Source organism: Nostoc sp. CCY 9925, assembly GCF_963920935.1.
Taxonomy (GTDB): Bacteria; Cyanobacteriota; Cyanobacteriia; order Cyanobacteriales; family Nostocaceae; genus Nostoc.
Genome location: NZ_CAWUDO010000011.1, coordinates 57,672 through 115,342 on the forward strand (window position 1 = coordinate 57,672; position 57,671 = coordinate 115,342).

A 57,671-nucleotide genomic window follows, 5' to 3' on the forward strand; every position below is an offset into this window, starting at 1 on the left:
TTCTCGTCCAGAACTAGTAAAAATTTTAGCCTCAAAAATTCCTGAAGCTCAAAAAGCTTTGCAATTTGAACAACGTTTACTTTCTTGAATTGGGCATGGAGCATAGGGCACTTAACCCATGCTCATAAAGCTTTAACTCTGGTTATTAAGCATATCCATAGCTATTCTTAAGCTGGATTTCATGCGATTAAATGCTTCTGCTAAACCACCAATTTCATCATTAGATATCTCTTCAAAATCAGCAGTCATATCACCAGTGCTGACTTTTTGTGCGATTTTTTCAATTCTTTTGATTCGTTGAATCACAGCTTTCTTGATTAAAAAGTTAATTAAGAAAATTATAATTGCAAAGATAGTAATCAAAAGTCCCATAATCAATGTCCAAGTACGTTTGGCATTGGCAAAAATTTCTTCTGAAGGAACAGAAATTATTTGAGCAGAAACAATGTCATTCAGTTTCCAGCCAAAACCATTTTCGGCACCATAACTTGCTAATTGACTCTTAGGAGCCTGATCTGGTGTAGAATGACATCGTAAACATTGCTGTTGTGTAATCTTGAGTGGTCGGGCAATGTAAAATACTTCGCTTTCTGACAAGGTGCGAAAGCCAGTAATTTCTAAAGTCTTTGGTTCGTTGCGAAAACGCTCTACAAGTTGAGTTTCAAAGCTATCAGCTTTATCTGCTAAATTTGTGGGATTAAGTGTTGCATCTTTATGAAAAAAGTTTTTATATTCAGGCTTTTTGCGAAAATTTTCAAAAACCTCTTTTGAGGAAAAAGTTGGCACTATTTCAGGCATGAATGTTGGGTTGGTTTCTAGTCTAGATGCTAATAAGGGATCTATCCGAGCCTGTGTATAGTTTCTGACTGCATTCACCATTTGGATGAGAATCTGCGCTTGAGAAGTTACTTCGTTTTGCGCTCTCGTCTGAAGTACACTGGATAAGGCAATGCCACTTCCCAAAATACTGGCTATGAAAACTAATATTAAAAGTAAATTAAATTTCGCACCTATTTTTAAGTTTTTTAACGTAATGTTGTTTAACATGACCTAAGCAACGAAGTGGTATCTGAGCTTGTTTAATATCTATTTATACCTGTTATAAAACTCCCGATCGCTGAATTAATAAATATTAATTTTTTGTTGTAATTTTCCCTATTTAAGCTGGAAATAAGTTTATTTAAATTAGTTCTCTAACCCAAGTTATTTTATCAATCATAATTACTGATGGTTTTGCGATTTTCCCGCCGTTTATTTCTGTATCATCTGCTAGGTTTGACATTTGCTAGTTGTCAACCAAGGCGGAAGTTTGAAGGCCCCTTAACTATTGGTGTTCTTAACTATGGTGGAAGCGAACAAATAATTAACCAATATGCTAAATTCAATAGTTATTTGGGTGAAAAAACAAACTCATATATCCAATTTGAGCCTGCTTTTAATGAAAATAAAGCGGTTGAGCGCCTGGACGCGCGTGCTTGGTCGTTGGTATTTGCTCCACCCGGTTTAGCGGCTGTTGCGATCGCCCGCTACCAATATATTCCTCTGTTTCCTTTAATAGGTATTAGTAATTTGCGTTCAATTTTTGTTGTTCGCAAGGACAGTGCAATATCTGAATTAAAACAACTACAAGGTCAAACAGTGGCTTTGGGTCAGTTAGGTTCGGCAACAGGATATTATTTTCCTCTTTACAACCTTTATGGTACAACACTGGCTGAAATTTTATTTGCACCGACACCAAAAGCAGGGCTGGAATTTGTAGCTCAAGGAAAAGCTAGCGCCTGTGCAGTTTCGGAGGCTGATTTGAGTCTCCACGCTTCACAGTTTAGCCCGACCGAATTCCGCGTACTATTTAAAGATCCCCACTATGTACCACTGGGTGTGGTCTTGATTGGGCCCAATATAGAGCGTAACCGTCAGGAATTCATCCGCAAAGTAATGAGCGAGTTACCTTCAGGTTTAGCTGAAGAAGTTGGCTATGTACCCAATGGACAAGTACCGGATTACAAATATATGATTTCTGTGGTAGATCGAGTGAGTTCAATTGCTTCTAATTTGCAGACTAAACCTGTACGTTTATTTGAATCAAAAATGCCTGCAAAGAGTTAAACAATTGCTGTTATATCTTTTGAGAGCAGGGAACAGGCAATAGGCAATAGGCAAAGAGAGTCGCAGTTAATGTCCTAAACTATGCTTCAACTGCTATAAATTTTGAATTTTCAATCCCATTTTCCAAAATTTAAAATCTAAAATTTCGTGAGTTGCTTTTAACTAACAATTCCCAAATTGCTGTAGACTTCGATTAAATTCCCATCGGGATCGCGAAAATGGGCTGTGCGGATTCCCCAATCTTGACGGTCTATTGGTTGAGTGACAACGATCGCATTACTATTTTTAACTTGTTCATAGACCTCATCCACGTTATCGACTGCGAAAATCAAGACAATTCTATCTCGATTGACAACATATGAAGGCTGATCGACTCTTGGGACTACTTGGGCCATTAATTCTTGTTTGAACAAACCGAGCTTGAGATGTCCGGCATTAAACTCAGCATATCCGCTATTCTCATCGCCCCAATCGACATCAAATTTTAGCAGATCTCGGTAGAACAAAAAAGAATCTTTGTAGTTGGAGACAAGTAGTCTCAAGTGTGTTAGCTGAAGCTTCATATTGGCCTTAGTCTACTAACTGTGAATTCTAGGTTCTGGATGCAAAGTCGCCAGCAGCTCACTTTCAACAATTGCTAATTCATCAAGGCGTTGCATGACAATTTCTTTGTCGAAGTAAGTAGCAGCTAAAACCCAATATATACCGTAGTGGCGTGCTTCGGACGCCATCAGACCACGATAAAATTTTGCTAATTCTGGCTCTGGACAGTGAGCAGCTAATAATCCCAGGCGTTCGTGACTGCGAGCTTCGATTAAGCCTGTAACTAATAAGGAATCTAAAAATCGCTGAGGTTCTTGAGGGCGTACAGCAGCTTTTAAACCTGCGCCGTAAGGAGGTGGTGGCAGGGGAGCTAGGGGAATATTCCGCCGTTCTAGCCATTGGTTAACTAGCTCAAAGTGTTCTAGTTCTTCACGGGCGATCGCTGTGAGTTCCCGCACCATTTTAGTATTAGAAGGGTAGCGGAACATAAAGTTCAGGGCCACGCCTGCGGCTTTACGTTCACAGTGGGAGTGGTCAAGTAAGATGATATCTAAGTTAGCGATCGCTTGTTCGATCCAAGCAGAACTCGTGGGCTGTTTCAGGGCGTTGATAGTCGGTAACTGAGTAAGCACAGAGTCACAAAACTCCAGAATTGCAATTTTGCTGAGTACCCCAGCAAATTGATTTTACAGCAAATTCACAATTCAAAAGTCAGAAGCCAGAATTAGAGTAGGCTCTGTTGCTAGTTACTAGACATAGATGGTGTTGTTTACTAAGTCGAAATCTGCTGTATATGATGTCCGCGATTCGGCAGTTTTCATATTTTGAACAATCACAGTTAATTTGATGGCTTAATCTTCCTGTTCCAAAATGCGTTTTGCTTCCAAAAGTTGCTGTTTGTGTTCTTCGCTAACTATCGGGTATTTAAGATTGAGTTCTTGGAGTTTTGTGCAGATGATATCGGCAACTACCAAGCGTGTAAACCATTTGCGATCGGCAGGAATAATATACCACGGTGCTGATTTGGTGCTAGTGTGATTAAAAACTTCTTGATATGCATCCATATAATCATTCCAAAAAGCTCTTTCTCGAACATCATTAGCGGAAAATTTCCAATTTTTTTCCGGGGTTTCAATCCTTTGTAAAAACCGCTTTTTCTGCTCTGATTTCGATACATTCAAAAAAAACTTCAAAATAATTACACCATTATCTACCAAATATTTTTCAAAGTTGTTAATTTCTTGAAAGCGCTGCTCCCAGATCTGATTTCCTTGAGGAAATTTCGGTAGTTGTTGCTTTCTAAGCATTTCTTGATGGACGCGAACTACTAAAACTTCTTCATAGTATGAACGGTTGAATATACCAATTCGACCTCTTTCTGGCAAAGCCTTCGTTGTTCGCCACAGGTAATCATGGTCTAATTCTTCTGCACTCGGTCCCTTGAAACTAAATACCTGAAATCCTTGTGGGTTCACACCGGACATCACATGTTTAATTGTGCTATCTTTCCCAGCAGCATCCATAGCCTGAAAAATAATTAACAAGGCATAAGTATTTTGAGCATAGAGAATATTTTGGAAATTTGCTAGCCGTTCAATATCTGCTTTTAATTTAGTTAGAGCATCGATTTTTTGATAAAAATCAGTTTTATAAGCTGGGTCATAGTTTTTTTTCAGAGAAATCTTTGAGCCTGGTGGAACAATAAAAGCATCATAATTCATATATAAAATCTCCTCATTTTCGGCGTTTTGGAATCGGACGCATAGCTTCACGACCCAAGATAAACATTCCTGTGATACCTAAACTAACAAACCAAATATATTGATACCAGTATTGCCGAATCTGCTCTATTGCATTAAGTTCTGGATGCAAGGTGTTTAAGTACAACAGCAACACTAATATCATCAGCGCTCCAAAACCGATAAAGCTTAAGCCAAGACAAATTCGTGCAGGTCGCAGTTCAAAATCACTAATACTGTCTAGGTCAATTTCTGAGAGTTGTTTAAAAGAGTCATCTGCTAAAGATGAGGTTGTTTGCAACTTACTACTGAGTTTAGGTGGTAAAATTGGTACTAGTGTTGCTACAGTTGGCCGGCGTAATAAAGCCTCAGTCTCTCGCAGCAATTCTAGTGGCTTACGAGTAGTAGTTGGTTGAGCAAAATCTATATTATTTGTAGTAGTTGGAGCCTTGGCTTTGCTTTCAAAATCCATACCACGCCTCAGAAGAACTAGGATATACATAGCGTAGCGAATCAGGGGTAGAGGCGTCAAAATAATTCAGAATTCAGAATTCTTATAATTATTCATCCATCTCTTTTAATGTAGCTAATGCCGACGGAGATAAGCGACTGAGATAGCGGAATATCCAGTATTTAACGATAGTATTTAAAATCACAGGAAATGTAGCAATAAATAAATATATTCCACTCTCATTTGCTGATATCCCTAAATGTTCTGCCAATACTTCTAGAAGAACCTCCCAGCCATGTGGCGAGTGGAATCCTACAAATATATCTGTAAACAGAATAATTAAAAATGCCTTAGCACTATCGCTAAGACCATAGACAATATTATCTATAAAAGACTTAACAACTACAATTTCTCTTTTACTCAGACTGATAACTAAACCAAAAGAAATTAATGATATTAAGTCAGCAAAAACATTACTAATACTGCTATTACTTTTAATGCGAAATTCTTCAGCTATCTCAAGTGCTTTGTTTTTTAGCTTGTCTTGTGCTGCTTGTGATGATAGTTGTGGTGCTTGATGAAGTAGATATTCAAATCTTAGTTCTGCTTGAAAATTCTGTAACTCATGGAGAGCCTCTTTTTCCATATCAGAATTGATGAAAATTTGAGTTGCATTCTCTCCCCTAATTTTTCCTACTAGGGGATTTACTAAAAATTCTTTAGATAAATGCTGAGTTACAAGCGGTACTAGAATTAGAATCAGAAAAAATCTCAGGGCAATTCTTGTTCTATTTCTAGACAAACGGTAATTTCTGGCAAAATTTTCTTCTGCATGGGGTGAAAAATCTCCTTTAATTACATTAATGCTTCTACCAATAGACCCAGGAAAGACTCCAGTTTTTTGAAATGGAGATGTAGTTTTAATATCATTGATGTTAGATGAGTCTGGCAGTTTTTTGATTTCGCTTTGGTTAATTTCTCTGGACTGAGAATTAAGAAGTTGATTTTTGATGGCATACTTTTCTAAAACTTCATCAATAACTTGCAATTTTTCTAATAAGACAGAATTAGATATATCAATAATTATCCGACTCATTGTGAATTCTGCCACTCTAATCTTGATAATAGTTAAGTTTTTATCAAGGTATACTTGCCAATAAGACATGACATTTTCAGTATATTTTCCTGAGGGTGGAGAGATTTTATTGCCATCAAAATGTTCATTTTCAATGTTTTTAATTCTTTGAGCTGCTTCATAAGCTTCTAAGAGTGCCCTTTCTGGTGTATCTACAAACCATCGGTTAGGCGATCGCAAATATTCTTTGAGCTTTTGATAAAGTAATTCTGCTGTTTTTGAGAATGACTTTTTCATTAGATAAATTATTAATTTACAATATTTATTTAGCAAATTTAAATAAGCATTAATAATAGATAATATTGAGTGAAAGAGATTATTAGCTATTACTTAACACTTGTAAGATAAATCTGTTATTTTGATTTTACACCTATCAGAGGAGCAGGTACAGCCCAAGGGAGATTTTTTAGCATTTTCAGCGGCTGCTAACTAAAATGTACCTTATAAAGATAGCACTTTGTTATTCACTCTCAAGCACAGTAGGGGTAATTGGTGTCAACTCAAGCAAAGAGAAGCCATAAGATGTCATCTTAGAACATCTTGATTGATGTTGTGAGTGATACATCATGAGTACAAAATGTCCAGCAAGTGATGGAAATAATCTATAGTGGACAGCTACAAAATTAGGCAGTCCCCGTCAATTGGCAATCACTGTATTACTACATGTAGTGTTTTCGCTACAAAAACGCGATCGCCAAAACCTAAAAATATTAAAAATATCAGCTGATAAAAGTTATTTTATGTTTTTTGATAGAGCTTTTCGCCCCAAGTTTGTGTATTTAGGGTGAATACTTATTCGGCTCCATGCGTTCCAATAGAAATAGCAGACCATAGTAAGCAATAAAAAACCGTATGACAACGGATCGAACAACTAACCAAGAAAGTGAGTTAAATTCGCTCCAGAAACTTCTTAGAATCCGGATCTTATTGGTAGAAGATGAGCCAGAGATTGCAGATTTGCTCACCTTCATTTTGGAAGCAGCTGGCGCAGAGGTGATAGCTTTAGCGGATGCAGAAACAGCGTTGGCTTTGGTCGAAACCGTCGATCCCGATCTTCTACTGTGCAATGTGAAGTTGCCCAACCATGATGGAAATTGGTTAATTGAGCAAATTCGAGTGCATTCTTGCCCGTCCATAAGACAGTTACCTGCGATCGCCATTACTTCTTATACACGGGAAGTCTCAAGGCACAAGGCTTTGAGTGCTGGCTTCGATCGATTTATGGTCAAACTTGAGAGTCCAGACGAAATTGTACATCAGATCGTTCACCTGCTATCTTCCGAACTTTAGATATATAGTAAGTCGGCAAGAAAAATTCAATAGTATATGAAAAAATATAAATTTGGCTCAAGTAGGGTTGTGCGATCGGTGTATGGCATCTTGAATTATTGATGGTGCGTTAAGCTTTTAGCTAACGCACTTTACTTACAATCTTTATTTACAGCAGGCATAGTATTTATCAAACAGACAGTGTTTAAAAACAATTCAAGATTGTAGACGCCTATTGAAGTTGCAATTATAGATACCATAACTACTACGCTAGTAGTCCAAGGCTTAATCTCACGCATAGATTCTTGTGTTGTTATGGATTGTGGAGAGAATATCTCCAAATACATTACCGGAATCTTGTTCTGGTAAATATTGTTTTTAATTATACAATAATTGATAGTTTGTGCGATGTTTTCCGGTAAATTCACTCAGTTGTCGCCCAGAAGCAGTACCCGTTAAGCAACAGGCAGTTGCTACAATGGGTAAAATCATAGCAGCGCACTGCCTCTGGTTCTACAGAATTCTAAACAACTATATAATCCTGGGCAGGTAGTGACCGATTTTCTATAAATATCTACTAACTTCTTTGAAAACCTTTTGCTGGCTTTTGTTGTCCCTTATTCTTAGGCTTAGATTTATTCACCTCTCCTAAAGCTTCTTGAAATAAGTTGTGCAGATGTATCGGGACGCTAGCAATTTCTGGTAACTCTGGCTCAATAGGTTTGTGGAATTCTTGCAAAAGTGCATCTAAGTCACTTTCAAGACGAAACTCTGGACGTTGCAGAAATGTTTGCAGCACATTTTCTAATTGAGTTGGATACTGTTGCGCTAATCGATGCCAAATAAAGGCATTAATACTTTTATCTTCAAGGTAGTAGCGAATTAGTTTTTGGGCACCTTCAACACTTTGCCAATCTTGTGCTGATAAAATTGTTTGTAGCTTAGTATATGTTGGTAAAAACATTTGTCCCCAACGAGGATGAGAAAGAGCCGTGACTTGTTCTGCTTTCTTCAGTTCAGGCGGTAAATCAACCTTGGGCATAACCATTTTGCTATTGCCCTTTTTGTTGCTAAATATCTCAGAAACTGCGTTAGAATCAGCACCCAATTCTGCTGCTGCTGCTTTGATTTCCTCATCGTCGATGCCAGCTTCTTCTGCCACTTCTGCCAGAGATTTAGAAGTATCAATTCCGGCTGCTGCTAAGCTTTTCTCTGTAATTATTTCTTGAAATTCCGCTATTTTTTTATTCAGTTGGTAACCGGGTAATGTAATTTCATCAGTACCAAAAAAATCGAGAAACTGTTGATGATATTTGGCTACTGATTCCCAAGCTTCCTCTAGCAATTCGGGAGCATCGCTGTAAAGATTACTTTTATAGTTCTCTTTGAAATTACCAATTGCTACAGCAAGTTTTGGTTTACCCAATTTACCCATGAGTGTGTAAGGCCCAGAGAATATCCAATAGCTATCGGTAACAGGAGAAATGCGAGTTAGTAAAATTTCTCCGACTTTCAAACGAGATATTGCCTGTAATGTTTGAGGATTGTTTGGCTTGACAATGTAGCATTTATCTGTAAGCCAGTTGGTTAATTCAAAGCCATCAGCTAGGATGTTAGTAATGGCAAATAAGCCAATAAAACTACGATGCCAATTATTGATTAAATTGCGATCGCTCTGGTCTAAATCTGGATGACTTTCGATAAACAACTCTAATGGTGAGTGTTCGCCGACTTTTCCCTCTGTCAAAAAGGTGTCGATGATTAAGTCTTGCTGTGTACTATCGCCACTTCCGCGGCGCAGCTGTGCAGCTGCGTAAGTTTCCAGTGCTTGTGCGAGTTCGCCTTCTGCGTCGAGGACGAAATCAACTAGGGCTTGTTTTAATTCGTGCGATCGTTCTAATATGGCATCCACAAGTTAATCTCTCGGTGCAACAGATGTAGATTATAGCTTTTCACAAAATTAGAACATCTAGCAATAGCTAGATTTATGAACAAGAATTCAGAACTATGACGCTCTGACGCGGAGAATTTTCAATAGTTAAGAATTATCGTAACTTGATATCATAACTCAGCATAAATTGGAATCAGATTGCTGATAGTTCAGCAGTTGCGAGTCTGTGAGGGTCTCAATATTAGTTTAAAAGCAATCTGAATTCTGTATTCTGACTCCTGTTTATAAATATGCTCCCCTTAGCAGATTTAGACGCCCCAATCCAGAATGTGGTCGGTTATACCAACTCTCTATAAACTTGCACTTTTCTAATTACCTCTCTCTTCCTTGGCGTACTTGGCGGTTCGTTTTTTAATATTAAGTGCATATTCATGGATAATTGGTATTATACGATACTGTGTAAAGTGCTTTGGAAACGCCGAAAAAGCTACACATACTGTTTGTTCTGTAACAGGAGTGATTGCTTCGCGTTGTAAGCACATATACTCGTCTCCACAGGTATTTCTTCTAGTTTATTGATAATTTAACCAGCTAACTCAGTTTCATCTTCTGCCGTGTAATACACGGATAACAGTAACCCTCATCTCCATGCAATACACCTCAAACTTGCCGTTTTAATGTTAAGTAATCTTTCGCCAATGGTATCTATATCTCAGCAGATCCGATAATCAAGTTAATAAACGACGCTGAATATTAAAAAATTTGAAAAATAATATAAATTACTAGAATTAATTGCTAATTATAAAATTGGGAAAATCTTAGCCAAAAATTGGCTTGGTTTTCGATACTTGATTATATAATTCAGTGGGCATGATTGTACTTAAATAATGTTATATGTTACAAAATCCCTTTATTGTGGGAAAACCAGTACCTCCAGAACGCTTCGTAGGGAGAGAATCAGAAATTGCAGCTGCCTTTGACCAAATTTACAACCGCAGTCACCTAGCGATTTGGGGTGGGGTGGGCGTACCTACAGAAGACGAACTAGAAGATAATTTAGATGAATTTGATAGAATATTTCTACCAAAGATTTATCAAAAAATGGGTAATAGAATTTTAGTTTTATTACTTGATGAATTCGATGTTTTAGATAACACATTTTTAGACAAAACAAAGAATCATTTAGATTTTTTTTCATATTTTAAAAAACTCCTTAGACAGCAAGAAAAATTAGCTTTTATTCCTGTTATAGGTAGGAAGGTGTCTGATTTTTCTCAGTTACTTAATTTATTTAAAAATGCTCCTTATCAAGAAATTGGTTTTCTAGATGACGTGAGTGCTAAACGCTTAATTACAAAGCCTGCTGAAGGAATATTGATATATGACCCAGATGCAATACAAAGTATTCTGAAACTGTCGGCAGGACATCCCTATTTTATTCAAGTCATCTGTTTTTGTATTTTTGTTAGAGCTAGACAATTAGATGAATGGCATATTAATTTTCAAAATATAGATGATATCGTTGATCGAGCAATTGAAAATGCTGAAGCTGGATTAGCATGGTTTTGGGATGGGCTGACTATTCCAGAACAAGTTGTATTTTCTGCTGTTGCGGAATCTCAAACAGTTACAGAAAAACCATTTAAACTACTCGAAAAATATGGAGTAGTTAAAACAGAAGCTCTGGAGGAAGCAGTTGAACAGCTTGTTGCTTCTAATTTTTTAGAGCAGACATGTGACAAAATCAAAATTGAATTAGTCCGTCGCTGGTTACTGCAACGTCATCCATTGCAGCGAGAAATTAAAGAATTAAAAATTCAAAAATCCCAAATTATCTTGGGGGATAATACTGTGGATTCATAACTGGAGCTTGATAACTATTTGGAGGTAAAGTACTTCCCATACCATTGGGTACAGGACTGATAATCGGAGCTTGATAACCATTCATGGGTACGTTGCTTGGAGTACCGTTGGATAAAACAGGATTGACAATCTGCGGTTGATAACCGTTAGCAGGTATAGTGCTTGTAGTACTGCTGGGTGTAACAGCATTTTGGCTAAACTCTTGGTAGGCTGCACGAGAAATTGAACTAATCAGTTTTTCGGCGCGAGGGTCGTTATTGGGGCGTTGTACCATAACAGCAGCCACGTAGCGCTTACCAGTGGGAACAATAATTAAACCTGCGTCTGCCAGCATTGTGCCGATATCACCCGTTTTGTGATATACTCTGGCGCCTGTTCCCAAACCAGATGGTAGCAATGAGTCTCGCTGGGTACGGCGCAAAATATCCAGCATTAAATCCCGTGATGGCATACTGACTAAATTTCCCTGACTGACAATTGCCATCAAATTCCCTAGTTCCTTGGGGCTAGTGGTGTTTGTCCCTTGCAAATCTGGCAGTTGATTGCGAATGATTGTGGTTGTTAATCCCCAACTGCGGAAACGCTGGTTTAAAGCTTCTATGCCTCCCAGTCGGCTAATTAGCATGTTTGTGGCTGTGTTATCGCTGATGGTAATCATTTTAGTGGCGACTTCCAAAGCAGCGTACTGGGTTCCGGCTGCTTTGTATTGCAGATTTCCCGAACCGCCTGCTATCATGTCCTGCTGCATAGTCAGCATTTCATCAAGACGAATTTTACCTGCATCCACATCCTGGAAGAAGGCAATGAGAATCGGTACTTTGATTGTGCTAGCCGCAGGAAAACTGGTAGAGGCATTAATATCTACATAATTACCAGTATCTAAATCTACTAAGAAAACTCCGGGTGTGATATTTGGGTTGCTTGTGGCCAAATTTTGCACCGCATTTTTTAAGGGGATAATTTCCTGAGATAAGAATAGGCTCGAAGATGCCGCTGTGGGAGTAGGGGTGGGTTGCGGCTGCGATCGCGTCACATTACTATTACTAGATTGGGGTGCTGAACTTGTGGTGATGCGATTAGCTGGGTCTAAGACTGACAACGCTGTGCCAACAATTGCACCCATACCAACACCCACAATCAACAACCGCAGTACATATAATATGGTTTTGGCCATTGGCTTTAACCGCGTCTTCCGCGATGAACGCCTGCCAATTTTTGGCTTTTCCATCCGCACCGTTTTAACTGTTGTAACACCCGATTGTGAGGCAGGAATTCTGACTTTGGCAGTCGGTATAGATTTAACTGCTGCTGGCATGACTAACTCCGATTTTACCCTGCGTGTAGCCGCTGGGATTTGCGGAGGACTATTCCGATTTTTTGGGCGTGCTAGCGCCGCTTGTTTACCAACAACAACTTGCTGCTGGCTATTAGCTTTCACTTTCTTGGGTGCCACTTTTTGAACTTTTTGTGGACGCTGGCGGCGGTTTAAGGGTTGACGCCGCGAGAAAGCTGTTAGTTCGTCACTCGACTCTGACACTGGTACTCCTTGTGACCCACTGGACTGTTTTCTTGCAGACTCCTGACCCAAAACTTAACCTTTAAGCAATATTTATGCTCAAATTCCACTTTGCCACTAAGTAGCATTTTTGTGTTTAGTTTAATATTAAATATTTTGGGGGGGGTGATTGCGTATATATTAAACGAATAATTACAAGTTTTCACTATCCCCCTGAGTTTTAAGTGCCCATTCTACTTGGCGCAAAATCCCTCGCAGCATAGCTACTTCGCCAGTTTGCAGGTGAGCGCGATTATACAGTTGGCGAAATTTTTCCATGCGACTAGCTGCGGTATGTGGATACAGATAACCAATTTTCAGTAGTAATGATTCTAATTGGTCGTAGTATGTTTCCACAACATCTAAAGACGCGAGTTCACTTTGGGGTAAGGTTTGAGTTTCAGGTTCCTGGGTAGATTGTGACAATTCATAACAGCAGATTGCTACAGCAGTAGCTAAATTCAAGGATAGATAATTTTCATTTGTGGGAATAAAAACAAAGCGCTGAGCATAATTTAATTCTTCATTGCTTAATCCCCGGTCTTCTCTACCAAAAATTAAGGCTACAGGTTTTTCTGGTTCTTCCAGTAGCCAGGGTAGGGCAGTGCGGGGATTTTCTAAAGGTATTTCCCAACTGCGAACGCGACCAGTAGTCGCGATCGCCCTGACACATCCATGCAATGCTTCTGGTAAGGTTGCCACTACTACCGCAGATTCTAAAATTTCTTTGGCATGAACAGCCATCATTAAAGCTTCTGCCGATAGAGGATCGCATTGGGGATTTACTAATAGTAAATTATGTAGTCCGAAATTTTTCATGACCCTAGCGATCGCTCCGAGATTTATCGGCCCAGCTGGCTCTACCAACACAATTCTTAATCCAGCCAAGCTCATTTTTTGCCTCCGGCGATCGTACTCCAAAATACTTTTAGGCTAGTTCAAAGTATTCTTCAGATTATTGTAGCTGTGTAAGTAAATCCCTACGTCAAGTTTGAAGAGTTATTCGCCCTTGTTTTTTCCATTGATTCAAAAAATTGCGAAATCTCTTTAGTCGAGCGTAGGTGATAAACACTTTTGGTGCTTTGAGCTTGCTTAATATACTCACGATATTTGGGAGTCAAATATTTGTGACATAACCAAAGCACGCGGTAGCTATTAAGGGAACTCCTCAATATTGGACTGTTTTGGGGCCAGCCTTCTGGGGGTTTAAAGTAACCTTTGATGAATCGTTTAGTTACCCACCATCCATGTACATATAGCGGTAGATCGACAAAAACCAGAGTATCCGCTTGGTTCAGTCGTAGCCAGAGGGTTTCCATACAGCCAAACCCATCAATAACCCATCGGTCAGTTACTAAAATTTCCTCATGGGCCCGCTTATAGTCTTCATGTGGAACCTTAACACCTCCTGATTGATATTGAATCTTGTCCAAAACGTGAAGTGGCAAACCCGTGATTTGGGATAATCTCTTGCTGAGAGTTGATTTACCGCCTCCGGTATTGCCAAACACCGCTACTTTTTTCATCGTCACTCTCCTTTTAGTGTAATTAACTCATCTGCTATACCAAATCTATGATTTGGCGGCTCTACATCGTCTGATTCCTTATCGAAGAAAGGCAGGAGGCAATTCTAAATCCTGGTTCTGTCACCATTGACCGTGCGATCGCTAGCAAATATTTTTGAGAAACTACAGCTTCTATTGTGCCGATTACGTATCGGATATCATATTGTTCTCAGGCGATGAGAAACACCTGAAGAATTAAGTGTCATAGTTAACCTGAAAGCGAATCTGTAATGTTTTAAGCTGTATGATGTCGCGTGATTTGACCCAAAAATGCTACGGCAAGCCCAAATAAAAAGCTTTACGAAACCTTGGTTTCTTGAGATTCTCAAAAGAACTTTAATTTTCCTGTTAGTCTTGGGGCTATTTTTAATGGGACTTGCTACTCACATTGCACGCCAATCATTTCCCCAAGAAAGTGGCACAATTCAACTACCTGGACTAAAAGCCGAAGTAACTGTTGAGCGCGATAAATGGGGAATTCCCCATATTTATGCTGCCAACTCCCACGATTTATTCATGGCGCAAGGTTACATTCACGCCCAAGACCGCTTTTGGCAAATGGATTTTTGGCGACACATTGGTTCTGGGCGACTTTCAGAAATGTTTGGTTCCTCTCAGGTTGAGACTGACAAATATCTGCGGACAATGGGTTGGGCGAGGGTGGCGCAGCAAGAAATCCCTCAAATTAATGCTCAAATGAAGGGGTATCTGGAAGCTTACGCCGATGGTGTCAACGATTATTTAGCAAAACATCAAGGCAGCACCTTGAGTTTAGAATACGCTGTGCTAAAGTTCCTCAATCCTGGATATCGTCCAGAACCTTGGCAAATACTCCATTCTCTGACCTGGGGTAAGGTGATGGCTTATGATTTGGGCAGAAATTTTCAAAGCGAGATCGAACGTGCAATACTGCTTAAAACTCTCACCCCTGCTGAAGTTGAAGAACTTTTTCCGCCATATCCTCAAGATTTACCAGTGATTTTGCCAGAGTTCGGGAAGAAAGAGGACGCGGTGAAAGAGGATGCGGAGAGTTCTTTCCCCGTGTCGCCGCGTCTCCCCGTCCTCGCGTCTTCTTCCCTCTTCTCTGCTTTAGAGTCAATTACTCAGCCGATGATGGCTTTGGAAGAACTAATTGGTTCTACGGGAATTGGTATTGGTTCAAATAACTGGGTGATATCTGGCGATCGCACAACCACAGGTAAGCCGATTTTGGCGAATGACCCCCACTTGGGCGTGCAAATTCCCTCGATTTGGTATGAGGTTGGTTTGCATTGCACGTCTAAGAGTGCAGATTGTCCTTACAACGTTGCTGGCTTTTCTTTTGCAGGCATGATCGGAGTAATTATCGGTCATAGCGATCGCATTGCTTGGGGTGTCACCAATGTCCAATCTGATGTCATGGATTTATACATCGAGAAAATCAACCCGAAAAACCCCAACCAATATGAGGTAAATGGCAAATGGGTTGATATGCAACTGATAAAAGAGACGATTCAAGTTGCAGGAAGTCAGCCAGTTGTGCAAACGGTTCGCTACACCCGACACGGGCCGATTCTCTCCGATGTTTCCCCCAATTTGCAGCAGTTCCAACCCAGTCAGCCGTTGGAATTACCGCAAAATTACGCCGTAGCTTTACGCTGGACAGCCTTAGCACCTTCCAAGCTAGGGTATGCTATTCCGGAAATCAATCGCGCCCAAAATTGGCAGGAATTTCGTACTGCTGCCAGGAACTATGATGTTCCTGCCCAAAATTTGGTCTACGCTGATATTGATGGCAACATTGGCTACCAAATGCCCGGTAAATTCCCCATTCGAGCTAAGGGAGATGGACGTTATCCGGTTCCGGGTTGGACGGATGAATATGAGTGGCAAGGCTATATTGATTTTGACGAGTTGCCCACAAGTTTTAATCCGCCGGCAGGTTTTATTGCTACTGCTAATAATTTAGTCTCCCGTGAATATCCTTATTTAATTACCGCAGATTGGGTTTATGGTTATCGGGCAAAGCAGATTGTTGAGATGATTTCACAACAAACTCAGCCGATTTCCTTGAAGGATGTGCAGCAAATACAAGGCAGCGATCGCAATCTCAATGCCCAAACACTAATACCACTGCTGCAATCAGTCGCTGTTGATACACCCCGTTTGCAAGCAGCCCAAAAACTGCTACAAGATTGGAATTTGCAGTTGGGAATGACATCATCCGCTGCGGCTTTATTTGAAGTCTTCTGGAAACACTTACTAGCAGAAACATTTCACGACCAGTTGCCTAAAAGATACTTTCCTAGTGGCGGCGATCGCTGGTATGCTGTGGTGGCAAATCTGGTCAAACAGCCCAATAGTTCATGGTGGGATAATCGCAACACCCCAAAAGTTGAGAACCGCGACCAAATTCTTCGGAAATCCTTGACGAAAGCCGTAGATGAACTAGAACGCATTCAAGGTCAAGACCCAAAAAACTGGAATTGGGGCAAACTCCATACTGTTACTTTTCGTAATGCCACATTGGGAAAATCTGGAGTTGCACCGATTGAAGCTTTGTTTAATCGTGGTGCTTTTGCCACGGCTGGTAACGGCGAAACAGTGAATGCTAACCGCTGGAAGGCTAACAAATCCTTTGAAGTGACAGATATTCCTTCATTACGAATGATTGTAGATTTGGGAAATTTAGATAATTCACTCTTGATTCACACCCCTGGACAATCTGGACATGCGTTCCATAGACACTACAACGATATGATCGATCCTTGGCGTCAGATTGAATACCACCCCATGCTGTGGCAAAAAACGAATGTTACAGCAAATACTACTGGGACATTGAAGTTAATGCCAAAATTGGCAGAATAAATTGATTGCGTTAAGTGAAATTACATACACATCCGCGAAAAAATGCAGTATAAAGTAGCAGGGATACAAAAGTCATATCCTGTCCGAATGAAGACTTATATTTTAGACTGACGCCCTAGCGCCCAAAGATTTAAATCATAAGTGATTAGCCGGACGTGATATTAGAAGCAGAAATAGAGATTTTTGAAAAAAAGAAAAGTATTTTTGCTGGCTATTAATTTCCTTTGCCCAACGTTAGCAAAATATAGTCGGAGATTATGGAACGTATGCAACATTTAGCTAAGCAAACTTTTATACTTTCAGCCACAGCTGCGATCGCATTATTATTTGCAAGTTGTGGAGAAAGTAAAGTTGCCCAATGTAACAAAATTATCAAGGTTGCCAATCAAGCATCTGCTTTAGGTCAGGAATTCGGTAAAAATCCTAATCCAGCAAAGGGTTCTAAATCTTTAACTGAACTCGCTGGCAAGATAGACCCACTGACCCAAGAAATGAAAGCACTAGAAATTAAAGATGAAAAACTCCTGGGTTTTCAAGGACGCTTTCTGACACTTTATCAGAACATCACTAAGGAATTGAAAAATGCAGCAACAGCTATAGATAAAAAGAATCTCCCAGCGGCAAAAACTTCTTTGGCATCTCTACAAAAGAGTGGTCAGGAAGAAACTTCAATAGTCAAGGAAATTAATAGCTATTGTTCTGGCACGTAACGAATTCTGCACGAAGTTGTAAACAAGCTTTTGCGACCTTTGGGACTTCTAAATCAAAAAATATCCCATTGTTGACAAACGTTCAACTGTCATCAGTTGTAGAGACGTTGCAATGAAACGTCTCTACTCATGTACAGTTTGTATTCTTTACAGTGCGTTAGTCTAAGACCTAAGCTGGATTCATCCAGAGGACTTACACAGGCGATCGCCCGATGTCTATTCCCCAAATTAGCGAGTTTACTATCCGCCGCCATGCCAACGCCAAATCTTTTCAGCGAGGCGAGGCATACTATCAGGCTGGTGCTGTCAATGCTATCACTCAACGTGGTGGTCTGCTTCAGGCAGATGTTGTGGGCAGTGAAGCCAGACCTTATCATGTGAGCCTGAATTTTGACAGCAGTGGATTGACTTCTGTCAACTGCACCTGTGCATACGACTATGATGGGTGGTGCAAACATATTGTGGCGACAATGCTCGTCTGTGCGCGTCACTCAGAACACATTGAACATCGCCCCACTTTAGAAGAATTACTCGATCGCCTAGATTATGTCCAAACTCAAAGGCTGGTGCAAGATTTAGTAGCAGAATACCCGCCGCTGATTGATGCCATTGACCGTCGTGTTAGTTGGATGATTGCTCCTGTTGCCCAAGAAAAAAGTATAAAACGTTTGAGGCGCAGTACTATCGATCCGGCTCCCTTTCGGCGGGAGGTGCGGCAGATTCTCCGGGAAGCTGTGCGGTATTTCGAGGAAGGTTACGAAGAAGACCCGATCGCTGAAGAATTGCTAAGTGTGGTGCAAACTGCTGTAGATTTTAGCGAACGGGGAGAGGCTGAAAATGCGATCGCGATCTTAGAGACGATTACCTCTACCTGCGTGGAAAATTGGGATGATGTTGCAGAATACGGCGCCGAAAATGATGAAATTGTCCAGGAATTAAATCAGGCTTGGTGTGAAGCAATTCTGGCCGCCGAACTCACCCCAGACGAAAAAGTTGATATTCAAATAAATTTAGAAGCATGGCAAGATGAGTGGAATGCTGATTTTGGCCTGATTATGGAGGCTTTACGCCAAGGTTGGGATTATCCGCCCCTAGTGGAAGTTCTTCAAGGTAATATCAGCGAAAGAGGAGCTTGGGAAGAAGATGTGCCGGACTATGCAGATGATTTGGCACTAATTCGCCTAAAAATCCTCGAACGTCAGGAACGTTACCAGGAATACCTGTATTTGGCTGAAGCGGAAGGGCAAACCGAACAATATCTCACAATGCTGGGGCGTTTAGGCAGAGTAGAAGAAGCCATTGATGCTGCTCAAACCCAGATGAACTCAAAGGAAGAAGCTTTTGCCCTAGCAAAAACACTCAGCGACAAGGGAGCATTACAGCAAGCACTAGATATCGCCCAAAGTGGATTAAATTTACCAGGTAATTGCCAGTACGAGTTAGGAACTTGGACAAGTGATTTAGCTATTGAATTGGGTAATGATGAAGCTGCTTTATTCGCAATCAAGGCGGCTTTCCAAGTCAAGCCCTCGTTTTCTGACTATCAAAAGATGCAAGAATTAGCTGGCGAAAACTGGGAAAGTGTCAAAACTGATTTGCTGAGAATCATCCGTAGTTATCCTGGTTGGGGAACAGAATCAGCCAAAGTGGATATTTTATTGCACGAGGGGCTAATTGATGATGCAATTGCCATCGTTAATGAACTTAGTTCTTATTATTCTGAGTTAATTCACCGAGTTATGGATGCTGCTATCTCTCATAATCCTGGCTGGGTAATTACCAATGCCAGTAGCCGCGCGGAAAAAATTATGGATGCTGGTAAAGCAGAATACTACTACTACGCAGTGGAATGGCTAAAAAAGGCCCGTATTGCTTACTTGGAGTCAGGGAGAAAGGCTGACTGGTCAACTTATCGAGAAAATTTGATGCAAAGCCACGGTCGTAAGCGTAAATTGATGGCAATGTTTAAGCAAAAGGGTATGGAATAGAAGGAAGTGGCGAGCAGAAGACAGAGGGGCAAAGGAGCAAAGGCAGAATAATAACTCCTAACTCTTGTACAGACGCGATTAATCGCGTCTATACTCTTAACTTCTAACTCAGCACTTTGCTATGTCTTTTTTCTTTTTGAGGATGATACCAAAAGCAGCTGCCATCAAGGTTCCGAAAATGCTAGTGGGTTCTGGGATAGAAGTTTCATCCACAGGTATAGGTACTTTGATACTCAAATTTGCCAAGGGAGTGTTAATCAAACTTAAAGATGTTATTGTTGGCGAACCGGGGATATCAGACTGGAAATCAAAAACTGTGGGAGTTGAACTACCATTGCGATCGCTATATCGTTCTCCATACCCATTAACTTCAAAAGTGCCTTGATACTGTTTTCCGGTGTCTGGGTCGGTGACAGTACCAGTGTAGAAGGCTTTAATGAAATTAAATTCATCTTGAACTACTCCCTGAAATGTGGTTCCTGACAATTGTCCTTGGTAAAGAAAGGGAGTCAACTGACCACCAGAAAGAACTGGCGATGTCAAAACGCCATCGAAGGAGACAAAAGGAATACCTTTAAAGTCAACGAAGTAATGCAGACTTCCATCACCACGTGTTTCTACCTGCAAATAATCTGATTGATACACAGGAACATAATTAGGATTATTAGTAGTACCTAAGTTCCGGTAATAAGTTCCAGTATTATCCGTATCAATACGAGTAATACTATTATTGAAATTGGGATTATTTCTGGGAAGTTCGATAGTTCCTGATAATGTCCCTGTGCTTTTAATTGTAATGAATTGAGCGGCAAAAGCACCAGAACTACTGAAACCAATAATTGCGGCAGTTAAACAAGTACTGCTAATAATTGCACTACCCAGCTTAGCCCCTGATGAACTTACTTTCATGAACAATTTGCTCCTCTAATCGCCGATGAAAAGACACGCCTAGTACGCTGAGATTCATTTCAAATGTTTCTCAAGCATGATTTATTATTCCCAAACTAGTTATGTAAGTTTCATTTAAAACAAAAAGCTTTATTCTCAAAAGTCGGAACATTTTATTTACTAAATTAGTCTGCATACTCTATTATCAAAATAAATCTCTACTTCAAAGCCCAGCGTCATTAAGAATTACAATAGGCTCTGTGCCTAAGTTTAAGACCTAAATAGCATACTTTACTTCCCTGAAAATCTGTTGCAAATCCTCTTAAAAAAGGGGACTTTGAGACAGTTAGAAGTTGAGTTGAGGAACGTAAAGAGCCAGACTACGGCTACTCGAAGGTTAACTTAAGATTAAAGTTTAATTGTTTTGTCTTAAAAAAAATTATGTTTTATATCTATTAGCGATCGCAATATCAGTCTGATATTATTGAGTTTGAGAATAGCCGTACTTGCCATCAATGAGCAAGTAGAGATAGCAACGAAAACAAGGGGAAAAGGTGCACATAAACGTATTGGCATATACAGCAGATTTACAATAAACTGAAGCTATGTACTTCAGTTTCAAAGCTAAGTATAAAGTCTGCTTTATTTACCAATTTTGACTTGGATAATTCTGAATTCTGCTTTGAAATTTCATCGAAAATGTTCCACGTAACTGCGGAATGGTTAGGGTTTTTGTGTCCAAATTTATAGCTAGAAAGCGGCTACTTAAACTGAACAACCACTGGCGCAATAACTTATGCAACGATACACATACATGAAAGTAGGTCAGTCTGTAGTCTTAACTGACCACATAACAGGTGATGAGTTAGTTTTGCGAGGCGATGACTATATCAATTTCCAAAATAAGGTTATGGTCATGACTAAAAAGTTAGCCTTTCCACAAGATAAGTGGTCAAATCGTAGTGAATTCATTGACTACCATATTAGTCGATACTTCTAAAACCTGAGATTTGACATTTTTACTGGTAATTTTGAGGGAGTTTCTCCAAGTACCAAGAATTTTGGTTGAAATAGATGAAGAATGCTGTAAATATCTGAACATCTTCCTTATACTAGTTAAGTAACTTTACCGACCCAATTCTTCTTTCTGAAGGAAAGTAGTTGCTGGCGAGGTAAAATTATTTAACATTGGGATAAGGTATATTGGTGAAACTTAAGACTTTCAATCAATCACTGGGTGTTTTGTTAATATTTTTAACGACCCAGATAACATTTAGTTCTAGAGTTGCTAAAGCACAAACCCCAACCGCACCTACAACTACTACAAAAGCAATTTGCTCTAGCCAATTAGGAACAGCTATAGATTCTGTTATCAATCGTCCCCTATTTAGTCGGATGCGTTGGGGAATTTTAGTGCAACCTCTATCAGCGGGGTTAACTCTTTACAATCGAGATGCTGAGAAATATTTTACTCCAGCTTCTAACATGAAGTTGCTGACAACAGCAGCTGCGTTACAACAGTTGGGTGCTAATTTTCGTATTCGTACTTCTATTTATCAAAATGGCAATGGTGTTTTACGTGTTGTCGGTAGGGGAGATCCTACTTTAAGCGATACTCAACTACAAGCATTAGCACAACAGTTGAAACAGAAAGGTATTACTCAAATTCAGGAATTAATTGCCGATGATAGTTATATTCAAGGGGATATTGTTAACCCCACTTGGCAATGGGAAGATGTTCAGTCAGACTATGGCGCACCAGTCAACAGCTTTATTGTCAATCAAAATATTTTTAGCTTAAAACTAGTACCTCAGGCTGTAGGTAAACCTTTAAAATTAGTGTGGACTGATATTAGCGAAGCGAGACAGTGGCGAACAATTAATCAGTCAGTAACCGTTGCTCAAAACCAACCAACTTACATTAATGTTAACCGCGAATTATCAGGAACAGCATTGCGAATTGAAGGACAGCTAACAGCAAATTCTGAACCTTATTTGCTAGATTTACCTGTAGTCGATCCTAATTATTATTTTTTGCGGCGCTTGCGTACTGCTTTAGCAAAAGAAAAAATCACTTTGGGAAAAACATTAGTCGTATCTGGTGGTACTAATCAAGAGGAAATAGCATTTGTAGAGTCGCCATCTTTGGCTGAATTATTAGCAGAGACGAATGTTAATAGTAATAATCTTTATGCCGAGGCACTATTAAGAGCATTAGCTGTAGAAAAGCCTAAACTGAAAAATCAGACTAGCGCTAATGTAGGTTTGGAAGTTGTGAAAGCAAGTTTAACTCAATTAGGAGTCGATCCAGCAAATTATGTTTTAATAGATGGTTCCGGTTTATCACGTCGTAACTTAGTAACGCCAGCAGCTTTTGTACAAACTTTGCAAGGAATTGCCAGAACGCCAACAGCATCGATATATCGCGCATCTTTACCCGTAGCTGGGAAAAGTGGAACCCTAAAAGATCGTTTTCAAAACACACCAGCTGAAGGTATTGTGCAAGCTAAAACGGGTACTTTAACTGGTGTAGTTTCTCTATCTGGATATGTGAATGCGCCTAAGTATGAAACGTTAGTTTTTAGTATTATTGTCAATCAATCAGAACAGCCTGCAAGAGTTGTACGCCAAGCAATAGATGAAATTGTTGTGTTTTTAGCTCAGTTGCAACGTTGTTAATAAATGTTGAGGAATTGTAATTTTTGCATCTCTAGATTTAATTTGTTAAAGCGATCGCATAATAGCAGGGCTGTTTCATTCCCTAAATAGCTTGAAAAAGCAAGGGTTCTAGCAATTAAAGATTAATTATTTTGTTACCAACGTGCCGATAAAATGAACAATTTTACTGTTGTTTAAGTGCTTAAAAGTTCATCTGGTCGTCACTCTCACTTACATAGAAATTCTAAATTAGGGAAAGTGCAAAATTTTTCTCATTTTCACATGGGGAATACCAGCTTCTTCAAATATTTCTCCTTCTTCTACAAAGTCCAACTTCTGATATAAACTTTTGACATATTCTTGAGAATGAATTACAACTTCTCGAATATTTTTATGAGCTAGAAACAAGAGTGCATTTTGCATAATTTTATTACCAATACCTTGTCCTCTAACTGGAGATAAAACAGCAAGCCTTTCTATTTTGGCAGTTTTTTCATCTAAATATCTAATTCTGGTAGTACCCACAACTTTATCATCTAAATAAGCTATTAAATGGTCAGATATTTCATCTTTGCCATCAAACTCTAAAGCGGGATCTACCCCTTGTTCTTCCTGAAAAACTGATTTTCTAATTGCGGCGATCGCTGGAAATTCCTCAGGTATTTTAGCAATTTTTATGACTAAATTACTCATCAAACTTTCTCTAGTTTTAGTAATTAAAAAAGGTGGGTTTTCCCACCTAATTTTATACTTTAATCAACTCCATCAATTGGTGCAAAACCTTGACGCTGAATATTTTCTGTAACTGCCCGTGGTTCCAGGAATTGCAGGAGGTAATCAGGACCTCCGGCTTTAGAACCTACTCCAGAAAGTTTGAATCCACCAAAGGGTTGCCGTGCAACTATAGCACCTGTAATCGTGCGGTTGATGTACAAGTTCCCGACTTCAAATTCTGTCTGCGCCTGCTGAATGTGGGAAGGTGTTCGAGAATAAAGTCCTCCAGTCAAGGCGTAGTTAGTCCCATTGGCCACCGCTAAGGCTTCCTGGAAATCTTTCACTCGAATTACCGCCAGCACAGGCCCAAAAATTTCTTCCTGGGAAATTACTGCATTTGGGGATACTTCACTAAAAATCACAGGGCCGATAAAATATCCGTGTTCTGGTGCTGGTAACTCCAAGGCTAGTTGTGCTTCTGCCTTACCCTTTTCAATATACTCGCGGATGCGATCGCGGGCATTGGCATCAATTACCGGGCCGACTTGGGTACTAGGTAACTCTGCTTCGCCAATGTTCAGGGATTTTGTGGCTTCCACCAACCGTTGCACAAAGGTATCATAAATCGGTTGCAGCACAATCACCCGCGAACAAGCAGAACATTTTTGTCCGCTGTAACCAAATGCTGATTGCACCACTCCGACAACCGCTTGGTCTAAATCAGCACTTTCATCGACAATAATTGCATTCTTGCCGCCCATTTCAGCAATTACTCGCTTCATGTGCTTTTGTCCAGGTTTTAGCGTTGCTGCATCTGCGTAAATTCGACAGCCTACTTCTTGAGAACCAGTAAAAGCAATTACGTGAGTATCTGGATGATTTACTAAATAAGCACCGACTTGCGAACCCTTACCAGGCACGTATTGAAATACACCTTTAGGAAAACCAGCATCTATTAAGATTTCTGTGAGTTTGGCGGCAATCACAGAAGATGTTTCCGCAGGTTTTAGAAGAGTACAATTGCCGGAAACCAAGGCTGCAACGGTCATACCACAAGCGATCGCCAGCGGAAAATTCCAAGGAGAAATCACCACAGCAATTCCCCGTGGCTGGTAAATATAACGATTAGTTTCACCGGGTATGTCGTAAATCACACCTTGATCGAGGCGTTCCATCTCATCAGCGTAGTAGCGGCAAAAATCTATCGCCTCAGAAACCTCCCCATCAGCTTCCTTGACAGCTTTCCCGACTTCCAAAACCATCCAAGCTGCAAGTTCAGCGCGGCGTTCTTCCATCAAATCACCCGCTTTTCGTAAAATCCTAGCGCGTTCCTGAACTGGTGTTTTTCTCCAACCAGGAAACGCCGCCTTTGCAGCTTGCATCGCTTGTTCAGCTTGTTCAACGCTGATTAATCCGACTTTACCAACTACCTCACTGAAATTAGAAGGATTGAGAGAATCAACAAATTCCTGAGTATTCACATATTCCCCATTAATCAAGGGCAAATAAGTTCTACCCAACTGTTGACGAACACCTGCAAAAGCCTGCGCCGCCTTGCTTCTTCCTTTTTCCTCAGCATAATCGGTATCTGCCGCACCGAGGAAGGAAGAGGACGCAAAGAAATTTTCATTCTCAGCGTCTTTGACATCTGGCGGTGCTAATAACTCATCAATCGGACGATTTTCAAGATTTTGGCGTAAAAAAGAACTATTAGCTGTATTTTCCAACAATCGCCGAATCAAATAAGCCATTCCAGGCAATAATTCACCGTAAGGACAGTAAACTCTGACTCGATAACCCTTATCAACCAAAGCCTTGGCAACTTTGTCACCCATACCGTAGAGGACTTGCAATTCAAAGCGACGACGGGGGACATTTAAAGTTTCGGCTATGGCAATGGCACGAGCGTGCGATCGCACATTATGGCTACCAATGGCAGAATACACATATTGATGATTTTCTAGTAATAACTGAGTGATGGTTTCAAAGTTGGCGTCAGTTGCCGCTTTATCATTGTAAACTGGCTGTGGCCAGTGCTTCTGTGCTGATTTGATAGTTTCCTGATCCCAATATGCGCCTTTCACCAAACGGATTGTTAGCGGATAACCGCGCTGTTTTAACCAAGAAATCACGTTTTTAACATCTTCCTCGCTATCACGCAGATATGCTTGGATTGTGATGCCAATATCGGTGCGTTGGCGAAACTCTTCTTCTAGTAAGAGTTTTTTCAAGATATTAAGAGTTATGTCCTTATAGGCATACTGTTCCATATCAAAATGCACAGCTGCGCCTAATTCTTTGGCACGACGTAAAAGAATACGAATGCGATCGCTAACTCTTTCTTCACTACCTTTAGCATCTAATGGGTCAAATTGGGAATAAAACGCCGTTAACTTAACAGAAACCTGCACTTTTGGTAGCAGTTCGCCATCTGCCTCATCAATAGCTGGGATAGCTGTCCAATTCTTCGATGCTTCTACCAATTGTTGCATTAATTCTAGATAGCGTTCTAGATAAGATTGCGCTTCAGCTTCAGTAATTACCGCTTCACCAAGTAAATCAATGGTGAAAGCCATTTTTTCTTTTCGCAGCCGTTCAACTGTTTTGATGACTTGTTTAATATTTTCCCCAGAAATATATTTATGAGCAAGAGTTTCAACCGCTGTACCAACCGTTGTAGCAGCAACTTGCCCTGGTACAGAGTCGGGGTTAGCAAAGTTTAGCATTCCCTTCAAAGCTGACGGTAATTCTACAGATTCGTCCCCTAAATATTCCTGTAAATGAGAGGCAATTTCTGATTTACTGTGCAAAGCAGGCAGCGTATCTATAAACCGAAATAATTGCACCCGCAACCCAGGATTACTCATTGCCCAAGCTAGTAATTTATCATCCCAGCGCATTTGATCTCGCAGGGAAGCAAAAAACGAACGATTTTCTTGGGTAGCTGCTAGAAGTTGTTTAGCAATTTCTTGGGTTTTAGCTTCGTAGGTGCTTGTTTTTACTTGTAATACCACTGATAATAAACTCCTTAATCAAGGCAAGGTTTTTTGTACAAAACCTGTGTCTTCTATTTTGACGCTTTAATTTTAGCTGTCGCCATATTGGGGAGTGTGGGCACAGAAGGGGGAAAGATTTCTTCCCCAACCTCCCACACCTCCCCTGCCCCCTGCCCCTCTGCCTCTTTTCCATGCCCTATTCAATCACCTACAAGTGTTATCCTTTTGTTGATATATTTTTAACTCGAAGGGACAGATGTTGCAGCACAAGAGTTTAGCTCAGTCATACTAGGAGTGGGGATACTAACGCTATGTCTACAGAAAACCTCACGCGTATCTTATTTGCTAACTGGCAACGCACACTCCAGCCTTATGGCGTTGACGAAGTAGCGGCTGATAAGGCCTTTAATTACTTGGTTACAGCTTACTCTAGCAGCGATCGCCATTACCACACGCTCAAACACATTCATCACGTCCTCAACACGATTGAAGTTTTGCAAGGTTACACCAATAACTTAACTGCTGTTCAATTTGCTGCCTGGTTTCATGATGTGGTGTATGACACTCAGGCTGAAGATAATGAACAAAAAAGTGCGGACTATGCTCTTGAATTGTTGAGTAACTTAGGTATTTCAGAAAGTATCACAGCTACTGTTGCCAATCTGATCCTCAACACCAAAGAACACCAGGCTGCGGTAGATGATTTTGATAGCCAAGTCCTACTTGATGCAGATTTAGCGATTTTTGCTGCTAGTCCAGTTGATTATGCAGAATACGCCTATGGTATTCGCAAGGAATATGATTGGGTGTCAAAAACAGAATATATAACAGGACGGCGGCAGGTTTTAGAAAGATTTGTAAAGCGATCGCATATTTACTTTACGCCTTTAATGTTAGAGTTTGCCGAACCATTTGCCCGCAGCAATATTCAGGAGGAAATTAAGTATTTGGCTTCAGGATATGGTTTTTGATTAAGACTATGTAATATAATCTACGAAATTTTTCCTCATAATTGTAAGTGCGATCGCTCGTGAGCGCCAACTATTGTGACAGTTGGCGCAAAGAAGGAAAAAATTAGGCAATGTATAGTAGCAATACTTATCTAAATTATCAGCTAATTTCAGCCACCAAAGCTGTTGTAAATAAATAACAAGCAATTATTGTAAAGTTGCATTTCCGTTTTTACCCGGATCTCGGCTTTGACTCTATTGGGTTCAATAGAAACAGATCAGAAATGGTTTTACCTCTATTATGTTTCCGATTTGACAGCGAACTCTGTTTGAGAAACATTCAAACATGGGTAGTTGTCGCTCGAAAAGCTCAGATGTGGAGCTAATCTAAACCTGCGATCGCATAGAAGCCCGATAATCCAAACTGGAATTCAGGATTGACCATGAGCCAACGATTTCCATCTGACAATTCCCAGACAAATGTTGGAACAAACACTAATGTGATTGAAAGTAAGCAGGCAAAAATCTCTCTATGTGAGAGTGCCACATATTTGCAGCAGGCAATTGAGTATGCTCCTGTAGGAATAGCCATATTCGATCGAGAAATGCGCTATCTAAATGTGAGTCACAAATGGCTAGAAGCATATAAGCTCACCGATGACATTATCGGACGCTCACACTATGAGATATTTCCTGACATGACACCAGAGTGGAAGCAAATTCACCAACAGTGTTTAGCAGGAGCGATGGCACAACGAGCTGAAGATCCCTATCCTGGAGCCGACGGGTCTATGGAGTGGCTAAGCTGGTCAATCCGTCCTTGGTATATGGCAGGTGGTGAAATCGGCGGCATTATTATGTTGAGCGAAAACATCACTCAGCGCAAGCAAACAGAGTTAGAGCTACAAGAACATGAAGAACAATTCCGCTTAACTTTTGAACAAGCAGCCATAGGCATTTGTCATGTAAGTTTGGATGGACGTTGGCTACTGGTGAATCAACGCTTCTGCGACATTATAGGTTATGAGCGTGAGGAAATATTAGCGTTAACATTTGAAGATATTACTCATCCCGACGACCTGGAAACAGATTTAGATTATATCCAGCAGTTGCTTGAAGGTATAATTCCTCGCTATTCAATGGAGAAGCGATATATCCATAAAAACGGTTCTACCATTTGGATTAACCTCGACGTTTCGTTGCTGCGCCAATCCTCTAGGGAACCTGTATACTTTATTTCTACAATTCAAGATATTGACGAGCGCAAACATGCCCAAATAGCACTTCAACAAAGCGAAGAACGTTACCGTTCACTGATTGCTGCAACTTCTCAAATAGTCTGGACAGCTGATTCCCAAGGGCGATCGCCAGATATACCTACTATGAGAGCTTACACTGGACTAACGGAATCAGAAGTAATTAATTTCGGTTGGTTGAATGCAATTCATCCAGAAGATCGCAAAAAAACGACTCAAGCCTGGATGCAAGCATTGGAAACTAGAAGTTTGTATCAAGTAGAATATCGAATTCGAGGTATAGATGGTAACTATCGCTATTTCCAAGGTCGAGGCGTTCCCGTTCTCAATGGAGATGGCAGCATCTGGGAGTGGATAGGCACTTGCACCGATATCCACGAACGCAAAGAAGCCCAAGAAGCCTTACAAGAAAGCAATACACTGTTACGCTCGATTTTGGAAAGTACTCCAGACTTCATTGTTGTCAAGGATCTGGAGGGGCGTCATGTTGCTCTTAACTCCAATTTGGCGAAATTCCTGGGTAAGCGAATTGACGAAATTATCGGCAAAGATGATTTTGAACTATTACCGCCTGACGTTGCAAGTGCAATGATGGCCAAAGACCGCCAGATCATTGCCACAGGAATTGTTGAGACTTACGAAGAAGATGCTCATAATGGTGAAATTAGAGGAACCTTCCTGACCACAAAGGCTCCTTGGCGGGATACTCATGGCAACATCCTCGGTATTATTGCCATTAGTAGAAATATTAGCGATCGCAAACAAGCAGAACTAGCACTACAAAAGAGTGAAGAACGATTCCGTTCGCTAATTGAAGCGACATCTCAAATTATTTGGAGTACTGATAGTCAAGGTGCATTTGTCACCGACCAACCACAATGGCGAGCTTTCACAGGACAAACAGTTGAAGAACTCTGGGGTTGGGGATGGCTAAATAAAGTACATCCTGAAGATAAAGCTTACACTACCGAGGTCTGGTTAGCAGCACTTACCAACCGCAGTCTTTACCAAACCGATCTGCGGATTCAGCGTTATGACGGTGAATATCACTACTTTAGTGCGCGTGGCGTACCGATTTTAGATGCAAATGGCAATATTCGAGAGTGGGTAGGTGCTAACACTGATATTACCGAACGCAAGCAATTTGAAATCACTCTTGCCAAAGCCAAAGAAGCAGCAGAAGCAGCGAGTTATGCCAAAAGCGAATTTCTTGCCAACATGAGCCACGAGTTGCGGACTCCCCTCAACGGTATCCTGGGGTATGCCCAAATTCTTCAGCGTTCTAGACACTTGCATGAAGAAGCGCGATCGCGCATTGATGTGATTTACCAGTGCGGTTCCCATTTGCTGACCTTAATTAATGACATCTTAGATTTGTCAAAAATTGAGGCGCAGAAAGCCGAACTCATGCCCACGGATTTTCACTTTCCAGCGTTCTTGCAAGGTGTAGCCGAGATGTGCCGCATCCGTGCCGAACTGAAAAATATTAATTTTCAATATCAATTAGCTTCAGAATTACCTATTGGCATTCGTGCGGATGAAAAACGCCTCCGACAAGTATTGATCAACCTTCTAAGCAACGCCATCAAATTTACCGATGCAGGTAGCGTCACTTTTACAATCACCTATGGCTTGGAAGGAAAAATTCGCTTTCATATACGTGATACAGGCATCGGTATTCCCCAAGACAAACTCGAAGCGATTTTTCAACCTTTTGAACAAGCAGGAGATAGCCGCCACCAAACCGAGGGTAGTGGGCTGGGCTTGGCAATTAGCCAAAGAATCGTAGAATTGATGGGCAGCAGCATTCATGTTCAGAGTCAGATCGGAGTCGGCAGTATTTTCTGGTTTGATGTCAACCTACCTGCTGCTGATGAATGGGTGAAAACATCGCAAGCTGACGACAAAGGACAAATTATTGGTATCAAAGACTGGCGTCCCAAGGTTCTTGTGGTTGATGACAAATGGGCAAATCGCTCAGTCATTGCCAACTTGCTCAGCCCTATCGGCTTTGAGATAGCGGAAGCACTCAATGGAGAAGAGGGTTGGCAGAAAGTTCAAGAATTTCAACCAAATCTCGTCCTCACTGACCTATTGATGCCAGAACTTGATGGCTTTGGTCTCATCAAGCGTATTCGTGAATCAAATACATTCAAAGATATTGCCATAATTGTTTCCTCAGCTAGCGTATTTGAAACCGATCAACATCGCAGCTTAGAAGTAGGAGGAAATGAGTTTCTTCCTAAACCCATACAAGCAACGGATCTCTTCTTGAAATTGCGGAAACATCTCAATCTAGAGTGGCTTTATGAAGAGCAGCAAGATTTAAGCCAACCAGAGCGCGACAATACTAAGCTAGTCGCTCCATCTACAACAGAATTGGAAACTTTATACGAATTGGTAATGAAAGGTAACTTCAAAGGAATTATTAAACAAGCAGCATTAATAGTAGAAATGGATAAAAAATACATCCCTTTTGCAAATAAGCTACAGCAATTGGCAAAAGGATTTCAAGACCAAGATATTCTTGCACTCATTCAATCTTACAAATAAAAGCTATGAATTCCATAACAGAACAAACTCCGACGGTTCTCATTGTTGATGATAATCCTGCTAATTTAGGTGTCTTATCTGATGCCCTCGATCAGGCTGGCTTAGAAGTTTGGGTGGCAAAATCTGGCAAGGTAGCTCTCGAACGCGTCAGATATGCTCTACCAAATTTAATCTTGTTGGATGTAATGATGCCAGAGATGGATGGTTTTGAAACTTGCCGTCAATTGAAGGCGAATCCAGTAACTAAAGATATTCCAGTCATTTTTACGACCGCACTTTCTGATACTGCTAACAAAGTTGAAGGTTTTGAAGTTGGTGCTGTAGACTACATTACTAAACCTTTTCAACAAGAAGAAGTTTTATCACGGGTTCAATTGCACTTGAAGCTGCATGATTTAGCACATAAACTAGAGCAAAAAAATACTCTTTTGGAGCAGAAAGTTACAGAAGTCAGCCTTGCATATCATGACCTTCAACAAATGCAAATCAAGCTGATTCAAAGTGAAAAACTGTCTAGTTTAGGACAAATGGTGGCTGGAATTGCTCATGAAATTAATAACCCCGTAAATTTTATTTATGGCAATCTCAGTCATGCTAATGAATATACCCAACAAGTATTAAATCTACTGCAACTTTATCAGGAGGAATATCCCAATCCCACACCTCGTATTCAAACCGAACTGGAAGCGACTGATTTAAATTTTATTCAGGATGACTTATTCAAGCTGCTCAACTCAATGAATATCGGCGCAAAACGTATTCGTGAAATCGTACACTCTATGCGGATCTTCTCTCGCGTAGATGAATCCAACATTAAAGAAGTGAATATTCACGAGGGTATTGATAGCACACTGACTATTTTAAACTACCGATTAAAAGCAAGACCAGACCATCCTGGAATTGAAGTAGTAAAAAATTACGGTCAATTACCACTAGTTGAATGTTATGTCGGACAACTCAATCAAGTGTTTATGAATGTTCTTGCCAATGCCATTGATGCATTAGATGAATACAATCAACAGCGGTCATTTGAGGATATTCAAAAACAACCAAGTCGCATTGAGATTAGCACTAAGGTAATTGGCAATAATTGGGTTTCTATCCACATCGTTGATAATGGCACGGGTATTTGTGAAGATGTCAAAGCAAAGCTGTTTGACCCATTTTTTACAACCAAACCTGTCGGCAAAGGAACCGGATTAGGGTTGTCTATCAGCTACCAGATTGTTGCCCAAAAGCATGGTGGCAGTCTTTATTGTCAAGGCATACCCGGAAAGGAGACGGAATTTGTAATTCAAATTCCAATTCAACAGCGACTTGCCCAAGTTGCTTAAGGTATCATTGGTCATTGGTCATTGGTCATTGGTCATTGGTGTAGGACTTACACATTGACAATAAGCTGACTATGTGTATTTAAGCCACCTTTTGTTTTATACCAATTCTCTAAAAAAATATGGTCTCGACATCGAACAAAGTCCAGTATGTAATGCGAGAATCCCACGGCTTTAAACCGTGGGAGTATGTCAATTAACGTCTGCCACCACCACGATGAGGCACTTCAGATTCTTCTTGTTTTGTTTTAAGTGCAAATAGTTGTTGGTGCTGTGGCTGCTGAATTTTTTGGAGCGCAAATTGTGCACGGGTACGAACTCCAAGATCTGCATCTGTATCGAACATTTGCTGAAGTCGATCTCTAATCCGCGAGGCTTGATCTGGTAAAGTAATTGCGTTGTTTACCGCCGCAGGCATCGCTGTTGCTAGTGCTTCTAAACTCGTGACTACTGCATAGCGCACCACCCATTCTGGATCTTCAGAAATTAATACTAGTGCCTCTATTACCTGAGTCTGCACAGATTCAACTTTCTCAGGTGGTACTTGATGCCAGCGCAATGTGCCTAACCCCCTAGCTGCTGCCCGCCGCACACTCAAGGAAAAATCGGTTTTTGCTGCCTCTAGCAAAGTGTCCAGCGCCCGTAAATCCCCAATTCCGGCCAAGGCGCGAACTGCCCAGGCTCTAGCCCCATAGTTGTAGTCATCAATTAGTTCTAATAGCGGTACGACTGCGGGTTCTCCGATGGCAATCAATCCATCTACCGCCGCCACCGCCGCCCCCGGATTATTGTAGCCCAAAGCTGCAACCAAAGTGGGAACAGATTCTTCTATACGAGCCGCTGCTAACTCTTGAACTGCATCTAACAAGCGATCTGAAGAATCTGCTTCTTCCACAGCACGAATCAATATTTGGGCAAGTTCACTGTTATCCATAATAATTTCACGAGCCATTCTCAGTCAGCCAATTGTAGCTTAAGTTATCCGTAGTTTGCATTATATATAAACCCCCTAGCCCTAGTCTTGCAATTGGGTTGGGGGTTTATGTGTGGTAAGCATTTAATTTTTAAGTATTAATCACAACCGATTACTAAGCAATTATGACTATAACAACGAGTCCATCAGATTCATGACTTTAATAGCACCTGCTGATAAAGTGCTTGTTGTTGTGCCATTGACTTGATGTTCCAGTAATCCTTTGAGAGAGATTAGTTTGAGGCTATTTTCTGCCAGAGTCTCGGCTATGGACTCAGCTGCGGGTAGATACCCAATTGCTCCCAAGTCTGCCAAAACAGCTCGACGCAATTGCAATTTTTCACCTGCCAAAGCCTTTACTAAGCGTTCTCCATAAACTGATTGTTGGGTTAACTGATACATTGCTCGTGCGGCAGCATATTGCACCAATTCTATGGGATGCTCTAAGAATGGTTTTACTAAAGAAATCGACTCAGTAGCCCGCAAGCTTCCCAAGGCTTCTAATATGGCGTCGTAAGGTTGGGACAAATCTGGCTGCTCTGATTTTAGTTGCTCTCCATGTAAACCTGCTTTTAGTAGCTCGATCAGTGTAGGAATACAAACCCGATCGCCTAGCATATCTAGAGATTGCGCTGCTGCTTCCCGGACATAAAAATCCGAGCAGCCTAAACAAGCAATTAAGGGTTTTACTGCCTGGCGATCGCCGATTTTCCCTAATGCTCTCGCTGCGTTCCGCCGTAAAGGATATCCACCTTCTGGTGTCCTGTCGGCTTCATCTTCTAAGGCTGCAATTAGTAATGTAACCGCAGCTGGTTCGCATATCCGAAACCTACCCAACCACCAGGCAGCATAAAATCGCAAACCCAAATCTGCACTTTGGAGATTTGCGATCGCCTGTTCTACTGTTAGCTGTTCTCCTCCAGGTGAGTCACCTATCGGTGATAAATCTTCAAATTTCTGCGGATTGGAATTCATCAGAAGGAGGATTGGTCTGTTCGGTATCTGTTTTCGTCTCAGAAGTCAATGGCTGAATGCTAACTATTTTGCCACCCAAGCGAGCTATCCGCCGCATTTCTTGACTCATCCGGTTTTCAGGCACTGTGATAAATACACTGGCACTAGAACGAATCGGATAGCTGGTTTTTTGGGTTTCTTCACTTTGGCGCAAACCAACTACTTCATAGCGGAAGTAGCGACTAGTAGTTCTACCACCAATAAATTGTCCAACCATAAATCAATTTAAAATTCATTTCAAAATTTTTATTAGTCATTTGTCATTGGTTGTTTGTCTGTTGTCAAATAACCAATGACCAATGACTTTAAAGTGGCTTGACGCTAGCGATTTTACCACCTTGTTTTACCACTCTTTGGAAGTAGCTAGATAGCTCTTCATAAGGTATGACTACGGCTTGATTGACACGGCGTGTGCTTGGATATCCAGCTCCAAAAATGCCTGCTACTTCAACGCGGTAGAGTCTGCCTTCTTTGCCAAAAGTTCCTGCGCCACCGAAAGTACTGTTGGGGGTGACACCTTTGGCGGAAGCAAGGTAGGCAAAGCCTGAAGGACCGCCTGAGGGAGGAACCACAGGGGATGCAGAATTGCGACCTAATTCGCTTGCCAAACGGGAGGACTTGCCTTTGAGTTGGGATCGATCGCTACTGGCATAGCCGCGATAAAGTTGAAATATCCGGCTAAATCCCACAGTTTTCTGCCCTACTTGAGTTTCAAACCCACGATAGTAAGGCACAATATTTTCCCCAAAGTTGGTTTGATACTCTGGCGAATCAATATAAGAATCAATGTCAGCATCGTACCCTTTATTTTGGTACAAGTCTAAGTGATAAACCACGTCAGACTCATCATAAGGAGCACGACCCAACAAATGTTTGTAATTGAGTTCAATGACGCGAGTTTGGAAATTGTCGTAGAAAAATTTGGTTTTGTAGAGTTCTGATTTAGCTACTTGACGCACAAATTCTTGCACGGTGATTTTGCCATCACGCAAAATAGATTCGGCACTGATGAGGCGGTCAGTTGCCAATACGTAGTCATTGCCCAATAACTGACGATAAACGGCAGAAATTACTCTTTCTATATCTTCTTTAGTTGCATTTGGACGCAATTCTACAGGAGCGCTATCACTAAAAGGTTCTGTCCCCAGACGGGACGCTGCTGTTGTAATCGCCATCTTGAAAATTCTCCTTTCCTTTATAGGTAATTGGTATTGGTCAGGGGAGTGAATAATGCAGAGTAGCGAGTGGGTGAGACGAGGAAGCAGGAGAGAAGAGTTTTTTTACTTTCTGCACTCTTCACTCCGCCACTGGAGCCTTTTACCAACTCCCGTATAGACACTATCTCGCGTCTCTACCTATTTCCCTAACCGTATTCCTTACTTACACAGCTGTGATGCTAATCACTTTACTGCCTTTACGATTTAGCTGCTGCAATTTACTAGAAAGTTGCTCGTAGGAAACTATCAACTCCGCAGTACCCCGCCGCACTACAGCTGAATTGGGAGAAGCTGCTTGCAGGACTCTAATCCGGTATGCTTCTCCACGACTACCTGTAGAGAGACCAGTTAAGGCTCCAGAAGATACTGGGTAGATAGGTGAAGCTAGATTCTTAGCTATTTCCCAGGTTAGCTTTCCTTGTTTTTGTCCTTGGGCGCGATCACTGTTCGCATAACCCCGATACAATTGAAACAGTCGCCCATAGCCAACGTTTTTCTTCCCTACTTGGCTTTTAAAACCTCGGTAGTAGGGGACAACATTTTCGCCAAAGTTTTCTTGATATTCTGATGAGTCAATATAAGAGTTAATTTCAGCTTCGTAACCTTGTGAGTTGTATAGCTCAACGTGGTACGAAATCTCTGACTCATCTTCCGGCGCACGACCTAATAAATGCTTATAATTCAACTCGATAAATCGAGTTTGTGAGTTGGAGTAGAAAAACTTCTCACGATAGAGTTCTGATTGAGCAATGGCTGATACAAAACCCCGGACTGAAATTGTACCCTGCTGTAGCAGTGATTCAGCACTCTCCAGACGCTCACCTTCCAGTAGGTATGCATTACCCAAAATCTGACGGTAAGCTGCTCGAATCACTACTGCCACATCTGCTTCTGTTCTATCAGGACGTAGTTCTACTATTCCTGAGTTTTCAAATGGTTCAATTCCCAGTCTTGCTGCTTGTCCCAAAGCTGCCATCTTTAACCTCCTCAGTTTTAACTACAAAACTGAAAACTTTTTAGAAAGTATTTTTTCTAATCTTTTAACAGTCTTTTGAAAATAAAACTGCCCGGAGAGGTAAACAACTCATAGAACTTCCTTGTTATAAGAGCTGATTTCCTCTCCGGGCTAAAGAAACACTCTAGCTGAGAGTATTAATTACGTAGTCGATGTAAGAATTTGCTTCAACAGCTGGGTCGCCGCTCAGACCGTGGTTAGCTTTGATGTACTTGAGGGCTTCAATGTACCAGCTAGGAGACAGATCGAAAGTTTTGTTGATTTCAGCTAAGCCGGAAACCAAGAAATCATCCAACGGACCTGTGCCACCAACAACTAAAGCGTAGGTGATCATCCGTAAGTAGTAGCCTACATCACGTACACATTTAGCTTTACCGCGTTGATCGTATGCGAAGTTAGGCCCTTGTTGTTGAGTGGTGTAGGGGAACTTGTTGTAAACAGCTTGAGCTGCGCCTTCTGTTAACCGTGAAGCATTAGCAGTCAAGGATTTTGCTGCTTGCAAGCTAGCTGGCGCTTGGCGAAAACGACCAAAAGCTACTTGAATTTCGGTGCTGCTGAGGTAGCGACCTTGAGAGTCAGCTGCTGAAATTGCTTCAGTTAGAGGTGTTTTTGTCATTTTTGGTATTTCCCTTTAACAAACTTTTCGTTGAAATTTTGTTTTGTCCTGTGGACAATTATTTCACTCAATAGCAACAGTGCTTGGTTTAAGCAACAGCAGCAGCAGCGCGATCGAAGTAGCTAGCGATTTCAGCTGCTAAAGCGCTGCAATCTCCTCTGGTGATGCCATTGGGATCGTTAACAATCTTCAAGGAAGCATCTTTGAGCTTTTGAATCCCAACAGCAACGGAAGCTCCAGGAGTTCCCAATGCCAAGTAGGTTTCACGTAGACCATTGAGCGCACGGTCGTCTAGCACGCTGGAATCACCAGCAAAGATTGCATAAGTGACATAGCGAAGAATGATGTCCAAATCGCGGATGCAAGCAGCAGCACGACGGCTTCTGTAAGCATTACCACCAGGAGCAATCAATTGAGGTTGTTCTGCCCACAGATCGCGTACCGCAGCAGCAACAATCGCAGATGCGTTGCTGGTAATACGGTTAACTGCGTCTGCACGCTTGTTACCATCTTTAACTAGTTCGCTCAAAGCATCCAATTGTGCATCGGAGAGATATTCCCCACGTGTATCAGCTTGGGAAACTACTTTTGCAAATGCATCTAAAACCATTGCGTTAAATCTCCTAATTGGCTTGGTTAAGAATTATTTGAAGTCAAAACTGAATGGTTCAGCTTTCTTTTTGATGTCAGAAGTGTCTGACCATTTACGAAAGGTTCACAACGGACATCCAAGGTATAAGTCTACGACCTGTAGGGTTTCGGATTAAAACTTTTGTTACAAAACTTCATCTTAATATGAGAGACCAGAAAACCCGCTAGATTCAGCACCCCATCAACCTTGTACTGTTATTTTTCCTTTCAAATTCTTTTTATACTATGATGATGCCTTTTGTTTTATTAAAAATTATTATGTTCCCTTGTCTTTTTGTTAATTTAAATTAACAAAAACATCTATTTAAGTAAAAATACGGTTTTCAAATAAAACACCACTACCAAGATGGTTTGGTTAAGGTAAGAGATGCAATAAATCGTCGTTTTTATGGTAAAACCACTATCAATACTTGTCGGTTAAGGGGAAAAGGGGAAGGGGAAAGGGGGAAAGAAAAAACCTTTAACCTTTTCCCCAAATCCAATGCCGAGTTAAAAATGCACAAAGCGAGCAGTATTGAAACCACTATTTATTGTATTTATCGGTTATTTCCATCGTTTTTGCTAGGGAATCCTTTCACTTATAAGGTAAAACTAAGAAATAACTACTAGCATTTGTGGGGTGGGCGTCTCGCCCGCCTAATCCATAAGACGGGTGAAACGCGCACCCCACAAGAGTTAATTGGATATTTTTTATTTGAAACTGTCTAATAGTTTTTTAGAACAGAAGGATAATCTTCACCGATACACAGATTGGCCGAACTCCTTTTATTGATTGTATATTTACTTACACGACTAGCAATTTTCTCTCTAAATCAAATAAAAAGCCATGAATATACTCTTCAGTCCATTCATCACCATAGAACCGCTTGAACATACCTCGTGCAGGGTCTTTTTCAGATCGATATCGCAGGTATCGCAGTTGTGCTTGTTCAATATCTGCTAGGTTTTGGGAATCAGTTACAGGTTCTGCTTGCTCTACAAAATCGAGGTAAGCTTTGAGATAGTCTTTAAAAGCAGCAAATACTTGGGTTTCCACTACGACAGTTTCCTGAGGACGAGTCCACAGAAAAGCAGGAGAAAAGAAGGGTCGTGCTTCTTCTGGAAAATCACCTCCCCAGGTTAGGTGCTGTTGATGGGCATGGAAGATAGGCAGAATCGGCTGAGTATACTTTGCTTGATATGCTAGATCTTCTCGGAATAGGGGTTGCATATCCAAGGCGATGAGGTGTCCTCCTGGTAGTGTGACCAAATCTGCCCCAAAGAAGGGTAGGTCGTAGTTGAGGTGTGGAAAAATCACGAAATTCAGAACTTGGAGTGAATTACCACCTTGTACGTGTGCTGCTCGAATTTGGCGTAGTTTCGTGGTTTGAAAGGCATAACTAGTGGTGAGAACCTCTTGTTGGTTCTTGCCTTTACCCACGGTAGCAACCTTAGATTCAAATCCTTCAGGAATAGGATATGGTTGCAAATCTAAGCGCGATCGCATGTAGGCGATCGCATAATCGATAAATGGCTGATAGAGTGTCATTTGATGTATCAACTCTAAAATTTAACATTAACAAATATTAACTTTGGGCATTGGGCATTGAGATTGCTGTAATTATCCCCTCCACCCCTTTACCCCTCTGCACTCATCTTTTGCTGACTGCTAAAGGCACAGCATCTTCAAATAAGAATTCGTGCAGAAAGCGCTCTGCCCATTCATGACCAAAGTAACTGCTAAATAGACCAGATGCGGGATCGCGGTCTGCACTATATTGGTCATAGTCTTTTTGAGCTTTGACAATCCGCTGGATATCTTCTGGGTCTTGTAGAGGTTGGGCATTTGCTAACATTTGCCAATACAAGTTTAAGTAATCCTGAAATGCTTCAAAAACTCGCGTTGCTACTGTTTGAGCATCTGTTTTGGCAAATAATAGGTACTTAGAAAAGTACTGATTAGCATCGTAAAACTTCATTTCTAAGTCTTGCGACAAATCTGGGTATTTCTCATGCAGAGATTTCAGCGGCAGTATGTATTTTTTCTGGTAATCTTCATCTTGAAATAAAGGCTGAAAGTCAAGGACAATCAGGTTTTTAATTTTACCAAAGGATAAAAAATCAATTCCTAATAAAGGTAAATCATAGTGATGACTGGGATAGATGACGCTGTTAAAAATTTGGGCGCTCTCTCCGGCATCAATGTAGGTATAGCGAATTTTTCGCAACTCTTGACATTGGTGAGACCAACTGCGAATGGTTGCTGGGTTTCTGCCGCGATCGCTAACTTTGAATTCCAAACCAGGGGGAATGTCCCTACTTTGTAAATCAAACCGTTCAAATAGCTCTTTTTCTAAAAATTCCAGGAAAGGCTTATACATACAGCATGACTCATTAACCCTTGCATGAAAATAAAGGATGTGAATGATGCACGTCTCATTTCTTAGAAACAAAGCAACATTCCTTAATAGGGAAAGGGAAGAGGCAGAGGGGCAGGGGGAAGGGGGCAAGGGGGAGAATAAAAAATTACCTCTTTCCCGTCTGCCCCCTGCCTCGCCATCTCCCCGCTCTCTATCCCCTAGCATGATTTTGAGCGATCATTTGCTCTAGCACTTGTTGAGAAACACAACGACGCTCAGAACAATAAGTCATCAAGTTGATTCCGTTCATCATTCGCACGGTACTAACTCTGACACGAAAATCATCCGTCACAAACCAACAACGTTCTTGACCTTGGTTGTTATCATAATCAGTGTCAATCGTCAGCACTCCATCACTAGCAAATCGATATCGACTGACAACCGGAATGCTCTCTACATAACCTTGATTGCGGATTAATTTCCCAGAAAGCCTTGTTTCATCGTCGGGAATGTCAACCAAAATGGCAGCATTGTCAGTGTTCGGCGGTCTTGTGTCTAGGTTGGCCTGCCATGCAAAGCTAGCACCCGCAGTTGCTTTATCTGGCTCTATTCCCTGTGCTTTACAAACTTCTTGGACTTTGGGGTCATCTTTTTCTATGACTGTAATGATTAAATTCGACTCTCCCGACTCATCTGCGGCTGAGTCAAAGTGATGAACCGAACGTTCTGTAAACCATGTCCCTTCACTTTTACGAAAGAAGTCAATCATTGACAAGGGTGGTGTTATATGCATTTATTTTGAAACCTCGTTTTTTAAAACAATACTTCGGCAAAATCTTGTTTATCGCCAATAATCTCCCTACCCCTACAATACGAGCAAGCTAGCAACAGCGTCTCTATTGGAGCGGACGCACTGTCGGCGTTCGCCACCAACTACAAATGAATTGCACAGGCGGTGGAAAGTGCGATCGCAGTTTTATCCATCAATATCTGCATTCTTCCGCTAGGCACAAGGATACTCCTTAGTCTTGATAGTTTTTTTGGGCGAATTTTAAAGGCAATAGCTCGAATTGTAGACCTTTTTGTGACCCTCGTTAATCGTAACGTAGGCGTAGCCCGCCGCAGCCATCGCACGTGTTTACACCTAAAGCCACATCAGCCAAGATTTTATCTGCTAGGTCAAGAAGTTGAGCTATTGGGCGATCGCTAAGTTGATAGTATAGAAAACGTCCCTGCTGTTGACGGATAACTAAATCACAACAGCGCAGACATCCCAGATGATTAGAAACATTAGACTGAGTGATATCATGTCCGCATAATTAGTTATGATTCCCACAGTCATTGCACCCCAAAGAGCCAAAGCTGCGCTTTATCTCCCCTAAGAGCTTGCCTACAGTGTACACACAAGTCCCAAAGAGTAGTCTGTCAAGGAATAATTGACGAGTAGATTCTCTGTAGAGACGGCGATTTATCGCGTCTTGTGAACGTGTTGGTCTATCAGACGCGATAAATCGCGTCTCTACATGAGGGCTTTCTCGCTAATCCCAAGTGTATTAGGATAAAACTGAATCAGACTTGTGTGTATACCGTAGCCCCGCTTGCTCTTAGGGGATTAAGGGGTGGGGTTCTTTGGTAATTTTAGTTTTACGTGGGATGAATGCCCAACTTAGGTAAAGTGTAAAATGACTTCAAAAGTTTTACTTTAATCACCTAATGACAAATAGTGAAATTCACCCGATTACCAGAGAACGCCCCAGTCCGACTCCAGAAATTTTAACAGCCCTCAAAGCAGGACTTCCTTTAGAAAAAGTAGATTTGAACGAATTCAATCTGCGGGGAATTGATTTAAGACAAGCTAACTTGAGTCAAGCCAAGCTACTAGGAGCCGACCTCAGTGAGATGGTCTTGAGTGATGCAAATCTCAGTGGAGCCGATTTGCGAGGTGCTAACCTGCGGGGAGCTGATTTGAGTGGAGCAAATTTGCAGGGAGCTTATTTAAACCGTGCTGACCTCCAACAAGCAAATCTCAGTGGCACAAATTTGCAGGGAGCTAAACTTCAAGTAGCGCGTTATGATACACAGACAAAATGGCCTGAAGAATATAACTACAAAGCTTCGGGAGCAGTAGGGCCGGGTGCTAATCTGAATGCTGCTTATCTGAATACAGCTTTTTTACGCAATGCAGATTTGCAAGGGGCTAATCTCCGGGGAGCCTACCTTAGCGGCGCTGACTTGACTGGAGCTAATTTACAAGATGCCGCTTTGAGTGGCGCTGACCTCAGTAAAGCTTATTTGACAGGCGCTTGCTTACGGAATGCTCGATTAACTGGAGCCGATTTGCGGGATACAGATTTGCGAGCAGCTGACCTCAGTAACGCAGAAATGGAGTATCTTCAAAGTATTGCTGGGGCAGATTTTACTCTTGTTCAAGGAATGACACAAGCAACCAAAGCCATGCTTCACAGCCGTCCAGCATCAGAACTCGATGTTTGGAACGCCTACACCCGCAGCACAACTCGTGAAAGTTTAAGTGGGTGAGCAGGAGTTAGGAGTTAGGAGAGACGCGATTAACCCAAGTCTTTCCAAGAGTTAGGAGTTATATCAAGTTCGGAAATCACTTATTATTAAAATTTCTCCGCGTCCCCGCGTCCTCTTCCGCGTCAGTCCTAATGATAAGTCTTCACCCGAACATGATATTATTTCCCCTCCGCCCCACTCCCCACTCCCTACTCCCTAACTTATAAAGCTTGCCAGTTGTGTTTAAGAAGCGATAAAAATGTAGCGTATCCTTCGGAAAAACCGGGCGGATCGGGTAGAACATATTGTGGAAATTCTTTATACGATCGCCAAGGTTCAGAAGCATGATGCCGTAAATATAAGGCACATTCTGAGGAACCTGGTAGGCGCCAAGTCATTTGACCAGTTGGTATATCAGTCACAAATGTCTCCCGAACTCAAAGAAATTGATATTTTATTCTAGATTTTTGCAAACTACCCGGATATTTTGCTCAAATTTCAGATAAAATAAAGGATTAGCTTGAGCTAAATTGAGTTCGATCTGATCATTGACATTATTCACAACAACCCTAAATAAGATCAAATCGCTTCGCTATTGGGGCAACAACTCTTCTAAAGCAGCTCCTATAACTCGGTGATCCTTATCCTGTCTGAGTTGGTTTAAGGCTGTTTTCGCTTCCGGTTGCTCAAATCGTTTGAGGGCGTAGGCAACTCGCACGCGCATCCGCCAAGATTCAGCATTTACCAAGCTTAGTATTTGCGATAACGCTGCAACGTGTAGGGTAGAATCAGCCAGTAAGCCGAGTGCATCAACAGACGATTCTTGAACTGTAAAATCTTCGTCTTTTAAACCCTGAACGCAGATATCAAATAATTCTTCAGGACAATTCATGTCGGCGATCGCCGCTAGTATACTACGGCGGACTAACCAGTGGTCATCCTGATAAAATGTTAGAACTAGATGAGAAACTGCTACTCTACCAAATAGTGATAAAGAATTTGCTGCCTCAGCTCGCACGTTGGGGGTATCGTCGAATTTCATAATCTGAATCAAGCCAGCAAAAGATTCTGCTGATTGTTGGCTGCCCAAACCCCTTGCTACAAATGAACGCACTAAAAATTCTGAGTCATGCAGTAGACTGGTTAGCAAAGGGACTGCTACTTCTGATTCATAATCCTTGAGTGCAGCGATCGCTTTCAAACGATACTGAAAATCTGGATTCTTCAGTTCAGCTTTAATTTTATCGATTTCCATAGGTGCATTTATTGGGGTTATTCTTTACTTTATTTTACAAATGTCAAAAAATAGCGATCGCATTTGGGAAGATCATAGGGACTGGGGACTGGGGACTAGGGACTGGGGAATAGAAATTAAAGGCTAATATCCAATCCCCAATTCCCAGTAACCAATCCCCTAGACTTATGACCGAAAACGCAAAGGATACAAGCCCCTGAATTTATTTATGGGGATCATTAATTTTGAATTTTGAATTTTGAATTTGGAGCGAAGCGACGTGACTCAATTAACCGAAACTGTTAAGCAATTAATAGCCAAAGCCAGAATTGTCAGCTTTGCACAGTGGGAACAGTCCCATCCTCAAGCAGCGATCGCTATATTCCAAGCTGCGGATGATAGTCTTTGCTATCTGAGTGACGAAGATTTACTCCAGATCGAAACTTTATCACCTAATTATTCTGCCTTGATTCCTGTTGCTCAGTTATTACGCGATCATGCAGCCGAAATCGTTGATGAAGCAAGAGTTCAGGTTTTGCTGACTTATCCTGAAATTATCGAGCCTGGGGGAGGTCTTTATCCACCCGAACGCGCTCAAGCTTGCTGGCGAGATTTTTGGCATTTTCTCCGCTGCATTACCTATGGTATCGCAGGTAGCCACGCTGAATATACTAGTCCCACAGGACTGCACTATATGAATTTGCTTTATCAGGAATTACAAGTTCCTCTGGATGCAATGGTTTTCGGCTTAAAAAGTATTAAAGCTGCTAGTCTGAAACGCTGCCAAGCCAACGATCAAGAAACTCTTACTCCTTATTTTGACCATTTAATCACCCAACTAGCTACTTTCCAAATTCCGTAGTAGTAAAAAGTTATACGATTTTGGCTAACGATTCAAAATCGAGAATGCACAATTCAGAAGATTTTGATGGCAAAGCCTAATAATCAACAATATTGGGACTTAGGCAAAAATCGCCAAAAAGCTTAATTTATCCTAGACGCTTTGCGGCTTGCCGTAGGCTACTGCCAAGACGCCTTCTCTACGAGACACTTCCGCCAACGCGAAGCGTCTCGTAGAGCGTGCGTAAGTCCTAAAGATAATCAAAAACTTACAGCGCCCTTGATTGCGATCGGCATCCCATTTTCCGATGGCTACTAGGCTATGGGCTGCTTTCATCTGGGATTTTTGCATCCCTATCACATTCTGTGCGTTGATTAGCAATTAAATACTAAAAAAAGCTTAAATTTTTCTAAAGTATCATTTAACTTAACAAATTTTAATAAATATGGTTTCAGCATCGTATCAGAATGTGTAAAGGCATAACGATGCAAAAAACTTAAAAAACTTGAATTATGGATGTTAAGAGGAATTTTAAAGACTCTAGCTCTCCCTCTTGTTTAAAGTGATGTAAAGTTTTTTAACATCTGCCGAATATCCTTCTCATAAAATTTAGTTGTTAACTGGGAGATCGTTTGAATGGCTTTCGGACCAGCATCACGATTAGGGGTCGCTTTATTTGAAGATACCGATCCCATTGATCTGTGGCCAGGTCGCTCTAATGAGGAAATTGAAACCATAATTAGAGCTGTCTACAAGCAAGTTTTAGGCAATGCCTATGTGTTGGAGAGTGAGCGGCTACCCGTTCCTGAATCCCAACTCAAACGGGGTGAAATTAGCGTTCGTGAGTTCGTGCGTCAAGTCGCCAAATCGGAACTTTACCGCTCGCGCTTTTTTGATAGCGTTCCCCGCTATCGGTCGATTGAATTAAATTTCAGACATCTTCTTGGTCGTGCGCCATTGGATCTAGAAGAAACCCGTTCGCATAGCACTATTCTGGATACACAGGGCTTTGAAGCTGACATTGATTCCTATTTAGACAGCGACGAATACCAAGAGACTTTCGGTGAAAACACTGTACCCTACATTCGGGGCTACAAAACTGAAGCAATCCAGGGCTTGGTTCAGTTTAGTCACTTATTCCAGTTGGTACGTGGTTCTGCAAGCAGTAGTCTCAAAGGTGACTTAGCTGGTAAACAGCCAAAATTGAACGGCTTAGTAATTCAAAACACGCCTACCCCTGTGGTTTCACCACTCAGCAAGGGTGCAACATTCCGCAATCCAACATCTACTCCTCGCACCCGTCAAGGCGTGGGAGCAAGTGACGATGGTAAGGTCTACCGGATTGAAGTCACTGGCTACAAGGCAAATGTGGTAAATAGCATTTCCAAGTTTCGCCGCAGTAACCAGGTTTATTTCGTACCCTACAATCAACTATCACAAGAGTATCAGCGGATTCACAAACAGGGTGGTGTGATTGCCAGTATCACTCCTGTCAATTAAAGAATCTATTCACAAACTAAGCTTGGGAAAAGGTACATGGGAAGCATTGTTATAGATTCCCCGAAGGTGGAGCTGTGGCCAACTAGCTCTATCGAAGAAGTGGAAGCAGTGATTCGAGCCGTCTATAAGCAGGTTTTGGGTAACGCTCACCTGTTAGAAAGTCAACGGCTCGTGACTGGAGAATCGCAATTGCGTGATCGGAAAATCACCGTTCGTGACTTTGTGCGAATCGTCGGCAAATCCGAGATTTACCGGACTCGGTTTTTTGAAAGTGCTGCTCCTTATCGGTTCATTGAACTCAACTTTAAACATCTGCTAGGACGCGCTCCCCTAGATCAGTCAGAGATTTCTGAGCATATCCGTCGTACCATTGAAAACGGTTATGATGCTGAGATCGACTCCTACATCGATAGCCCTGAATATCAGGCTAACTTTGGCGAAAACACTGTACCCTACTATCGGGGAAACACTAGCCAAGTAGGACAGAAGCAAGTCGGCTATAACCGGATTTTTGGTCTGGTTCGTGGTGTAGCTGAAAGCTCAAGCGCCGTCAAGTCCTCTCAGTTGGTATACTCAGTAGCAACTAACAGCGCTACTAAGATTAAATTACCTTCTGTGATCGGTAGTACTGAAAAAAGATTTAAGATCCTTGTTCAAGGTGGAAGTGGAAAATTTGATAATCCCCTCCGCCGCAGTACAACTGAGTACATTGTTCCTGCTAGCAAGATGACGCCGCAAATTCAGCGGATTAATCGCACTGGCGGCAAAATTGTTAGCATCACAGAGATTGTTTAAAGAATAGAGATTGGGTATTGGGTATTGGGCATTGGGCATTGGGTATGCATGGATTACTCTCCTTGTTTGCCCAATCCCTAGTACCCAGTCCCCAGTACCCAATCCCTAATCCCAGGTTGCACAAAAAGTAAAATAAACTACCATATAGACTGAGAGAATAACTTTTAGCCAAAATATTTTTGAGATTGTAAACTGTTTTTTCAAATAGCTTTTGTAATGAAAATTACCGAATTCTTTGAACTCTCAATTGGACGATGGCGATCGCAACGTAGCGGTCATCATTTAGCATTCGCCCATTTTGAAGAAGTCTTGTCTACGATTGACATTGAGTCTCTATCTAACAACGATCCAGCGGTGCAAGAAGTATGTAAATTATATGACATTGACACTAACAGTATTACTCATCCCTTTCGCATGACTTGGGAAGGCGAATCAGACTGGGACGATAAACCAATCTCTGGTAGTACAGTGCTTGTACCAATTCCCGATATTGAAAATCCTTCTAGAGGCAAACTCCTGCGGGAAAAGGGATATGCCGAAACAATCCCAGCAGTAGGTAAATACCACCTGAGTGATGATGGTGTTTTTACTCTACTGACAGAGTATGACCTCGCTGCGGCTGAGGAGCGAATTTGGTTTGCTAACCCAAATCTGCGATTTCGCGTATCGATGATTAAAACCAGCGATGGTAAAGGTGTGACAACCGCTTCCTTCTCTTCTGAAATTCGGTCTTTATCAAGTTGAATAAGTTAGCAATATTTGGCCAAGAGATAACATCAATAAGCAGCGTTGACTGATGAGTGTTAACCGTCCACCGTCAACAGTTAACAGCCATAAAGAGTGTTTATCCTTTTTGAGCGCACACCAAATTATCTAATACCAATTTGAAAAAAGAATGCGACAGATACATACTCCCAAACCTTTGTTCTGTTTGGCTTTCTTAATTTTGAATTTTGCGGAAAGTCTGAGCGGAGGTTTCCGATCATCAGAACTTTCCAAGAGAAAATTTTGAATTTTGAATTAGTATAATTTTGTCTTGTCACTCCTGAGGTTGAATATGACAATAGCCGCCAGTGACTCCAACACTAAGTCTAGCGATTTGCTCACCTTAGCTTGTTGGATGGCAGGAGATTTTAGCAACCAAAAGCAATCTTTTGCAAATCCTCAACTTTTCGCGCACATTCACATTTTCTTTCGTCCATTACCATTTGAGTTTTTTTCTGGCGTCGGTTTTTATTCTGAACAAGCATATGACCACGATTTATGGACACCCTATCGCCAGGGAGTACATAGATTAGTAGATTTAGGCGATCGCATTTATATCGAAAATTACAGCTTGAAAGACCCTATACTTTATGCAGGTGCTGGTCGGGAATTAGATATCCTCAAAACCATCACTCCACAGAGCATTGAACGGCGCTATAACTGTTCAATGGTTTTTATCCGAGAAAGTGAAATGTTTCGCGGTAGTGTGGAGCCAGGAAATCAATGTTTAATTCCTCGCAATGGCCGCCAGACATATCTTGTTAGCGAAGTAGAAATAACTGAGCATACTTGGATAAGTCTAGATAAAGGTATGGATATTGAAACCCATGAACAAATATGGGGTTCAACTGCTGGACCTTTGCAGTTTGAAAAACGAGAAAGTTTTGCTGATGAATTAAATGCGGTGACCGCATTATGTTAATTCAGCTGGAATCTGTTAAACCTAAAATGTTACCTCCACTAGCTGAAAAAAAAATGCGCTGCTGGATTCGCAGTCGTCACTTGATTTGTTCGGGTAACTTTTTTATCTTCGAGACCTTAGAATATACGACGATTGAAAGGTTTTCTGAATGTGTTGCTTCTTTAGGAGGAACAGTAATATCTGTTGACCCTGTTAATAAAATTTGGATGGGCGATCATCGCCAAGTTATTCTCTATCAGGCAAAAGCAAGTTTACATACACCTCATCACACCTTGAAACAATACTGGATAAAATACGGTGGTTTCTACACTAGATTTGATATCCGTGCTTGAGATATGTTGCTGCTAGCTTGCTGCGAGTTAGAAGTATGCTCTAATTGAAGAAGAATAGACAATTGTGAATTCTTCTTTTTAATTCCTCCCCCAGAGGGTTGACGGTTAACTGTTAATGTCTAACTGAATAATTTTTGATAATGATTAGTTGTTAGTTATTAACTGTTAGCCGTCTGATTTTGTTAGAAAATGTAACTAAAAAACCTCCCAAAACTTGATAAGTTATATCGTATTGTGAAGGGAATTAGTAAATTTTAGTGATTTGTACCAAGTAATCACTAGCAAATACTGACCTCCCATTACTTTTAAAAATATTGTTTTTTCAAAGGTTGTTGAAAACTATGCCAATCCTTTCAGATGATGAAATTAGACAGCGCCAATATCAAGCATTTTCCCAAACAGAAATTATTGAAATGTGGCCTGGTGCTTCAGTTGATGATACCGAAATTCTGATTCGTGCAGTTTATCGGCAAGTTTTGGGCAATGCTTACGTGATGGAAAGCGAACGCCTCATTGCTCCAGAATCACAACTCAAGCAAGGCATAATTAATGTTCGTGAGTTTGTGCGTCAAGTTGCTAAATCAGAGTTGTATCGTTCCAGATTTGTTGATAATGTTTACCGCTACCGTGCTATTGAATTGAACTTCAAGCATCTTTTAGGTCGCGCTCCTGATGACTACTCCGAGATGATATATCACAGCAACATTTTAGATGAGCAGGGTTTTGAAGGTGATATTGATTCTTATCTCGATAGTGAAGAGTATTTGAATGCCTTTGGCGACAATATAGTACCGTATTATCGGGGCTACAAAACTCAAACTGGCAAAAAAATATTGGAATTTACCAATATGCTGCAACTAGTACGGGGTAACTCTAGCAGCGATAAGAACTTAGCATCAAATAATAAACCTCAGTTGGTGCGATCGCTAATTACTAACACTCCTTACGGTAAGCTTAAACCCACGGATGTTGGTGCATTGTTAGCTGAACTTTTCAAACCCAAGTCAGAATCTGCTACTGGAGTTAATACATTTGTTACAGCTAGTAAAACAGCCGAACAAAGCTTGCAACAAAAAATTCAAGAGCAAGAAAGTCAGATTACAGCTTTACAAAAACAATTAGCAGATTTACGGCCCTTTGCCACCATCGGTACAACACAATTTACCAATAGTTCGCAGCTTTCTAGTTTTGAGAGTGCAGATGAATATGCATCTTTACAACAGCAAGCCGACGCCCAAACAAAACAGATTAGCGCATTGCAAGAGCAAATTGCTGATGCTCGACGCTTAGCCGCAGTTGGGGAAGCCCGTTTAAATAAGTGGCGCAGCCGCGTTTTTAATGGCTAAAGTCGCCAGACAATAGTCGAGTAAATCGTTTGTAGTTAGGACTTTAGTCTAGAAATATTTCAGCATTAAAGTCCTGACTACAAACTTATACCAATTCAAAATTCAAAATGACGCTCGCGGACACGGCTTAGCTGCGCTAACAAAATTCAAAATTAAGAAACCCAGATAGAACAAGGGTCTACTGACATTTCTACAGCAGATATGGAAGACGTTCCAGGTAGAGTGGAATTTGATGGAACAGCTTATAGGCAGGACTGTGGTCGCAGCGATTGCCTGTTTTTCTTCCTCCCTTGTTCACACATCCCTCATTTCACCAAATCCATCCTCGATTACGCGAACGGTGAGTATTAACGCTCCTTGCTCTTTTCATTTAAGGAAGATAACTTAATCCGCCGACTTTCACGTGAGAGTGGTACTAAAAATGGGGCTTGACTTTGAGGATTGCTTTGTTTAAAGCTTTCCACTATCTTAGAGATTTGTGCAATTGTCGGTGCTTCAAATACGCTACGCAAAGGCAACTCCAGATGCAAGGTATCACGTACTCTAGAGACAAGCTGAGTTGCCAGTAATGAATGACCGCCTAGTTCAAAGAAATTGTCATAAATTCCCACCTGCTTAAGTCCCAAAACCTCAGCAAAAATTTTTACCAACACTTGTTCAACAGGAGTGCGAGGTGCGATGTAATTTTCAGGAAATTGGGGCTTAGTTGCATCATAGAATGCTCTTAAGGCGCGGCGATTGACTTTACCATTAGCTGTTAAAGGTAAAGATTCCAATACTACAAAAGCTGATGGCATCATGTACTCAGGCAGTTTTTGTGCTACGAAAGCTTGCAACTGCGGGACTAATTTACGCGCACCCTTGGCTTGTAAGGGATTATTAGCGTAAGATTGCCAGGGACGAGAGTAAGTCGTGCTGTGTGGAAAAATAGTTCTCTTACCTATTTCATCTTGCCGTACAAAAAGCACATCATACTGTCCCTGAATATTTGAATGTGACCAGGTAATCTCAACTCCGTAAGGTACATTCAATGTATATAAATCTTCTGGCTCTACTCCTAAATTTTCGAGTTCTTGCAAAGCCTTACGCATTTGACCTACAGTTTTAAAACCTTCTACATTTGATAGCCATTCTGCTGTTTTAACTGCTGCCATCACCCGCGCATTAGGTACATTTTTAATACATAAAATTTCTGGTTTATTCTTAATTAATAACTCAGACACTGCTGAGACGGTTAAATTATCTTCAGACCAGTTCAATACTGAAGTAAATTGAGTATTATTAATAATTTCATCACCGATCTGAAGAATCACATTGTACCGAAATTGAGTTAACTCATTGCGTTCGCGTCCCCGCAGCAGTTGAATTTGTACATGGCTAATCTGGGGAAAGTATTGCTTTATTGCACTAAAAAAAGCTGGGTCAATCACCAACTCTGCTTCTTGGAAAATTTGCATTTGAACCCGTTGCTGTAACTCAGAGCGGGTAAGGGAAGGTTCAGCTTGCTCCAGTTGCACTGATGCATGGAAAGCTTGTAATAGTGCCAGATTACGCACATCTCCTATGAAAATAAAGCCACCTGGAGCAGTTGCCCTCACAGCACCTTCCAATACATTAATCAGATAATCAATCGTAGGAAAGTATTGTACAACTGAGTTGAGAATTACTATATCAAAAGCTGCTGTTTCTACTTTATCAAAGTTACTAGCCATTTGCTGATACAGCGTTACCTGCGGTATTTCTTGCTTTTCTAACTGCTGCTGAATGTAGTTGAGTGAAACTAGGGAAAAGTCTGTTGCACAATATTTAGTGCAGTGAGGTGCAATCTTGAATAGAATTAAACCTGTTCCACAACCAATTTCTAACACTCGCTTAGGTTGCAAAGCCAAAATTTGCGCTACTTGATTATTCACCCACTCACGCATCTGCTCTGCCGGAATAGGCTGATTTGTGTAACTACTGTTCCAGCCGATAAAATTGGATGTTGGATCGGAATCAGCAGCAGGTTGATTATAAGTTTCGTTATAGAGCATCTGCCATTGCAAAACCTGCTCATTCTGCAATTGCATTAATTGTATATTCTCCTGCTCACTCTTATATTCAGCTTTCGCTACTACATAAGCTACTAGCTGCTTTTCCTCTTCTTTATCGTCACGACTTATTACTACAGTTTGCTGTACTGCTGGATGCTGACCCAGTACTGCTTCAATTTCGCCCAACTCAATGCGATAGCCACGGATTTTTACCTGCTCATCGAGGCGGCCTAAAAATTCAATGTTGCCATCTACTCGATAGCGAACTAAATCACTTGTTTTATAAAGTCGTGCTTTTAACTTATTAGTAAAAGAATGAGAAATGAAGCCTTGAGCAGTTAAATCATGACGATTTAAATAACCTCGTGCCAATCCATCACCACTTATATATAAATCTCCTAAAACGCCAATGGGTACAGGTTGTAAATGTTTATCTAGTATGTAAACTTGGGTATTAGCAACGGGACGACCAATGGTAGGTGCTACATTATCGTTATTCTGAAGATAAATATGACCAGAAGTTGTCACAACTGTATTTTCAGTTGGGCCATAATTATTAATCACCTGGAAAAAATGGTCATTTAAAGGATATTGATTTAGTTTATCTCCACCTATAAGTAATATGCGTAAAGCTGCATCTTGAGCAAAATCTAATAATAGAAACTTCTCTGCTATAGGTGTTGGTAAAAAAGAAATTGTTATTTTTTTTGAAATTAGCCAATCTCGTAGATATTCAGGCGATCGCCTGATTTCATCATTTACAATATAGATACTGGCTCCAACACTCAGGTAAGGCCAAATTTCCCAACTGCAAGCATCAAATGCAATCCCAGCTATCTGCGTTACTCGGTCAAGAGGTGAAACTGTAAATGCTTTGTGATGCCAAAAAACTAGATTTAGCAATCCTCTATGTTCAATTTGTACGCCTTTTGGCTTTCCTGTTGAGCCAGAAGTATAAATGACATAAGCAAGGTTGCCTGCTGTAACTTGGCTACAAAGATTATCTTTTATTTCTTGAGCAATAATTTTACAATCTTTATCTAAACAGATTATTTTTGAATTATTGTTTTCTAAACGTTCAAGCCATTGCTCGTGAGTTAATAAAACGGAGACTTGAGCATCTTCTAGCATAAAGTTTAAACGTTCAGACGGATAGCTTGGATCTAAAGGTAAATAAGCTCCGCCAGCTTTCAATATACCTAGCATCCCAATTACCATATCAAAAGAGCGTTCTACACAAAGCCCTACTAAAACTTCGGTTTTAACTCCTAATTTTTTGAGATAATGTGCAAGTTGGTTGCTCTGTATATTTAACTCTTTGTAGGTGAGTTGTTCATCGCCAAATACTAAGGCTACGGCATTAGGATTCTGTTGGGCAACCCTTTCAAATAATTGATGGATACACTTATCTTGAGGATAATCAGCCTGGGTTTTGTTCCATTGAAATAATAATTGATCTAGCTCAACTTCATTTAAAAGTGGTAACTGTGCAATTCGTTGTTCTGGATTTGCAACTATTCCTTTTAGTAATGTTTGGAAGTGTCCGAACATTCTAGTAATAGTAGCGTCATCAAATAAATCAGTGCTGTAAATTACAAAACCGCTAATTCCTTCTGAACTATCTAGCCATAAACCATTTTGAGTATTTGGCTCCCACAAGTGTAACTCTAAATCAAAGCGTGTTGTTTCCGTTTCAAATGGTAGTGGACTTAAAGTTAAACTAGGTAACTCTAACGCTGTCATAGGTGCATTTTGTAGGGCAAAAACTACTTGAAATAGCGGATTTTGATTCAAATTACGCTCTGGATGTAGTTCTTCTACGAGTTTTTCAAAAGGTAAATCTTGATGGCTGTATGCTCCTAAAGCTACCTCTTTAACTCGACTCAATAATTGTCGAAAAGTTGGGTTTCCTGATAGGTCGGTACGCAGTACTAAGCTGTTGACAAAAAAACCAATTAATCCTTCTATTTCGCTGCGGTTGCGATTAGCAATAGGCGAACCAATAGTAATATCTTCTTGTTGTGTGTAGCGGTAAAGTAAAACTTGAAATGCTGCTAGTAGGGTTATAAACAAAGTTACCCCTTCTTGCTGTCCGAGAGCTAAAAGTGCTTCGCTCAAAGTTTTTGATAATTGCAGATCTTGCCTTGCACCTTGGTAAGTTTGAGCAGCTAGTCTTGGTCTGTCAGTCGGCAGATTTAGCATAGAAATGCCATCTAATTGTTTCTGCCAATAACTCAGTTGCTTTTGTAATACTTCCTCTTGCAACCATTGGCGTTGCCAGTATGCAAAGTCTGCATATTGGATTGTAAGTTTCGCTAGAGGAGAAGGCTGATTACTGTCAAAGGCTGTGTAAAGTGCTGCTATCTCTTGAATCAGCACCCCAATAGACCAACCATCAGAAACAATGTGGTGCATAGTCAGCAGTAGGATGTATTGTGTTTCATCTAACCGCAGCAGTTTAATTCGTAGCAGCGAATCAGTTAATAAATTGAAAGGACATTGAGCTTGTTGGGTAGTGAGTCGTCGCGCTTGTATTTCTTGTTCGGCTGGTGGCAGTTGCCGTAAATCTATTACTGGTAAGGGTATTTTGAGTGTAGGATTAATTACCTGAACTGGTTGCCCTGACTGGATGACAAAAGTGGTGCGTAAAGCTTCATGTCGGCGCACAATTTCGTTAAAAGTTTGCTCTAGCGCGGCTTGATTGAGCGAACCTGTTAAATGTAGTGCTAATGGAATGTTATAGAAAGGATTATTAGGGATTAATTGGTCAAGAAACCACAGCCGTTGTTGAGCAAAGGAGAGGGGAAGATTTTGCGATCGCGAAATAGGTACAAGAGGTCTAAAGCTGTGGTTATTAGTACGATTAGATACTTCTAAAAATTCAATAATTTCTGCTTTGCGCTTTTGAATTTCTGCACGCAGTTCTGCTGTAATAATTCCTTCAGGGGCGGTACAGCGAAACTTTTCACCATCAATAAAAACTTGAATATCTAAGCTGCGAAGATAAGATAAAAACTCAACTGTATTCAAAATCATACCCCTTCGGAATAGTTATTAATTAATAGAAAGCAGTAGGCATAAGGAATATTATTTGTTAATAATTATTTTTGCAACTCTACACTATTTATCGACTAATCCAGCATTTTTATCACACTTACAACACTGTATAAATCATTCTTGGGAGTGAAAGTAGCATGATTCTAACTATGGTATGAAGCTAAAAGCAGTTAACAAGGTATCGCAAGGTTTAGGCTCATGATATTCATGCCTCATAATTTTCTGCTTGTATGGCTGGTTCAACTGCTGTCGATTGGGGTACTTGGTGGGGGAATCTACATTCTCTATGAGTGGTACGAAGGAGAACTTGTAGGAACATCTTACTTGGTAGCTGGACTAGTTATGATTCTGTGGACTTTTGGTGGCCGTTTTATCAGCTTGCCACTGTTGCGCCGTCCTGGAACCGAGGAACCTAAATTTATGCGTAGCAAAACCGTGCAGCGTTTGCCACGACCGGATGGGAGCGTGTTGCAAGTAGAGTTTTTTGGGTCTGAAGATGGTCAACCGATTATCTTGTCACATGGTTGGGGGCCGAATAGTACTGTATGGTATTATGCCAAGCGACAATTAAGCGATCGCTTCCGAGTAATTGTTTGGGATCTACCAGGGTTAGGAAAATCCGCTAAACCGAAAAACAACGATCACTCTATAGAAAAATATGCCCGTGACTTGGAAGCTGTTATTGCCATAGCAGGCGAAAAACCTGTTATCCTGCTAGGACACAGCATGGGTGGAATGATTAACCTGACATTCTGTCGCCTGTTTCCAGAGCAATTGGGGAGTCGAGTGGCCGGCTTAATTCTTGTCGATACTACTTACACCAATCCGGTAAAAACTTGTATCTTGAGCAATTTGGTACGTAAATTGCAAAAACCCCTACTCGAACCTGTGTTGTACCTGACTATTGTGCTGTGGCCGATTTTTTGGTTGATGACTTGGCTTTCGTATTTGAATGGTTCACTGTACATCAGCGTAGAACTTTCTGGATTTACCGGTACAGAAACACGCGGTCAACTAAGCTTTGCAGGTTTATTATCAGCATTGGGTTCGCCTGGTGTTCTGGCTCGTGGCACACTGGCAATGTTCAACTTTGATGAAACAGAAACACTTGCAACTATTAACGTGCCTGTGTTGGTTGTTTGCGGCGCTTCAGATATAGCGACAAAACCTGTGGCGAGCGATCGCATGAAAGCAGAAATACCATCTGCTGAACGAGTCACCATCAAACCAGGTGGACACATGGCATTGATGGAACAAAACCAGCAGTTTGCCGAAGCAGTCAGCACGTTTTGTGCTGGCTGCTGATAGTTAACTTAACGCGAAATGGGCGGTTAGAAACCGCATCTACACAAACAAAACCCACCTCCGTGGGTTAAAAGCCTTAATTTTTTATTAGTCCGCGGAGGCGGACTTCGTTTGTGTAGCCGCGAATTGCATTTGCTATGGCTTGAGTTGACACTTTAAGGATGGATTCAGGACTACCGAACCCTTTTAAG

Annotated in this window: 49 protein-coding genes and 2 pseudogenes (2 of these 51 cut by a window edge); 21 read left to right on the top strand and 30 right to left on the bottom strand. The window is 41.1% G+C overall.

Annotated elements, in window-relative coordinates; all coding sequences use genetic code 11:
• Positions 1-88 carry the final stretch of a protein kinase domain-containing protein gene (locus ACM0OY_RS08440; RefSeq protein WP_414568414.1) on the top strand. It extends 1,301 nt beyond the left edge of the window, so the window shows 88 of its 1,389 coding nt (coding positions 1,302-1,389); its start codon lies beyond the left edge, outside the window; its stop codon occupies positions 86-88.
• Positions 89-132: 44 nt separating this feature from the next.
• Here the strand turns inward: ACM0OY_RS08440 and ACM0OY_RS08445 are convergent, their stop codons facing one another.
• The gene (locus ACM0OY_RS08445; RefSeq protein ID WP_414568415.1) at positions 133-1,047 is read right to left on the bottom strand and encodes a c-type heme family protein; all 915 of its coding nucleotides are present in this window, start codon (positions 1,045-1,047) and stop codon (positions 133-135) included.
• 180 nt (positions 1,048-1,227) lie between these two features.
• Between ACM0OY_RS08445 and ACM0OY_RS08450 the strand changes: the two genes are divergently transcribed.
• Positions 1,228-2,106, top strand: a complete 879-nt coding sequence (locus tag ACM0OY_RS08450; protein WP_414568416.1) for a phosphate/phosphite/phosphonate ABC transporter substrate-binding protein — start codon at positions 1,228-1,230, stop codon at positions 2,104-2,106.
• 158 nt (positions 2,107-2,264) lie between these two features.
• Here ACM0OY_RS08450 and ACM0OY_RS08455 read toward each other — a convergent pair whose 3' ends face one another.
• From ACM0OY_RS08455 to ACM0OY_RS08475, 5 genes are all read right to left on the bottom strand, one after another.
• Positions 2,265-2,669 carry a VOC family protein gene (locus tag ACM0OY_RS08455; protein ID WP_414568417.1) on the bottom strand — a complete coding sequence of 135 codons (405 nt, stop codon included), beginning with the start codon at positions 2,667-2,669 and terminating at the stop codon, positions 2,265-2,267.
• A 15-nt stretch (positions 2,670-2,684) separates the two neighbouring features.
• Complete coding sequence (locus ACM0OY_RS08460) at positions 2,685-3,281, bottom strand: tRNA-(ms[2]io[6]A)-hydroxylase (RefSeq protein ID WP_073643084.1); 597 nt, start codon at positions 3,279-3,281, stop codon at positions 2,685-2,687.
• A 219-nt stretch (positions 3,282-3,500) separates the two neighbouring features.
• Positions 3,501-4,370 carry a polyphosphate kinase 2 family protein gene (locus tag ACM0OY_RS08465; protein WP_414568418.1) on the bottom strand — a complete coding sequence of 290 codons (870 nt, stop codon included), beginning with the start codon at positions 4,368-4,370 and terminating at the stop codon, positions 3,501-3,503.
• A 13-nt stretch (positions 4,371-4,383) separates the two neighbouring features.
• Positions 4,384-4,860 (bottom strand): hypothetical protein, encoded by a 477-nt coding sequence (locus ACM0OY_RS08470; RefSeq protein ID WP_414568419.1) that lies wholly within the window; start codon positions 4,858-4,860, stop codon positions 4,384-4,386.
• 88 nt (positions 4,861-4,948) lie between these two features.
• On the bottom strand, positions 4,949-6,211 hold the full coding sequence (locus ACM0OY_RS08475; RefSeq protein ID WP_414568480.1) for a proton extrusion protein PcxA: 1,263 nt from the start codon (positions 6,209-6,211) through the stop codon (positions 4,949-4,951).
• A 615-nt stretch (positions 6,212-6,826) separates the two neighbouring features.
• Here ACM0OY_RS08475 and ACM0OY_RS08480 point away from each other — a divergent pair.
• A complete protein-coding gene (locus tag ACM0OY_RS08480; RefSeq protein WP_414568420.1) occupies positions 6,827-7,264 on the top strand; it encodes a response regulator in 438 nt (145 codons plus the stop codon).
• A gap of 556 nt (positions 7,265-7,820) precedes the next feature.
• Here the strand turns inward: ACM0OY_RS08480 and ACM0OY_RS08485 are convergent.
• The gene (locus tag ACM0OY_RS08485) at positions 7,821-9,155 is read right to left on the bottom strand and encodes a hypothetical protein (protein WP_414568421.1); all 1,335 of its coding nucleotides are present in this window, start codon (positions 9,153-9,155) and stop codon (positions 7,821-7,823) included.
• Between the two features lie 347 nt (positions 9,156-9,502).
• Positions 9,503-9,676: a hypothetical protein gene (locus ACM0OY_RS08490; protein WP_414568422.1), complete on the bottom strand. Its 174-nt coding sequence runs from the start codon at positions 9,674-9,676 to the stop codon at positions 9,503-9,505.
• Between the two features lie 478 nt (positions 9,677-10,154).
• Between ACM0OY_RS08490 and ACM0OY_RS08495 the strand changes: the two genes are divergently transcribed.
• Positions 10,155-10,997: a hypothetical protein gene (locus ACM0OY_RS08495; RefSeq protein ID WP_414568423.1), complete on the top strand. Its 843-nt coding sequence runs from the start codon at positions 10,155-10,157 to the stop codon at positions 10,995-10,997.
• On the opposite strand, the gene ACM0OY_RS08500 is transcribed toward ACM0OY_RS08495, so the two are convergent.
• The 3 genes from ACM0OY_RS08500 to ACM0OY_RS08510 all read right to left on the bottom strand — a co-directional run bounded on the left by ACM0OY_RS08500 (position 10,966) and on the right by ACM0OY_RS08510 (position 14,078).
• A complete protein-coding gene (locus ACM0OY_RS08500) occupies positions 10,966-12,534 on the bottom strand; it encodes a serine hydrolase (protein ID WP_414568424.1) in 1,569 nt (522 codons plus the stop codon). The two genes, ACM0OY_RS08495 and ACM0OY_RS08500, sit on opposite strands and share 32 nt — an antisense overlap.
• Positions 12,535-12,705: 171 nt before the next feature.
• Positions 12,706-13,446 carry an RNA methyltransferase gene (locus ACM0OY_RS08505; RefSeq protein ID WP_414568425.1) on the bottom strand — a complete coding sequence of 247 codons (741 nt, stop codon included), beginning with the start codon at positions 13,444-13,446 and terminating at the stop codon, positions 12,706-12,708.
• Between the two features lie 86 nt (positions 13,447-13,532).
• Positions 13,533-14,078: an adenylate kinase gene (locus ACM0OY_RS08510; RefSeq protein WP_414568426.1), complete on the bottom strand. Its 546-nt coding sequence runs from the start codon at positions 14,076-14,078 to the stop codon at positions 13,533-13,535.
• Positions 14,079-14,387: 309 nt separating this feature from the next.
• Between ACM0OY_RS08510 and ACM0OY_RS08515 the strand changes: the two genes are divergently transcribed.
• The 3 genes from ACM0OY_RS08515 to ACM0OY_RS08525 all read left to right on the top strand — a co-directional run bounded on the left by ACM0OY_RS08515 (position 14,388) and on the right by ACM0OY_RS08525 (position 19,662).
• Positions 14,388-16,964 (top strand): penicillin acylase family protein, encoded by a 2,577-nt coding sequence (locus ACM0OY_RS08515; protein ID WP_414568427.1) that lies wholly within the window; start codon positions 14,388-14,390, stop codon positions 16,962-16,964.
• A gap of 257 nt (positions 16,965-17,221) precedes the next feature.
• Positions 17,222-17,674 (top strand): hypothetical protein, encoded by a 453-nt coding sequence (locus ACM0OY_RS08520; protein WP_414568428.1) that lies wholly within the window; start codon positions 17,222-17,224, stop codon positions 17,672-17,674.
• Positions 17,675-17,886: 212 nt separating this feature from the next.
• Positions 17,887-19,662, top strand: a complete 1,776-nt coding sequence (locus ACM0OY_RS08525; RefSeq protein WP_414568429.1) for an SWIM zinc finger family protein — start codon at positions 17,887-17,889, stop codon at positions 19,660-19,662.
• Positions 19,663-19,770: 108 nt separating this feature from the next.
• On the opposite strand, the gene ACM0OY_RS08530 is transcribed toward ACM0OY_RS08525, so the two are convergent.
• Positions 19,771-20,571 carry a PEP-CTERM sorting domain-containing protein gene (locus ACM0OY_RS08530; protein ID WP_414568430.1) on the bottom strand — a complete coding sequence of 267 codons (801 nt, stop codon included), beginning with the start codon at positions 20,569-20,571 and terminating at the stop codon, positions 19,771-19,773.
• 775 nt (positions 20,572-21,346) lie between these two features.
• On the opposite strand from ACM0OY_RS08530, the gene ACM0OY_RS08535 reads away from it, so the two are divergent.
• Both ACM0OY_RS08535 and dacB read left to right on the top strand, forming a co-directional pair.
• Positions 21,347-21,550 (top strand): hypothetical protein, encoded by a 204-nt coding sequence (locus tag ACM0OY_RS08535; RefSeq protein WP_414568431.1) that lies wholly within the window; start codon positions 21,347-21,349, stop codon positions 21,548-21,550.
• A 233-nt stretch (positions 21,551-21,783) separates the two neighbouring features.
• A complete protein-coding gene (dacB, locus tag ACM0OY_RS08540) occupies positions 21,784-23,229 on the top strand; it encodes a D-alanyl-D-alanine carboxypeptidase/D-alanyl-D-alanine-endopeptidase (protein ID WP_414568481.1) in 1,446 nt (481 codons plus the stop codon).
• A 228-nt stretch (positions 23,230-23,457) separates the two neighbouring features.
• Here dacB and ACM0OY_RS08545 read toward each other — a convergent pair whose 3' ends face one another.
• On the bottom strand, positions 23,458-23,901 hold the full coding sequence (locus ACM0OY_RS08545) for a GNAT family N-acetyltransferase (protein ID WP_414568432.1): 444 nt from the start codon (positions 23,899-23,901) through the stop codon (positions 23,458-23,460).
• A 59-nt stretch (positions 23,902-23,960) separates the two neighbouring features.
• Positions 23,961-26,936, bottom strand: a complete 2,976-nt coding sequence (gene pruA / locus ACM0OY_RS08550; protein WP_414568433.1) for an L-glutamate gamma-semialdehyde dehydrogenase — start codon at positions 26,934-26,936, stop codon at positions 23,961-23,963.
• 293 nt (positions 26,937-27,229) lie between these two features.
• Here pruA and ACM0OY_RS08555 point away from each other — a divergent pair, with 293 nt between their 5' ends.
• The 3 genes from ACM0OY_RS08555 (at position 27,230) to ACM0OY_RS08565 (ending at position 33,011) form a co-directional block, all read left to right on the top strand.
• Positions 27,230-27,889, top strand: coding sequence for a hypothetical protein (locus tag ACM0OY_RS08555; protein WP_414568434.1), 660 nt, complete (start codon positions 27,230-27,232; stop codon positions 27,887-27,889).
• Positions 27,890-28,311: 422 nt separating this feature from the next.
• Positions 28,312-31,677: a PAS domain S-box protein gene (locus tag ACM0OY_RS08560; protein WP_414568435.1), complete on the top strand. Its 3,366-nt coding sequence runs from the start codon at positions 28,312-28,314 to the stop codon at positions 31,675-31,677.
• 5 nt (positions 31,678-31,682) lie between these two features.
• Positions 31,683-33,011 carry a sensor histidine kinase gene (locus ACM0OY_RS08565; protein ID WP_414568436.1) on the top strand — a complete coding sequence of 443 codons (1,329 nt, stop codon included), beginning with the start codon at positions 31,683-31,685 and terminating at the stop codon, positions 33,009-33,011.
• A gap of 193 nt (positions 33,012-33,204) precedes the next feature.
• Here ACM0OY_RS08565 and ACM0OY_RS08570 read toward each other — a convergent pair whose 3' ends face one another.
• The 11 genes and pseudogenes from ACM0OY_RS08570 to ACM0OY_RS08620 all read right to left on the bottom strand — a co-directional run.
• Positions 33,205-33,960: a HEAT repeat domain-containing protein gene (locus ACM0OY_RS08570; RefSeq protein ID WP_414568437.1), complete on the bottom strand. Its 756-nt coding sequence runs from the start codon at positions 33,958-33,960 to the stop codon at positions 33,205-33,207.
• A 150-nt stretch (positions 33,961-34,110) separates the two neighbouring features.
• On the bottom strand, positions 34,111-34,956 hold the full coding sequence (locus tag ACM0OY_RS08575; protein WP_414568438.1) for a HEAT repeat domain-containing protein: 846 nt from the start codon (positions 34,954-34,956) through the stop codon (positions 34,111-34,113).
• A 43-nt stretch (positions 34,957-34,999) separates the two neighbouring features.
• Positions 35,000-35,212 (bottom strand): annotated as a pseudogene (locus ACM0OY_RS08580) (phycobilisome linker polypeptide); the annotation flags it as partial.
• An 88-nt stretch (positions 35,213-35,300) separates the two neighbouring features.
• Positions 35,301-36,170: a phycobilisome rod-core linker polypeptide gene (locus tag ACM0OY_RS08585; protein ID WP_414568439.1), complete on the bottom strand. Its 870-nt coding sequence runs from the start codon at positions 36,168-36,170 to the stop codon at positions 35,301-35,303.
• A 205-nt stretch (positions 36,171-36,375) separates the two neighbouring features.
• Positions 36,376-37,188 carry a phycobilisome rod-core linker polypeptide gene (locus tag ACM0OY_RS08590; RefSeq protein ID WP_414568440.1) on the bottom strand — a complete coding sequence of 271 codons (813 nt, stop codon included), beginning with the start codon at positions 37,186-37,188 and terminating at the stop codon, positions 36,376-36,378.
• A 163-nt stretch (positions 37,189-37,351) separates the two neighbouring features.
• Positions 37,352-37,843: a phycocyanin subunit alpha gene (cpcA, locus tag ACM0OY_RS08595; RefSeq protein ID WP_414568441.1), complete on the bottom strand. Its 492-nt coding sequence runs from the start codon at positions 37,841-37,843 to the stop codon at positions 37,352-37,354.
• Between the two features lie 88 nt (positions 37,844-37,931).
• Positions 37,932-38,453, bottom strand: a complete 522-nt coding sequence (locus ACM0OY_RS08600) for a phycocyanin subunit beta (RefSeq protein WP_414568442.1) — start codon at positions 38,451-38,453, stop codon at positions 37,932-37,934.
• Positions 38,454-39,278: 825 nt separating this feature from the next.
• Positions 39,279-40,022, bottom strand: a complete 744-nt coding sequence (locus tag ACM0OY_RS08605; protein WP_414568443.1) for a phycoerythrobilin:ferredoxin oxidoreductase — start codon at positions 40,020-40,022, stop codon at positions 39,279-39,281.
• Between the two features lie 103 nt (positions 40,023-40,125).
• Complete coding sequence (locus tag ACM0OY_RS08610; RefSeq protein WP_414568444.1) at positions 40,126-40,854, bottom strand: 15,16-dihydrobiliverdin:ferredoxin oxidoreductase; 729 nt, start codon at positions 40,852-40,854, stop codon at positions 40,126-40,128.
• Positions 40,855-41,044: 190 nt separating this feature from the next.
• Entirely contained in the window at positions 41,045-41,626 is a 582-nt protein-coding gene (locus ACM0OY_RS08615) for a phycobiliprotein lyase (RefSeq protein ID WP_414568445.1), read from the bottom strand.
• A 301-nt stretch (positions 41,627-41,927) separates the two neighbouring features.
• Positions 41,928-42,137, bottom strand: a pseudogene (locus tag ACM0OY_RS08620) (ArsR/SmtB family transcription factor); the annotation flags it as partial.
• A gap of 409 nt (positions 42,138-42,546) precedes the next feature.
• On the opposite strand from ACM0OY_RS08620, the gene ACM0OY_RS08625 reads away from it, so the two are divergent.
• A complete protein-coding gene (locus ACM0OY_RS08625) occupies positions 42,547-43,371 on the top strand; it encodes a pentapeptide repeat-containing protein (protein WP_414568446.1) in 825 nt (274 codons plus the stop codon).
• Positions 43,372-43,571: 200 nt separating this feature from the next.
• On the opposite strand, the gene ACM0OY_RS08630 is transcribed toward ACM0OY_RS08625, so the two are convergent.
• Both ACM0OY_RS08630 and ACM0OY_RS08635 read right to left on the bottom strand, forming a co-directional pair.
• Positions 43,572-43,772 (bottom strand): hypothetical protein, encoded by a 201-nt coding sequence (locus ACM0OY_RS08630; protein ID WP_414568447.1) that lies wholly within the window; start codon positions 43,770-43,772, stop codon positions 43,572-43,574.
• A gap of 170 nt (positions 43,773-43,942) precedes the next feature.
• The gene (locus tag ACM0OY_RS08635; protein ID WP_414568448.1) at positions 43,943-44,605 is read right to left on the bottom strand and encodes a HEAT repeat domain-containing protein; all 663 of its coding nucleotides are present in this window, start codon (positions 44,603-44,605) and stop codon (positions 43,943-43,945) included.
• Positions 44,606-44,864: 259 nt separating this feature from the next.
• On the opposite strand from ACM0OY_RS08635, the gene ACM0OY_RS08640 reads away from it, so the two are divergent.
• Positions 44,865-45,446, top strand: coding sequence for a phycobilisome protein (locus tag ACM0OY_RS08640; protein WP_414568449.1), 582 nt, complete (start codon positions 44,865-44,867; stop codon positions 45,444-45,446).
• A 132-nt stretch (positions 45,447-45,578) separates the two neighbouring features.
• Here the strand turns inward: ACM0OY_RS08640 and ACM0OY_RS08645 are convergent, their stop codons facing one another.
• Complete coding sequence (locus ACM0OY_RS08645; RefSeq protein WP_414568450.1) at positions 45,579-45,761, bottom strand: hypothetical protein; 183 nt, start codon at positions 45,759-45,761, stop codon at positions 45,579-45,581.
• Positions 45,762-46,061: 300 nt separating this feature from the next.
• Between ACM0OY_RS08645 and ACM0OY_RS08650 the strand changes: the two genes are divergently transcribed.
• The 6 genes from ACM0OY_RS08650 to ACM0OY_RS08675 all read left to right on the top strand — a co-directional run bounded on the left by ACM0OY_RS08650 (position 46,062) and on the right by ACM0OY_RS08675 (position 51,085).
• Positions 46,062-46,925: a phycobilisome rod-core linker polypeptide gene (locus ACM0OY_RS08650; RefSeq protein ID WP_414568451.1), complete on the top strand. Its 864-nt coding sequence runs from the start codon at positions 46,062-46,064 to the stop codon at positions 46,923-46,925.
• Between the two features lie 36 nt (positions 46,926-46,961).
• Positions 46,962-47,720 (top strand): phycobilisome rod-core linker polypeptide, encoded by a 759-nt coding sequence (locus ACM0OY_RS08655; protein WP_414568452.1) that lies wholly within the window; start codon positions 46,962-46,964, stop codon positions 47,718-47,720.
• Positions 47,721-47,936: 216 nt separating this feature from the next.
• A complete protein-coding gene (locus ACM0OY_RS08660; protein ID WP_414568453.1) occupies positions 47,937-48,464 on the top strand; it encodes a phycobiliprotein lyase in 528 nt (175 codons plus the stop codon).
• 313 nt (positions 48,465-48,777) lie between these two features.
• Positions 48,778-49,407: a chromophore lyase CpcT/CpeT gene (locus tag ACM0OY_RS08665; protein WP_414568454.1), complete on the top strand. Its 630-nt coding sequence runs from the start codon at positions 48,778-48,780 to the stop codon at positions 49,405-49,407.
• On the top strand, positions 49,401-49,739 hold the full coding sequence (locus ACM0OY_RS08670; protein ID WP_414568455.1) for a CpeR family transcriptional regulator: 339 nt from the start codon (positions 49,401-49,403) through the stop codon (positions 49,737-49,739). The genes ACM0OY_RS08665 and ACM0OY_RS08670 overlap by 7 nt, the downstream gene beginning before the upstream one ends.
• A gap of 341 nt (positions 49,740-50,080) precedes the next feature.
• Positions 50,081-51,085, top strand: a complete 1,005-nt coding sequence (locus ACM0OY_RS08675) for a phycobilisome rod-core linker polypeptide (protein ID WP_414568456.1) — start codon at positions 50,081-50,083, stop codon at positions 51,083-51,085.
• 347 nt (positions 51,086-51,432) lie between these two features.
• Here ACM0OY_RS08675 and ACM0OY_RS08680 read toward each other — a convergent pair whose 3' ends face one another.
• Positions 51,433-56,154 (bottom strand): amino acid adenylation domain-containing protein, encoded by a 4,722-nt coding sequence (locus ACM0OY_RS08680; protein ID WP_414568457.1) that lies wholly within the window; start codon positions 56,152-56,154, stop codon positions 51,433-51,435.
• A 228-nt stretch (positions 56,155-56,382) separates the two neighbouring features.
• On the opposite strand from ACM0OY_RS08680, the gene ACM0OY_RS08685 reads away from it, so the two are divergent.
• Positions 56,383-57,480 (top strand): alpha/beta fold hydrolase, encoded by a 1,098-nt coding sequence (locus tag ACM0OY_RS08685; protein WP_414568458.1) that lies wholly within the window; start codon positions 56,383-56,385, stop codon positions 57,478-57,480.
• Positions 57,481-57,666: 186 nt separating this feature from the next.
• On the opposite strand, the gene ACM0OY_RS08690 is transcribed toward ACM0OY_RS08685, so the two are convergent.
• Positions 57,667-57,671, bottom strand: partial view of a glycosyltransferase gene (locus ACM0OY_RS08690; RefSeq protein WP_414568459.1) — the end only. 1,528 nt of this gene lie beyond the right edge of the window; only the last 5 of its 1,533 coding nucleotides appear in the window; its start codon lies beyond the right edge, outside the window; it ends in the stop codon at positions 57,667-57,669.

What these genes read in the sequence shown, in the direction of transcription:
- ACM0OY_RS08445 (WP_414568415.1), bottom strand. Translation starts at nt 1,047, where the DNA reads ATGTTAAACAACATTACGTTAAAAAACTTAAAAATAGGTGCGAAATTT.
- ACM0OY_RS08450 (WP_414568416.1), top strand. Translation starts at nt 1,228, where the DNA reads ATGGTTTTGCGATTTTCCCGCCGTTTATTTCTGTATCATCTGCTAGGT.
- ACM0OY_RS08455 (WP_414568417.1), bottom strand. Translation starts at nt 2,669, where the DNA reads ATGAAGCTTCAGCTAACACACTTGAGACTACTTGTCTCCAACTACAAA.
- ACM0OY_RS08465 (WP_414568418.1), bottom strand. Translation starts at nt 4,370, where the DNA reads ATGAATTATGATGCTTTTATTGTTCCACCAGGCTCAAAGATTTCTCTG.
- ACM0OY_RS08470 (WP_414568419.1), bottom strand. Translation starts at nt 4,860, where the DNA reads ATGGATTTTGAAAGCAAAGCCAAGGCTCCAACTACTACAAATAATATA.
- ACM0OY_RS08475 (WP_414568480.1), bottom strand. Translation starts at nt 6,211, where the DNA reads ATGAAAAAGTCATTCTCAAAAACAGCAGAATTACTTTATCAAAAGCTC.
- ACM0OY_RS08480 (WP_414568420.1), top strand. Translation starts at nt 6,827, where the DNA reads ATGACAACGGATCGAACAACTAACCAAGAAAGTGAGTTAAATTCGCTC.
- ACM0OY_RS08490 (WP_414568422.1), bottom strand. Translation starts at nt 9,676, where the DNA reads ATGTGCTTACAACGCGAAGCAATCACTCCTGTTACAGAACAAACAGTA.
- ACM0OY_RS08505 (WP_414568425.1), bottom strand. Translation starts at nt 13,446, where the DNA reads ATGAGCTTGGCTGGATTAAGAATTGTGTTGGTAGAGCCAGCTGGGCCG.
- ACM0OY_RS08510 (WP_414568426.1), bottom strand. Translation starts at nt 14,078, where the DNA reads ATGAAAAAAGTAGCGGTGTTTGGCAATACCGGAGGCGGTAAATCAACT.
- ACM0OY_RS08515 (WP_414568427.1), top strand. Translation starts at nt 14,388, where the DNA reads ATGCTACGGCAAGCCCAAATAAAAAGCTTTACGAAACCTTGGTTTCTT.
- ACM0OY_RS08520 (WP_414568428.1), top strand. Translation starts at nt 17,222, where the DNA reads ATGGAACGTATGCAACATTTAGCTAAGCAAACTTTTATACTTTCAGCC.
- ACM0OY_RS08525 (WP_414568429.1), top strand. Translation starts at nt 17,887, where the DNA reads ATGTCTATTCCCCAAATTAGCGAGTTTACTATCCGCCGCCATGCCAAC.
- ACM0OY_RS08530 (WP_414568430.1), bottom strand. Translation starts at nt 20,571, where the DNA reads ATGAAAGTAAGTTCATCAGGGGCTAAGCTGGGTAGTGCAATTATTAGC.
- ACM0OY_RS08535 (WP_414568431.1), top strand. Translation starts at nt 21,347, where the DNA reads ATGCAACGATACACATACATGAAAGTAGGTCAGTCTGTAGTCTTAACT.
- ACM0OY_RS08545 (WP_414568432.1), bottom strand. Translation starts at nt 23,901, where the DNA reads ATGAGTAATTTAGTCATAAAAATTGCTAAAATACCTGAGGAATTTCCA.
- ACM0OY_RS08555 (WP_414568434.1), top strand. Translation starts at nt 27,230, where the DNA reads ATGTCTACAGAAAACCTCACGCGTATCTTATTTGCTAACTGGCAACGC.
- ACM0OY_RS08560 (WP_414568435.1), top strand. Translation starts at nt 28,312, where the DNA reads ATGAGCCAACGATTTCCATCTGACAATTCCCAGACAAATGTTGGAACA.
- ACM0OY_RS08565 (WP_414568436.1), top strand. Translation starts at nt 31,683, where the DNA reads ATGAATTCCATAACAGAACAAACTCCGACGGTTCTCATTGTTGATGAT.
- ACM0OY_RS08570 (WP_414568437.1), bottom strand. Translation starts at nt 33,960, where the DNA reads ATGGCTCGTGAAATTATTATGGATAACAGTGAACTTGCCCAAATATTG.
- ACM0OY_RS08575 (WP_414568438.1), bottom strand. Translation starts at nt 34,956, where the DNA reads ATGAATTCCAATCCGCAGAAATTTGAAGATTTATCACCGATAGGTGAC.
- ACM0OY_RS08585 (WP_414568439.1), bottom strand. Translation starts at nt 36,170, where the DNA reads ATGGCGATTACAACAGCAGCGTCCCGTCTGGGGACAGAACCTTTTAGT.
- ACM0OY_RS08590 (WP_414568440.1), bottom strand. Translation starts at nt 37,188, where the DNA reads ATGGCAGCTTTGGGACAAGCAGCAAGACTGGGAATTGAACCATTTGAA.
- cpcA (WP_414568441.1), bottom strand. Translation starts at nt 37,843, where the DNA reads ATGACAAAAACACCTCTAACTGAAGCAATTTCAGCAGCTGACTCTCAA.
- ACM0OY_RS08600 (WP_414568442.1), bottom strand. Translation starts at nt 38,453, where the DNA reads ATGGTTTTAGATGCATTTGCAAAAGTAGTTTCCCAAGCTGATACACGT.
- ACM0OY_RS08605 (WP_414568443.1), bottom strand. Translation starts at nt 40,022, where the DNA reads ATGACACTCTATCAGCCATTTATCGATTATGCGATCGCCTACATGCGA.
- ACM0OY_RS08610 (WP_414568444.1), bottom strand. Translation starts at nt 40,854, where the DNA reads ATGTATAAGCCTTTCCTGGAATTTTTAGAAAAAGAGCTATTTGAACGG.
- ACM0OY_RS08615 (WP_414568445.1), bottom strand. Translation starts at nt 41,626, where the DNA reads ATGCATATAACACCACCCTTGTCAATGATTGACTTCTTTCGTAAAAGT.
- ACM0OY_RS08625 (WP_414568446.1), top strand. Translation starts at nt 42,547, where the DNA reads ATGACAAATAGTGAAATTCACCCGATTACCAGAGAACGCCCCAGTCCG.
- ACM0OY_RS08635 (WP_414568448.1), bottom strand. Translation starts at nt 44,605, where the DNA reads ATGGAAATCGATAAAATTAAAGCTGAACTGAAGAATCCAGATTTTCAG.
- ACM0OY_RS08645 (WP_414568450.1), bottom strand. Translation starts at nt 45,761, where the DNA reads ATGAAAGCAGCCCATAGCCTAGTAGCCATCGGAAAATGGGATGCCGAT.
- ACM0OY_RS08650 (WP_414568451.1), top strand. Translation starts at nt 46,062, where the DNA reads ATGGCTTTCGGACCAGCATCACGATTAGGGGTCGCTTTATTTGAAGAT.
- ACM0OY_RS08655 (WP_414568452.1), top strand. Translation starts at nt 46,962, where the DNA reads ATGGGAAGCATTGTTATAGATTCCCCGAAGGTGGAGCTGTGGCCAACT.
- ACM0OY_RS08660 (WP_414568453.1), top strand. Translation starts at nt 47,937, where the DNA reads ATGAAAATTACCGAATTCTTTGAACTCTCAATTGGACGATGGCGATCG.
- ACM0OY_RS08665 (WP_414568454.1), top strand. Translation starts at nt 48,778, where the DNA reads ATGACAATAGCCGCCAGTGACTCCAACACTAAGTCTAGCGATTTGCTC.
- ACM0OY_RS08670 (WP_414568455.1), top strand. Translation starts at nt 49,401, where the DNA reads ATGTTAATTCAGCTGGAATCTGTTAAACCTAAAATGTTACCTCCACTA.
- ACM0OY_RS08675 (WP_414568456.1), top strand. Translation starts at nt 50,081, where the DNA reads ATGCCAATCCTTTCAGATGATGAAATTAGACAGCGCCAATATCAAGCA.
- ACM0OY_RS08680 (WP_414568457.1), bottom strand. Translation starts at nt 56,154, where the DNA reads ATGATTTTGAATACAGTTGAGTTTTTATCTTATCTTCGCAGCTTAGAT.
- ACM0OY_RS08685 (WP_414568458.1), top strand. Translation starts at nt 56,383, where the DNA reads ATGCCTCATAATTTTCTGCTTGTATGGCTGGTTCAACTGCTGTCGATT.